Annotated in this window: 53 protein-coding genes (1 of these 53 running past the window's edge); 40 read left to right on the forward strand and 13 right to left on the reverse strand. The window is 67.5% G+C overall.

Annotated elements, in window-relative coordinates; translation table 11 throughout:
* Positions 1-528 precede the first annotated feature (528 nt).
* Positions 529-819 (reverse strand): mycoredoxin, encoded by a 291-nt coding sequence (locus tag WFH44_RS07330; RefSeq protein WP_442892886.1) that lies wholly within the window; start codon positions 817-819, stop codon positions 529-531.
* A gap of 69 nt (positions 820-888) precedes the next feature.
* On the opposite strand from WFH44_RS07330, the gene WFH44_RS07335 reads away from it, so the two are divergent.
* On the forward strand, positions 889-1596 hold the full coding sequence (locus WFH44_RS07335) for an SOS response-associated peptidase (protein ID WP_336712948.1): 708 nt from the start codon (positions 889-891) through the stop codon (positions 1594-1596).
* Positions 1597-1643: 47 nt separating this feature from the next.
* On the opposite strand, the gene WFH44_RS07340 is transcribed toward WFH44_RS07335, so the two are convergent.
* Entirely contained in the window at positions 1644-2090 is a 447-nt protein-coding gene (locus tag WFH44_RS07340) for a VOC family protein (protein WP_336712949.1), read from the reverse strand.
* A 101-nt stretch (positions 2091-2191) separates the two neighbouring features.
* Complete coding sequence (locus tag WFH44_RS07345; RefSeq protein WP_336712950.1) at positions 2192-4372, reverse strand: FG-GAP-like repeat-containing protein; 2181 nt, start codon at positions 4370-4372, stop codon at positions 2192-2194.
* Positions 4373-4647: 275 nt separating this feature from the next.
* Between WFH44_RS07345 and WFH44_RS07350 the strand changes: the two genes are divergently transcribed.
* From WFH44_RS07350 to pdxS, 6 genes are all read left to right on the forward strand, one after another.
* Complete coding sequence (locus WFH44_RS07350) at positions 4648-4962, forward strand: DUF6504 family protein (protein WP_336712952.1); 315 nt, start codon at positions 4648-4650, stop codon at positions 4960-4962.
* A gap of 36 nt (positions 4963-4998) precedes the next feature.
* Positions 4999-8478 carry a DNA polymerase III subunit alpha gene (locus tag WFH44_RS07355; protein ID WP_336712954.1) on the forward strand — a complete coding sequence of 1160 codons (3480 nt, stop codon included), beginning with the start codon at positions 4999-5001 and terminating at the stop codon, positions 8476-8478.
* Between the two features lie 71 nt (positions 8479-8549).
* Positions 8550-10568, forward strand: coding sequence for a threonine--tRNA ligase (gene thrS / locus WFH44_RS07360; RefSeq protein WP_336712955.1), 2019 nt, complete (start codon positions 8550-8552; stop codon positions 10566-10568).
* Positions 10569-10642: 74 nt separating this feature from the next.
* On the forward strand, positions 10643-11176 hold the full coding sequence (locus tag WFH44_RS07365; RefSeq protein ID WP_336713635.1) for an HIT family protein: 534 nt from the start codon (positions 10643-10645) through the stop codon (positions 11174-11176).
* A gap of 9 nt (positions 11177-11185) precedes the next feature.
* Positions 11186-11797 (forward strand): phosphatidylinositol phosphate synthase, encoded by a 612-nt coding sequence (gene pgsA / locus WFH44_RS07370; RefSeq protein WP_336712957.1) that lies wholly within the window; start codon positions 11186-11188, stop codon positions 11795-11797.
* A 106-nt stretch (positions 11798-11903) separates the two neighbouring features.
* Complete coding sequence (gene pdxS, locus WFH44_RS07375) at positions 11904-12818, forward strand: pyridoxal 5'-phosphate synthase lyase subunit PdxS (RefSeq protein WP_264795577.1); 915 nt, start codon at positions 11904-11906, stop codon at positions 12816-12818.
* 146 nt (positions 12819-12964) lie between these two features.
* Here the strand turns inward: pdxS and WFH44_RS07380 are convergent, their stop codons facing one another.
* The 3 genes from WFH44_RS07380 to WFH44_RS07390 form a co-directional block, all read right to left on the reverse strand.
* The gene (locus tag WFH44_RS07380) at positions 12965-13297 is read right to left on the reverse strand and encodes an SHOCT domain-containing protein (protein WP_336712958.1); all 333 of its coding nucleotides are present in this window, start codon (positions 13295-13297) and stop codon (positions 12965-12967) included.
* 13 nt (positions 13298-13310) lie between these two features.
* Positions 13311-13766, reverse strand: a complete 456-nt coding sequence (locus WFH44_RS07385) for a DUF6325 family protein (protein WP_336712959.1) — start codon at positions 13764-13766, stop codon at positions 13311-13313.
* A 121-nt stretch (positions 13767-13887) separates the two neighbouring features.
* A complete protein-coding gene (locus tag WFH44_RS07390; protein ID WP_336712961.1) occupies positions 13888-14337 on the reverse strand; it encodes a DUF7144 family membrane protein in 450 nt (149 codons plus the stop codon).
* Positions 14338-14876: 539 nt separating this feature from the next.
* Between WFH44_RS07390 and WFH44_RS07395 the strand changes: the two genes are divergently transcribed.
* Positions 14877-15905 (forward strand): CapA family protein, encoded by a 1029-nt coding sequence (locus WFH44_RS07395; protein ID WP_336712963.1) that lies wholly within the window; start codon positions 14877-14879, stop codon positions 15903-15905.
* A gap of 10 nt (positions 15906-15915) precedes the next feature.
* On the opposite strand, the gene WFH44_RS07400 is transcribed toward WFH44_RS07395, so the two are convergent.
* Positions 15916-16638 (reverse strand): type 1 glutamine amidotransferase, encoded by a 723-nt coding sequence (locus WFH44_RS07400; protein ID WP_336712965.1) that lies wholly within the window; start codon positions 16636-16638, stop codon positions 15916-15918.
* Entirely contained in the window at positions 16638-17912 is a 1275-nt protein-coding gene (locus WFH44_RS07405; RefSeq protein ID WP_336712967.1) for a MurT ligase domain-containing protein, read from the reverse strand. The genes WFH44_RS07400 and WFH44_RS07405 overlap by 1 nt, the downstream gene beginning before the upstream one ends.
* Before the next feature lie 161 nt (positions 17913-18073).
* Here WFH44_RS07405 and pdxT point away from each other — a divergent pair, with 161 nt between their 5' ends.
* The 9 genes from pdxT (at position 18074) to WFH44_RS07450 (ending at position 27934) form a co-directional block, all read left to right on the forward strand.
* On the forward strand, positions 18074-18739 hold the full coding sequence (gene pdxT, locus WFH44_RS07410) for a pyridoxal 5'-phosphate synthase glutaminase subunit PdxT (RefSeq protein WP_336712968.1): 666 nt from the start codon (positions 18074-18076) through the stop codon (positions 18737-18739).
* 2 nt (positions 18740-18741) lie between these two features.
* Positions 18742-19500 carry a YebC/PmpR family DNA-binding transcriptional regulator gene (locus WFH44_RS07415; protein WP_336712970.1) on the forward strand — a complete coding sequence of 253 codons (759 nt, stop codon included), beginning with the start codon at positions 18742-18744 and terminating at the stop codon, positions 19498-19500.
* A gap of 16 nt (positions 19501-19516) precedes the next feature.
* The gene (ruvC, locus tag WFH44_RS07420; protein ID WP_264795568.1) at positions 19517-20092 is read left to right on the forward strand and encodes a crossover junction endodeoxyribonuclease RuvC; all 576 of its coding nucleotides are present in this window, start codon (positions 19517-19519) and stop codon (positions 20090-20092) included.
* Positions 20093-20236: 144 nt separating this feature from the next.
* Positions 20237-20875, forward strand: a complete 639-nt coding sequence (gene ruvA, locus WFH44_RS07425; protein ID WP_336712972.1) for a Holliday junction branch migration protein RuvA — start codon at positions 20237-20239, stop codon at positions 20873-20875.
* Entirely contained in the window at positions 20875-21960 is a 1086-nt protein-coding gene (gene ruvB / locus WFH44_RS07430; RefSeq protein WP_336712974.1) for a Holliday junction branch migration DNA helicase RuvB, read from the forward strand. The genes ruvA and ruvB overlap by 1 nt, the downstream gene beginning before the upstream one ends.
* A gap of 141 nt (positions 21961-22101) precedes the next feature.
* Positions 22102-22554 (forward strand): preprotein translocase subunit YajC, encoded by a 453-nt coding sequence (gene yajC / locus WFH44_RS07435; RefSeq protein WP_336712976.1) that lies wholly within the window; start codon positions 22102-22104, stop codon positions 22552-22554.
* A gap of 102 nt (positions 22555-22656) precedes the next feature.
* On the forward strand, positions 22657-24390 hold the full coding sequence (gene secD, locus WFH44_RS07440) for a protein translocase subunit SecD (protein WP_336712977.1): 1734 nt from the start codon (positions 22657-22659) through the stop codon (positions 24388-24390).
* Positions 24390-25409, forward strand: coding sequence for a protein translocase subunit SecF (gene secF, locus WFH44_RS07445; RefSeq protein ID WP_336712979.1), 1020 nt, complete (start codon positions 24390-24392; stop codon positions 25407-25409). The genes secD and secF overlap by 1 nt, the downstream gene beginning before the upstream one ends.
* A 308-nt stretch (positions 25410-25717) precedes the next feature.
* On the forward strand, positions 25718-27934 hold the full coding sequence (locus WFH44_RS07450) for a RelA/SpoT family protein (RefSeq protein ID WP_336713637.1): 2217 nt from the start codon (positions 25718-25720) through the stop codon (positions 27932-27934).
* On the opposite strand, the gene WFH44_RS07455 is transcribed toward WFH44_RS07450, so the two are convergent.
* From WFH44_RS07455 to WFH44_RS07465, 3 genes are all read right to left on the reverse strand, one after another.
* On the reverse strand, positions 27931-28455 hold the full coding sequence (locus WFH44_RS07455; RefSeq protein ID WP_336712980.1) for a type IV toxin-antitoxin system AbiEi family antitoxin: 525 nt from the start codon (positions 28453-28455) through the stop codon (positions 27931-27933). The two genes, WFH44_RS07450 and WFH44_RS07455, sit on opposite strands and share 4 nt — an antisense overlap.
* A 212-nt stretch (positions 28456-28667) precedes the next feature.
* Positions 28668-30107 (reverse strand): DUF349 domain-containing protein, encoded by a 1440-nt coding sequence (locus WFH44_RS07460; RefSeq protein WP_336712981.1) that lies wholly within the window; start codon positions 30105-30107, stop codon positions 28668-28670.
* Between the two features lie 63 nt (positions 30108-30170).
* Complete coding sequence (locus tag WFH44_RS07465; RefSeq protein WP_336712983.1) at positions 30171-30965, reverse strand: peptidylprolyl isomerase; 795 nt, start codon at positions 30963-30965, stop codon at positions 30171-30173.
* Positions 30966-31122: 157 nt separating this feature from the next.
* Here WFH44_RS07465 and hisS point away from each other — a divergent pair, with 157 nt between their 5' ends.
* A complete protein-coding gene (gene hisS / locus WFH44_RS07470; protein ID WP_336712984.1) occupies positions 31123-32478 on the forward strand; it encodes a histidine--tRNA ligase in 1356 nt (451 codons plus the stop codon).
* 36 nt (positions 32479-32514) lie between these two features.
* Here the strand turns inward: hisS and WFH44_RS07475 are convergent, their stop codons facing one another.
* Positions 32515-33768, reverse strand: a complete 1254-nt coding sequence (locus WFH44_RS07475; protein WP_336712985.1) for an APC family permease — start codon at positions 33766-33768, stop codon at positions 32515-32517.
* A gap of 200 nt (positions 33769-33968) precedes the next feature.
* On the opposite strand from WFH44_RS07475, the gene aspS reads away from it, so the two are divergent.
* Together aspS and WFH44_RS07485 are read left to right on the forward strand one after the other, a co-directional pair.
* Positions 33969-35795 carry an aspartate--tRNA ligase gene (aspS, locus tag WFH44_RS07480; protein ID WP_336712986.1) on the forward strand — a complete coding sequence of 609 codons (1827 nt, stop codon included), beginning with the start codon at positions 33969-33971 and terminating at the stop codon, positions 35793-35795.
* A 124-nt stretch (positions 35796-35919) separates the two neighbouring features.
* Entirely contained in the window at positions 35920-37332 is a 1413-nt protein-coding gene (locus tag WFH44_RS07485; protein WP_336712988.1) for a replication-associated recombination protein A, read from the forward strand.
* An 82-nt stretch (positions 37333-37414) separates the two neighbouring features.
* On the opposite strand, the gene dtd is transcribed toward WFH44_RS07485, so the two are convergent.
* Positions 37415-37867, reverse strand: coding sequence for a D-aminoacyl-tRNA deacylase (dtd, locus tag WFH44_RS07490; protein ID WP_336712989.1), 453 nt, complete (start codon positions 37865-37867; stop codon positions 37415-37417).
* A gap of 82 nt (positions 37868-37949) precedes the next feature.
* Between dtd and WFH44_RS07495 the strand changes: the two genes are divergently transcribed.
* From WFH44_RS07495 to carB, 20 genes are all read left to right on the forward strand, one after another.
* The gene (locus WFH44_RS07495) at positions 37950-38390 is read left to right on the forward strand and encodes an SRPBCC family protein (RefSeq protein WP_336712991.1); all 441 of its coding nucleotides are present in this window, start codon (positions 37950-37952) and stop codon (positions 38388-38390) included.
* A gap of 268 nt (positions 38391-38658) precedes the next feature.
* Positions 38659-39468, forward strand: coding sequence for a hypothetical protein (locus WFH44_RS07500; RefSeq protein ID WP_336712992.1), 810 nt, complete (start codon positions 38659-38661; stop codon positions 39466-39468).
* Between the two features lie 241 nt (positions 39469-39709).
* Positions 39710-40336 carry a 30S ribosomal protein S4 gene (gene rpsD, locus WFH44_RS07505; protein WP_336713638.1) on the forward strand — a complete coding sequence of 209 codons (627 nt, stop codon included), beginning with the start codon at positions 39710-39712 and terminating at the stop codon, positions 40334-40336.
* 227 nt (positions 40337-40563) lie between these two features.
* Positions 40564-40941, forward strand: a complete 378-nt coding sequence (locus WFH44_RS07510; protein WP_336712994.1) for a DUF948 domain-containing protein — start codon at positions 40564-40566, stop codon at positions 40939-40941.
* A 22-nt stretch (positions 40942-40963) separates the two neighbouring features.
* The gene (locus WFH44_RS07515) at positions 40964-41197 is read left to right on the forward strand and encodes a hypothetical protein (RefSeq protein ID WP_264795550.1); all 234 of its coding nucleotides are present in this window, start codon (positions 40964-40966) and stop codon (positions 41195-41197) included.
* 62 nt (positions 41198-41259) lie between these two features.
* Entirely contained in the window at positions 41260-43941 is a 2682-nt protein-coding gene (alaS, locus tag WFH44_RS07520) for an alanine--tRNA ligase (RefSeq protein ID WP_336712995.1), read from the forward strand.
* A 10-nt stretch (positions 43942-43951) separates the two neighbouring features.
* Positions 43952-44530, forward strand: coding sequence for a Holliday junction resolvase RuvX (gene ruvX, locus WFH44_RS07525; RefSeq protein WP_336712996.1), 579 nt, complete (start codon positions 43952-43954; stop codon positions 44528-44530).
* The gene (gene mltG, locus WFH44_RS07530; protein ID WP_336712997.1) at positions 44527-45756 is read left to right on the forward strand and encodes an endolytic transglycosylase MltG; all 1230 of its coding nucleotides are present in this window, start codon (positions 44527-44529) and stop codon (positions 45754-45756) included. The genes ruvX and mltG overlap by 4 nt, the downstream gene beginning before the upstream one ends.
* Entirely contained in the window at positions 45747-46652 is a 906-nt protein-coding gene (locus tag WFH44_RS07535) for a shikimate dehydrogenase (RefSeq protein ID WP_442892887.1), read from the forward strand. Before mltG ends, WFH44_RS07535 begins: the two co-directional genes overlap by 10 nt.
* A 32-nt stretch (positions 46653-46684) precedes the next feature.
* Positions 46685-47884: a chorismate synthase gene (gene aroC, locus WFH44_RS07540; RefSeq protein WP_262104661.1), complete on the forward strand. Its 1200-nt coding sequence runs from the start codon at positions 46685-46687 to the stop codon at positions 47882-47884.
* Between the two features lie 10 nt (positions 47885-47894).
* Positions 47895-48437 carry a shikimate kinase gene (locus WFH44_RS07545; RefSeq protein ID WP_336712998.1) on the forward strand — a complete coding sequence of 181 codons (543 nt, stop codon included), beginning with the start codon at positions 47895-47897 and terminating at the stop codon, positions 48435-48437.
* Positions 48434-49537 carry a 3-dehydroquinate synthase gene (gene aroB, locus WFH44_RS07550; protein WP_264795543.1) on the forward strand — a complete coding sequence of 368 codons (1104 nt, stop codon included), beginning with the start codon at positions 48434-48436 and terminating at the stop codon, positions 49535-49537. Before WFH44_RS07545 ends, aroB begins: the two co-directional genes overlap by 4 nt.
* Before the next feature lie 79 nt (positions 49538-49616).
* Positions 49617-50180 carry an elongation factor P gene (gene efp / locus WFH44_RS07555; protein WP_262104655.1) on the forward strand — a complete coding sequence of 188 codons (564 nt, stop codon included), beginning with the start codon at positions 49617-49619 and terminating at the stop codon, positions 50178-50180.
* Positions 50180-50602, forward strand: coding sequence for a transcription antitermination factor NusB (nusB, locus tag WFH44_RS07560; RefSeq protein WP_336712999.1), 423 nt, complete (start codon positions 50180-50182; stop codon positions 50600-50602). The genes efp and nusB overlap by 1 nt, the downstream gene beginning before the upstream one ends.
* 164 nt (positions 50603-50766) lie before the next feature.
* The gene (gene pyrR / locus WFH44_RS07565; protein WP_336713000.1) at positions 50767-51357 is read left to right on the forward strand and encodes a bifunctional pyr operon transcriptional regulator/uracil phosphoribosyltransferase PyrR; all 591 of its coding nucleotides are present in this window, start codon (positions 50767-50769) and stop codon (positions 51355-51357) included.
* Positions 51354-52349, forward strand: a complete 996-nt coding sequence (locus tag WFH44_RS07570; RefSeq protein ID WP_336713002.1) for an aspartate carbamoyltransferase catalytic subunit — start codon at positions 51354-51356, stop codon at positions 52347-52349. The genes pyrR and WFH44_RS07570 overlap by 4 nt, the downstream gene beginning before the upstream one ends.
* On the forward strand, positions 52346-53677 hold the full coding sequence (locus WFH44_RS07575) for a dihydroorotase (RefSeq protein ID WP_336713003.1): 1332 nt from the start codon (positions 52346-52348) through the stop codon (positions 53675-53677). The genes WFH44_RS07570 and WFH44_RS07575 overlap by 4 nt, the downstream gene beginning before the upstream one ends.
* A 5-nt stretch (positions 53678-53682) precedes the next feature.
* A complete protein-coding gene (locus tag WFH44_RS07580) occupies positions 53683-54198 on the forward strand; it encodes a PH-like domain-containing protein (protein ID WP_336713005.1) in 516 nt (171 codons plus the stop codon).
* A complete protein-coding gene (gene carA, locus WFH44_RS07585; RefSeq protein ID WP_336713007.1) occupies positions 54195-55436 on the forward strand; it encodes a glutamine-hydrolyzing carbamoyl-phosphate synthase small subunit in 1242 nt (413 codons plus the stop codon). Before WFH44_RS07580 ends, carA begins: the two co-directional genes overlap by 4 nt.
* Positions 55436-57671 carry the 5' portion of a carbamoyl-phosphate synthase large subunit gene (gene carB / locus WFH44_RS07590; protein WP_336713009.1) on the forward strand. The gene runs 1061 nt beyond the window's last position, so 2236 of the gene's 3297 nt are visible here — the first part of the coding sequence; its start codon is at positions 55436-55438; the stop codon falls past the right edge of the window. Before carA ends, carB begins: the two co-directional genes overlap by 1 nt.

Raw genomic sequence — 57671 nt, forward strand, 5'->3', positions numbered from 1 at the left:
TCGCCCGGGCCCGGGTCCGGGACGAGGATCGTCTCGATGCTGACCGGGGCATTCTTCTCTTTGGCAACAACGGCCTTGACCTTATGAACCATGCTGGGGGCAGTTCCTTTCCGCACGAGCCTGGGCGCCTCTGTCCGGGCGCCCCTGTCCTCATCTTAGGAACAGATGCGTCGAACCCCGCAAAGACCGTCCGAATGGCGGCCATCGCCGCCTTTCTGCAGGGCAGGCCGGTTCCGCGGATGCCTTGGTTCCGAGCGCGCCCGGCACATCAGTCCAGCAGTGCGGCCAGGTCGAAATCAATTAAGGCCGCGGCACGATCGCCGCAAAAGACTACTTGCTCCGGGCAGACATCGTTATGGCACAGCAGCGTTCCTCCCACCGGACCGGCGAGGTCCCGGGGCCACTCGACGTCAGGGTCGACCGCGACTGCCGCGCTGGCCTCTTGTCCGGCCGGCCCCGGAGAGGCCCGGGATGCACAACCCCCGAACCGGCGCCAGGCCGATTCGGGGGTCGTGTGCGTCATGCGGGTCAGACGCCGAGGCGCTCCTTGACCTGTGACAGCGACGGGTTCGTGGCGTTGCTGCCGTCCGGGAAGAGCACGGTGGGAACCGTCTGGTTGCCGTTGTTGATCTGTTCGACCAATTCCGCCGTGCCGGGCACGTCTTCGATGTTGATCTCGGTGTAGCCGATGCCCTGGGAATCCAGTTGGGACTTCAGCCGGCGGCAATAGCCGCACCACGTGGTCGAGAACATGGTGATGGTGCCGGGGGCGGGGACGAATTCCAAAGCAGCTCCTTCGCGTGGGATCTTTGCGTACATCAACCGCCCCGGCACGCCAAACATTCCCGCCCCGCAGCTGATGGGCGGGCCCGGGCACATAATGGAGGCATGTGCGGCAGATACGTGATGGCCAGGAGCACGGGCGACCTGGTGGCTTCCTTCGATGTTGACGAGTCCTACGCCGAGGAGATCCAGCCCTCCTACAACGTTGCTCCGACGGACGAGGTCCCGCTGATCATCGACCGCCGGCACCCCGAGCCGGAACAGTTGTCCCGGAAACTCGTGATGGCGCGCTGGGGCCTGGTCCCGCCGTGGTCGAAGGACCCGAAGTCCGGTGCGCGGCTGATCAATGCCCGGATGGAGACGGTGACCGAGAAGCCATCCTTCCGCAAGGCCGCATCGCGCAAGCGCGCTCTGGTAGCCGCGGACGGGTATTTCGAATGGCAGAAGACGGCGGGCGGGAAGATCCCGACCTACCTCCACGGTGCCGAGGGCGAACTGCTGGCGTTCGCCGGACTGTTCGAGAACTGGCCGGATCCGTCGCTTCCGGAGGACCATCCGGACAAGTGGCTAAGGACCTTTACGATCATCACGACCGAGGCCACGGACAGCCTGGGCCACATCCATGACCGCACGCCCCTGATCGTCCCCCCGGATCTCTACGCCGACTGGCTGGACCCGGGAACGACGTCGGAAGCGGACGTGCGGGCGCTGCTGGATGCCATGCCGGAACCGCACCTGATCCCGCGGACGGTCAGCGACAAGGTCAATAATGTGCGCAACAACGGCCCGGAACTGATCGACGCCGCAGCCTGACACCTGCGGGCACTCCCCGCGACAGCGCCGCCTCACCGCACGCCGCATTAAGGCGAGGGCATGCCCAGGCTCACGTTGCCGCCGTCGTCCACGGAAAAGGCCGGATTAAACACGATGTCCCAACGGAAGCCGTCCGGATCGGCGAAACAACCGCTGTAGCCGCCCCAGGACTGATGCCGGCCACCCGACACGAGCGCCGCCCCCGCGGCAACGCCTTCTGCGAGCAGCCGGTCCACCTCTTCGGGACTACCCACGTTGCGGCCCAGCGAGACCGGGACCGCGGGGCCCTGCTCATGGTGCCCGACGTCGCCGTATTCGCCACGCATGCTGGCCACGTCCCACAGCGCGAGGATCTGGCCGTGCGCGCTCTGGAGGAAGAGGATTTCGCCTTCCTGCTCGGCCAGCGGCCGCCAGCCGAGGCCGTCGACGTAGAAACGGCGCGAGCGCGCCACGTCGCGCACTCCGAGGGTGATGGCAGAGACGACAGGTTCCATAGGTCCATGGTTCCGCTGACGGCGGACCGCAGCAAGGAGCCCGGCCGGTTCCGGCGCTGCTGCACAGCTGGGAAACCGGTCGGGCTCCTGGCGGCCGTTGGCTAGGGAACGATCATCATCGTGCTCCAGCCGCTGGCCCCGATCTGGACGCGGGTTCCGAGTCCGCCGCTGCCGTTACCCGGGTAGAGCCACAGCGTGCCCTTGGAATCGCGCGCCATCAGGTCCATGGAGGCGCCGGCGTCGAAGGCTCCGGGCCCGTTGAGCCCGCTCATCGCGTTCCAGCCGCTGGAACCAATGAGCTTGCGCGTGCCGAACTTGCCGGTGCCCGTGCCCGGGTAGAGCCACAGCCGTCCGCTGGAGTCGCGGGCCACCATGTCCGCCGTGCCGCCGGCATCGAAGGTGCCGACGCCCGCGAGCTGGCTCATGGCGTTCCAGCCGCTGGCTCCCGCAACGCTCCTCGTTCCGAACCGGCCGGAGCCGTTGCCCGGGTAGAGCCAGAGGGCGCCGGCGCTGTCGCGGGCGAGCAGGTCTACCCTGTTGTCGCCGTTGAAATCGCCGGGCGACACGAAGGCGCCCATGGAATTCCAGCCGGTGCCGATCTGCTTGCGGCCCAGCAACCCGCCATTGCCGGCGCCCGGGTACAGCCAGAGGACGCCGTCGGTGGCCCGGGCGATGACGTCGGAGTTGCCGTCGCCGTCGAAGTCGCCGGGCATCATGATGGCGCTCATGGCGTTCCAGCCACCGGAGCCGATATTGACCCGGGTACCGAACCGCCCTGTGCCATTGCCGGGATAGAGCCACAGCTTGCCGTCGCTGCTGCGGCTGACCAGGTCCGGGTTGCCGTCGCCGTCCATGTCCTTCTGCTCGGCGGCCGTAGCGGAGGCCGGGGCACCGTCGCCGATTCTCCATACGTGGGATACGGGCGAACTGACGTTGCCCGCCGGGTCCACGGAGCGGACGTTGAAGGTGTAGATGCCGTCGTTCTGTGCGTCGTAGGTCTTGCCCGTCACGCAACCGGTTTCCCAGGCGGCGTTGGTGGGCATCAGCTGGCAATCGAAACCGGCGCCGGCCTCCGAACTTGAGAAGTTGAAGGTCGGCGTCCTGTTCAGCGTCGGATTCGAGGGCATGGCCCCGCTGAACGTGACGGGCGCCGGGGTCGTATCCACGGTGATGGCCAGCTGGGTGGATGTCAGGAACTCCGGTGCAGCCGGGTCCGTGGCGAAAACGGGGTTGGCCATCCGGGTGGAGATCCTGCGCTGACCGTCCGCCAGCGGAGCGGTGGGCGTGATGCTGTAGGTCCCGCCCGCGCTTGCGGCCGAACCCGCCACCGCGCCGTCGACCAGCAGCTCCACCGTGCCATCTAAGGGAACGGTGCCGCTGAAGGTCGGCAGGGTGGCGTTGGTGATGTTGTCCGTAGAGGAGCGTCCGGTATCGCTGGCGGCGACCAGGTCAGGGGTGCCCGGCGCGCCGTCGGTGGTATCGGAAATCACGCCCTGGACGGCAAAACTGCTAACCGTGAGGGTGTTCACTCCGGGGCCGCCGGCGTTGGGACCCTCCACACGCACGAAGTTGTTGCCCGACGGGGCCCCGGTGACTGCGGAGGCCACATTCGGGTTGCCCAGCGTGCCGGCGGGCGGATTGACCTGGCGCAGGAACGTGGCGGTGGTGCCCACCCCATAGTTGCCGAGGAAGGCGCGGCCGACGCCGTCCCAGTCGCAGGCGGCGGTTGCGGTTGGGGTGCAGAGGCCGCTGTCGATCGTCTGGCTGATCTCGCCTGCGCCCTTCCTGTTGTCCGTTGCGGTGTAGGTATGGACCCCGTAGGGGTGCGTGATGGTGTACTGCGCCCCGATCACCAGGTTCTCGATCCGGAACCTCAGACGGGCAAAGCCCATCTGTTCACCGGGAACGACGGCGCCGTTCACGTGTGCGCCTTCAAGCGCGGCTTCGTAGAGGCGGAGGTTTCCGCTGCTGGCTTCCGCGGCGAACCAGAAGGCTTCTTCGGGGAAGTTGTCGGGATAGGAGGCTGGCCCGGGATTGGGCTGCGTGGAGAGGCAGCCGAGTTCCGCCGTGTAGCAGAACTGGAGCCTGACAGTGCCGTCGGAGAACCACAGAGGGTAGCCGTTGGCAGGATCAACGGGGCCGGCTGGCGGAAGCTCGGCGTGCGCTGGCGCGATGGAAAGCGGGGCGAATGCAGCGGCCAAAAGGGAGGCCGCGGCGACGGTGGTAACGAGTTTCTTTTTGGCTGGATGCCGGTGCGGTGCTGACCTGTGTGCGAGTGGCATGGTCTTGCTCCTTTGAAACGGTGTCCTCGGGCACCAAATGGCTGGTGGAGCCAGTTGCGCAGGGTGCGCTGCTGCAACTGTGGGCTCCGATTATTGGATAAACGTTGGGACGGGGGAGCGGCCGGCGATTTTGTCAGAGCGGGCGCCTAGGCTGGCTCTTGGATTCGAATACATATTCGATTAGAATGAAGGGGTCAAGCTTTTCGGCAGGCGTGTTGGCAGGAGCGCGCAGCCGAGGGCTCAGGCCCGTAATTCCAGAGGAAGGTGACTGGAACATGGGTGTTTTCAGCGAATCGATCGAAGTTGTTTGTTCTCCTGCCGGCCAGCCGATCCGGCTGGTGTGGCAGCACAGGACATGGCATGTGGCAGCGGACCCGGTGCGCTGGTACGAACGCCGCAATTGGTGGGCGGAGGAACAGCGCGCCGAGCGGGGCAGGGGAGCCGGGCTGGTGGACTACGAAATCTGGCGGGTCCAGGCCAGGCTGAACAGCCGCTCGGCTTTGCGCACCTTCGACCTGTCGCACCATGCCGACAGTGCGCGATGGCGCATGATCCGCGTCCACGATGCCGCCCAGCGCCTGAGTGCCTAGCCAGAGGCGCCCGGAGCTCCTTATCCCGGATAGAAAATGAGCTTTACCCATCTGAATGTCGCATCCGCTTTCAGCGCACACTACGGGGTGTCCTGGCCGGATGAACTTGTCGCCGCGGCGGCAGGGGACGGAGCCGATGCCCTGGCCTGCACCGACCGGGACGGCCTGTACGGCACGGTCAAGCATGTCCGGGCCTGCCTCGCTGCCGGCCTGGATCCGGTTGTGGGTGCCGACCTTGCCGTCAGCGACGGCAAAGGCGGCAGTTCCGGGCGGGTAGTGGTCCTGGCCCACGGCGGAAACGGCGGCGCGGGCTACCAGGCGTTGTGCCGGGCGGTTTCCGACGCCCATGAAGGGACGCCTGCCGGCAGGGGAAGCAAGCGGGGCCACGGGCCGGCGGTGGAGATCGGGCAGCTGGCCCGCCGCGCCGCCGGACCCGATGGCCGGGCAAGCGGCTCCGGCCCGGTCCTGACAGTGTTGCTGGGCCCCTATTCCGACGTAGGACAGGCCCTGAGGAACCGCAGCTACGCACAGGCTAGGGCGCTCGCAGAGCGCTGGCGCAGCCGAATGCCTGCGGGTGCGCTGGTCGTTGAAGTGGCCAGCCATTTAAGCACTCCCGGGGGCAACCTCAGCACGGCCCATGCTGTGCGGCTGTTCAAGCTCGCGGATGAATTGAAGCTCCCCGCCGTGCTCACCAACGCCGTGCGGTATTGCCGGGAGGATGATGCCGCGACCGCGGACGTGCTGGATGCCGTCCGTGCCTTGACGGCGCTGTCCAAGCTGCCGGACCTGCAGCCCAACGGACAGGGCTGGCTTAAAAGCGGGAAGCAGATGAAGGCCCTGGCCCGGGAGATAGCGCGGGAAGCCGGTGCCGGGGCAGCAGGTGCCCGCAGCCTGCTGGCCACGACCGCCGCGGTAACGGACAGGTGCCGGATGGATCCGGTCGGGGACATGGGGTACAAACGGCCCGTCGTTCCGGAAGCTTCCGTCATCGGTATTACCCGGGAGCCGGCTGTGGAACTGGTCCAGCGTTGCGAGGACGGCATCGGGCGGCGCTTCCCCGGGATCGGCGGCACGGCAGAGCGCAGGCTCAGGGACCGGCTCAGCCACGAGCTAAGCATCATCACCCTGCTCGGGTTCGCCCCGTACTTCCTGACGGTGGCCGAGGTGTCGAAAATGATCACCGGCATGGGGGTGCGGGCGGCGGCCCGCGGATCCGGCGCCTCGAGCCTGGTGAATTACCTGCTCAACATCAGCCACGTCAATCCGCTGGACCATGGGTTGATCTTCGAGCGGTTCCTTTCCCGGGACCGGTCCACGCTGCCGGATATCGACATCGACGTCGAAAGCGCCGAGCGGCACAGGGTCTACCGGCAGATCTTCGACCGCTTCGGCGCGAAACGGGTCACCCTGATGAGCATGCAGAACGGTTATCGGGCACGAGGGGCCGTCCGGGATGCCGGTCTTGCCCTGGGCATGGAGGAAGGGGACATCGACGGGATCGCCAAACAGCTGTGGCGCTTCTCCGCGCGGAATTTCCGTGAGGCAATGGAAGAGAAGCCCGAGCTGCGGGGGTTCTCCGCGCAGGTGGAGCAGAACCGGCAGCTGGATTTGCTGGTGGACGTGACCGAACGGCTGGACCGGTTGCCCCGGCATATTTCGATGCATCCGTGCGGCGTGATCCTCGGTGACGAAACCCTGCTGGACCGTACCCCGGTCCAGCCCAGCGGACTGGGGCTGCCAATGAGCCAGTTCGATAAACATGACATGGATCCGATGGGCATGCTGAAACTGGATGTACTGGGGGTGCGGATGCAGTCCTCCATGGCCTACGCCCTGGAAGAGATTGCCAGGATCCATCCGGACAAGGCTGCCGTCGCAGCGGCGGGCCGACACCCCGGAGCCCTCGGCGGCGGCCCGGACTACATCGTCGAGGGGGGCCGCATTGATCTGGAGGCCGTCCCGCTCGACGACGAACCGACCTACGAACTGATCCGCAGCACCTACACCCTCGGCTGCTTCCAGATCGAATCCCCGGGCCAGCGCGAGCTGGTGGGCAAGATGGCACCACGGAACTTCAACGACCTGATCATCGATATCTCGCTGTTCAGGCCCGGACCGATGAAGTCCGACATGGTCCGCCCGTTCCTTGAACACCGGCACGGCTGGGCGCCGGAGAATTATCCGCATCCCGACCTTGAGCCGGTGCTGAAGGAAACCCACGGCGTGACGGTATTCCACGAGCAGGTCCTCAGGACTTTCGACGTCTTCACCGGTTGCGGACTGGCCAAAGCGGACGAGTTCCGCAGGCTGCTGGGGGACGCAGCGGCCGAGCCTGCGGTGGAAGAACACTTCAGGGGCAAGGCCCTCGAACGTGGCTACACGGCGGAAACCGTCGACAAGGTCTGGAACACGCTGAAGGCCTTCGGCAGCTTCGGGTTCTGCAAGGCGCACGGTGCGGCCTTCGCCGTGCCCACCTACCAGTCCGCCTGGCTGAAGGCCCATCATCCGGAAGCCTTCCTGGCCGGACTGTGGGAACACGACCCCGGCATGTACCCGCGCCGCCTGCTGGTGGCCGAAGCGCGCAGGATGGGGATCCCGATCCTGCCGCTGGACATCAACCGCAGCAGCGACAAATACCGGGTAGAACGTGTCCCGGGGGAAGGCGGCTCCGGCGGGAAGCTGGGAATCAGGCTCAGCCTCGCCGGCATTTACGGCATGTCCGGGGCCGAGCTCAAGCGGATCGTCCGCGGCCAGCCCTATGATTCCCTTGCCGATTTGCGGGCCCGCGCCAAAATCAGCCGGCCGACCCTCAAGCGGCTGGGCCAGCTGGGTGCCTTCGATGAACTCAACCGGACGGCCGGCCGCCTGGACACTGCTACCCGGGCGGACATCGTGCACCACCTGGACAAGCCGCCGGTCCGCCCGGTTCCGCGCAGGTATGAGCCCATCGAAGGCCAGCTTGCCCTGCCGCTGGGCGATCTTGAACTGTGCAACCTGAAGACGCGGCTGCCGGAACCCACCACGCTGGAGAAGGTCAAAACGGAGCTCGACTTGATGGCCGTGGACGTCAGCGCCCACCTGATGGCCAGTTATGCCCCGCTGCTGAAGGAGCTGGGGGCCACCCCCGCTCAGGACCTGCTCTCCCTGCGCAGCGGCACCGACGTGCTGGTCGCCGGCATCCGGGTTGCCACCCAGACGCCGCCGATGCGCGGGGGACGCCGCGTGGTGTTCATCAGCCTGGATGACGGTACCGGCTGCGTGGACTGCACCTTTTTCCACGAGGCGCAGGAGAAAGCCGGGCCGCTGCTCTTCGGCACCAGGCTGCTGCTGGTCCAGGGCACCACGCGGAGGACCGGACCCCGCGGCATCAGCCTGCAGGCCTCCAACGCCTGGGACCTGACCGAACACGGGACGCTCCCGCTGCCGGAACGCAGCCAGCCGAAGCTGTCGTCCGGGCAGCCAACACTCGAGCTGCCCTCGCGCCCAATGTTGGTTGGGCTCAATATCAGCGGATAACATCGAAGTGGCTCGCGGCACCCAAAGTACGGTGGCGCAACGAGAGCCCTCGACAACCAAAGGAGACCTCCGTGTCAGCGCCCCAAACCATCACCCTCATCGTCGACGGCGAAGAGAATAAGGTGACGACGGGCACTACCGGAACCGAGCTGTTCGCGGACCGCCGCGACGTCGTCGTTATGCGCGTGGACGGCGAACTCCGCGACCTGGACCGCGAGCTGCCCGACGGCGCGAGCGTCGAAGCCGTCACCATCGGCTCGCCCGACGGCCTCAATGTTCTGCGCCACTCGACCGCCCACGTTATGGCCCAGGCCGTGCAGCAGCTGCGTCCGGACGCCAAGCTCGGCATCGGCCCCTACATCAAGGACGGCTTCTACTTCGACTTCGACGTGGAGGAACCCTTCACTCCCGAAGACCTGAAGACGCTTGAGAAGATGATGCTCAAGATCGTCAACCAGAACCAGAAGTTCGTCCGCCGGGCCGTCAGCGAGGATGAAGCCCGCCAGGCGATGGCCGGCGAACCATACAAGCTGATCCTGCTCGGACTGAAGTCCGACGCGGACGAAGCCGGCGAAGGTGCCAGCATCGAGGTTGGCGCCGGCGAAATCACCATTTACGACAATGTCGACCGCAAGAGCGGGGACATGATCTGGTGCGACCTGTGCCGCGGCCCGCACCTGCCCAACACGAAGCTGATCTCCAATGCCTTCGCCCTCACCCGCAGCGCTGCCGCCTATTGGCTCGGCAGCGAGAAGAACAAGCAGCTGCAGCGCATTTACGGCACCGCCTGGCCGACCAAGGAGGACCTGAAGGCCTACCAGGAGCGCATGGCCGAGGCGGAGCGCCGCGACCACCGTAAGCTCGGCGCGGAGCTGGACCTGTTCTCCTTCCCGGACGAGCTCGGCTCCGGCCTGCCCGTGTTCCACCCCAAGGGCGGCATCATCCGCCGCACCATGGAGGACTACTCCCGCCAGCGCCACGAGCAGGCCGGCTACGAGTTCGTCTACACCCCGCACATCACCAAGGGCCACCTCTACGAGATTTCCGGCCACCTCGACTGGTACAAGGACGGGATGTTCCCGGCCATGCACATCGACGAGACCCGGGACCCGGAGACCTGGGAAGTGGTCAAGCCCGGCCAGGATTACTACCTGAAGCCGATGAACTGCCCGATGCACAACCTGATCTTCCGCTCCCGCGGCCGCTCTTACCGCGAGCTTCCGCTGCGGCTGTTCGAGTTCGGTTCCGTCTACCGGTACGAGAAGTCCGGCGTCGTGCACGGCCTGACCCGCGTGCGCGGGATGACCCAGGACGATGCGCACATCTACTGCACCCGCGAGCAGATGAAGGAAGAGCTCACCACCACGCTGAACTTCGTCCTCGACCTGCTCAAGGACTACGGCCTTGAGGACTTCTACCTGGAGCTCTCCACCAAGGATCCGGAGAAGTTCGTGGGCTCGGACGAGGCTTGGGAGGAAGCCACGCGGACCCTCGCCGAGGTCGCCGAAGCCTCCGGCCTGGAACTGGTCCCGGATCCGGGCGGAGCCGCCTTCTACGGGCCGAAGATCTCCGTCCAGGCCCGCGACGCGATCGGCCGGACCTGGCAGATGTCCACCATCCAGCTGGACTTCAACCTGCCCGAGCGCTTCGAACTCGAATACCAGGCCGCCGACGGTTCCCGCCAGCGCCCGGTCATGATCCACCGCGCGCTCTTCGGCTCCGTGGAGCGGTTCATGGGCGTGCTGATCGAGCACTATGCCGGAGCGTTCCCGGCCTGGCTCGCCCCGGTGCAGGTCGTTGCCGTCCCGGTCGCGGACGCGTTCAACGACTATGTGTCCGACGTCGTGGCGAAGCTGCGGGCGAAGGGCATCCGGGCCGAGGCGGACCTGGGCACGGACCGCTTCCCGAAGAAGATCCGCACCGCCAGCAAGGAGAAGATTCCCTTCGTCCTGATCGCCGGCGGCGAGGACGCCGAAGCCGGCGCCGTGTCCTTCCGTTTCCGCGACGGCAGCCAGGACAACGGGATTCCGGTGGACGAGGCGGTGGAGCGGATCGCCGCTGCCGTCCGGAACCGGGACGTCCAGCCGTGACGCCAGATCAGCAGGCGCCGGGGACCGCGCCGGACCCGGCATCCGGCGCGGGCCGCCCGGAGACGGACGGGACGGTGACGGATGATTTCGAACTGCCCGGCGTTCCGGACGCGTTCCAGCGGCTATGGACCCCGCACCGGATGGCCTACGTCAAGGGCGGCCAGCACCAGTTCAAGGGCCAGGACGACTGCCCCTTCTGCGTTGCCCCGGGACGAAGCGACGAAGAGTCGCTGATCGTGTACCGCGGCCGGTTCAACTACGTGGTGCTCAACCTCTTCCCGTACAATCCCGGCCACCTGCTGGTGTGTCCGTACCGGCACGTTCCGGACTATACGGACATCACCGTGGAGGAGACCGCCGAGTTCGCAGAGCTCACGCAGACGGCGATGCGCGTGCTGCGCAAGGTCGCCAACCCCACGGGCTTCAACCTCGGCATGAACCAGGGAGTAGCCGGGGGAGCGGGAGTCGCCGCGCATCTGCATCAGCATGTGGTCCCGCGCTGGGGCGGTGACGGCAACTTCCTGCCCATCATCGCCCAGACCAAGGCCATCACGCAGACCCTGGACGAGGTCCGGCTGCAGGTGTCCCAGGCCTGGCCGGCCGGGTAACGGTAGCGGATGCTGAACAAGTACGCACGCGGCTTCTTCGGCCGCCTGTTCTCGCCCGTGGCCAAGCTGCTGCTGCGCTGGGGAATTTCCCCGGACGTTGTCACCGTGGTCGGCACGATCGGCGTCTGCCTCGGCGCGCTGGTCTTCTACCCGATGGGCGAACTGTTCTGGGGCACCCTGGTCATCACCGTCTTCGTCTTCGCCGACATGGTGGACGGACTGATGGCGCGCATGCAGGACCGCAGCAGCCGGTGGGGCAGCTTCCTTGACTCGACACTGGACAGGCTGGCGGATGCCTCGGTGTTCTCCGGCGTGGCCATCTGGTTCTTTACCGGCGGTGCTAACACGGCCATCGCGGTGGCCTCGCTGGCCTGCCTGGTCCTTGGCATGCTCGTCTCCTATGCCCGGTCCAAGGCCGAATCGCTCGGCTGTACCGCCGACGTCGGAATTGCCGAACGGTCCGAACGCCTGGTGGCGGTGCTGGTCTTCACCGGCTTCACCGGGCTCGGCCTGCCGCCGGTGGTCCTGCTGGCCGTACTGCTGCTGCTGGCGGCGGCCTCCTTCGTCACGGTGCTGCAGCGCGTCGGCACGGTCTACCGCCAGCTGCACACCGTCAGCTGACGCGCTCCCGGCAGCGCAGCTTCAGGGGCCGTCATGCAGTGAGGTGGCGCACCCAATGCGGCGTATGATGAGTTGTACTCTTTTCACCGATATCTAGGGGCTCTTTGTGTCCAGCAGTGAAGCTACTTCATCTCACGCGCCGGTAACCGGCAGCAGCCGGGTCAAGCGCGGCATGGCGGAGATGCTGAAGGGCGGCGTCATCATGGACGTCGTCACTCCCGAACAGGCACGTATCGCCGAGGATGCAGGCGCCGTGGCCGTCATGGCGCTCGAGCGGGTTCCCGCCGACATCCGCGCCCAGGGCGGCGTCTCCCGCATGTCGGACCCGGACATGATCGACGGCATCATCGAAGCAGTGTCCATCCCGGTCATGGCCAAGGCTCGCATCGGCCACTTCGTCGAAGCTCAGGTCCTGCAGTCCCTCGGGGTGGACTACATCGACGAGTCCGAGGTGCTCACCCCGGCCGACTACGCCAACCACATCGACAAGTGGAAGTTCACCGTTCCCTTCGTCTGCGGCGCCACCAACCTGGGCGAGGCCCTGCGCCGGATCAACGAGGGCGCGGCCATGATCCGCTCCAAGGGCGAGGCCGGCACCGGCGACGTCTCGAACGCAACCACCCACATGCGCCAGATCCGCTCCGAGATCGCCCGCCTGACCACCATGGCCGAGGACGAACTCTACGTTGCCGCCAAGGAACTGCAGGCACCGTTCGAACTGGTCAAGGAAATCGCCGCGACCGGTAAGCTCCCGGTGGTGCTCTTCACCGCCGGCGGCATCGCCACCCCGGCCGACGCCGCGATGATGATGCAGCTGGGCGCCGACGGCGTCTTCGTCGGCTCCGGCATCTTCAAGTCCGGCAACCCGGCCGAGCGCGCCGCTGCGGTCGTGAAGGCCACCACCTTCTACGACGATCCGGACATGATCGCCAAGGTCTCCCGCGGCCTCGGTGAAGCGATGGTCGGCATCAACGTGGACGAGATCCCGCAGCCGCACCGCCTCGCCGAGCGCGGCTGGTAAGCACTAACGACGGCGAACGCCCGGGACCGCAGCCCAGCTGCGGTCCCGGGCGTTCGGCGTTCTCGAACAGCGACCTGCGACGCCGTGCCCTGCCGGCCGGGGCAGGCAGGGCACGGTTGGGTGATGAGCGGGACAGCCGGCAGATTTCAGCCGCCCAGGATTTTCGCCTTCTGCGCCTGGAACTCAGCCTCCGTCAGGATTCCCTGCGCTTTCAGGTCGCCCAGGGTCTTGAGCTGCTCCAGCGGATCCGCGGCCGGCGCCGCCGCTTGGGCCGCCGCTGTCTCGTACGTCGGCTGGACGTACGCCTGTTGCGCGTACTGGGGCTGAGCGTACTGCGGTTGCGCGGGCTCATTCTGCGCGTACTGCTGCTGCTCCTGGGCATCCCAGCGCGCCTGTTGGCGGCGCTGCACGCGGCCGCTCACCGCCGTCGCGGTTCCGGCGACAACCGCCGTCCGTGCCACTCCTCGTAACAGTCCCATGTGTGGTTCCTCCTTAGACCGTCGACTCGGATTCCATCGCGTCGAGCGCGGCCATGACATCCTGGGCTGGAATCCGGGCACTCGCGATGACTTCGCCTCCGGCATCGCGCGCTGCGGCGATGAACGGTATGGCCCACAGATTCTCGTAGACGATGAGCGCCGCTACGGTGCCCGTTGCCATAGCCTCGGCCGCTTCGGCAATTTCCTCGTCGCCCAGAAGGCCCGAACGAACCGAGGCAAGGGAAGCAAACCCCTCCAGGCCTTCGGTTGCATCTTCCGTCAATTCGGCCCCGGCCACCGAACCGTCCTCATCTTTCGTAATGATGATGAGGTCATAGACCCAGACCACCTTCCGCTGGATCAGGTCCCTAAGCGCCTCTACGGTGGCGCCGCTGCCCGTCCGCTCCAGCGGAAACTCGATCAACACGAAGTCGATCGGGCCATGCACATCTGTAGTTGCCACGAACATCACCCCTGCAATCCGATTGGTCGTCCAAAGACCTGCCCAGTGTATTTTTCGCTGCCCGTCCGGGACATCACCCCCGCCGAATGATCTTGGCGGGCTGCGTCCAGCACGGAAACCAGCGTTATCAGAATGGCCCGCGTGCCCTTAAGTCGCGGGGGTGGGCCAGGACGGCCCAGATGATGACCACGTCGAGGACGATGATGAGGGAGCCCCACAGCGGGTAGTAGGGCAGCCACATGAAGTTGAGCACCGCGCTCAGCGATGCCAGCACTACTGCCAGAATGCGGGCCCAGACGGCGCCCCGGAACAAGGCTGCCCCGCCGAACACCAAGAGCAGGCCTCCGATCAGGTGGGTCCAGCCCCACGAGGTCACATCGAACCGGTAAATGTACTCCTTGCCGACGACGAAGAACTGGTCGTCGAACAGCGCCACAAGCCCCTGGAGGATGTGGAAGGCACCGGCCACAATCATGATGACCCCGGCCATGAGGATCGTCCCGGCGGCCGCAACGCTGTACTCCCTGTCGGGAGGCCGCCCTGGATCGGTCGTCCGCCCCACGGAACTGCTTGCCATGGTGATGGCTCCTCCCTCGTGCGGTGTGGCGGTCGCAACGCGGTTGCGTCACTGGAGATCCGGCCACCCGCAATAAGTCCACTCCCGTCCTGGCCTGCTTTCCTCATCCTCGCTGGATGATCGTCATGCGCCTGTCCGCCGTGCGGTTTAGCCGCGCGCTGCCGCGGTCAGGATCCCCGCAGGAATACACTGGCGGCATGATCCGACGGCAGGCGCAGGGGCGCGGTCCCGACCAGCGGAACGCGCGCACGCACGCGTCGCAGCCGCCAGCCAGTAAGGCGGCCACCCTGGCGGCGGCTGTGCTGACGGCGGCGGGCCTGCTCATGGCCGGCTGCAGCAACGGGCCGGCGGCGGAGGAAACCGGCCACGGCGCGGCGGAAACTAAACCCGCAGCGGGGTCTGCCGGGCCGGGCACGGAGGGGAGCGGCCCCGTCGGAGCGGCCCCGCCGTCGTCCTCTGCAACGGGTTCCGCCCCGCAACCGGCGGTGACAGCCGGAAGGGGTCCGGACTGTCCGGGAATCCGGTGTGCCACAGTGGCGATGAGTGGGGACCTGCTGCTGCACGAGGCGTTGTGGGAGCAGGCTGCGCGGGACGCCGCGCAGACGGGCCATGGAAAGCTGGATTTCGGCCCGGCCCTGGCCGCGCAGGAACAATACCTGGCGACCGCGGATCTTGCGATCTGCCAGCTGGAGACGCCGCTGGCCGATGCAGACGGCCCGTATTCCGGCTATCCGGCCTTCAACGTCCCGCCGCAGATCCTTGATGCCGCTGCGGCTGTTGGCTACGATGCCTGCACCACGGCCAGCAACCACAGCATTGACTCTGGCACAGCCGGCCTGGAACGGACCCTGGACGCGCTGGATGACCGCGGCCTCGAGCACACCGGGTCCTATCGCAGTCCGGCAGCGGCCCGGCAGGTGCTGATCGTGGATACTCCCGCCGCGCGCGTCGCGGTCATCACCGGGACCTTTTCACTGAACGGGTTGGAGCCGGAGGGGGCGTGGCAGGTGGACCGGCTCGACCCCCGGGCCATGATTGCGAAGGCCAAGCAGGCCAGAGCGGAGGGAGCGGATATCGTCCTGGGCGCCATCCACGCCGGGGACGAATACACCGACTATGCGAACGCACAGCAGCGGGAAGCCGCGCACATGCTGGCCGACAGCGGCGAGTTCTCCCTGGTCTACGGGCACCACAGCCACTCCGTCCAGCCGATTGAGCAGTACCACGGCACCTGGATTGCCTATGGGCTGGGCAACACCATTGCGGCGCACGCCACCGAGAACATCCTCAACACCGAAGGCCTGATGGTCCGGGCACAGTTCAGCCAGGCCGCCGAGGGGGCGGCATGGGAAGTTGCACGGCTGGACTGGCTTCCGGCCACGTTCGATGGACCGCAGCATCGCTGGTGCCCGGTGGCGGCCGACAGGCTGGATGCCGCTGCCGAAACGGGGCAGTGGTGCATCTCGGAACAGGCGGACACGGCCAGCCGCTCCCGGACCAAGGCAACGGTGGGATCGATGTCCCGCACCGGAGGAATCGTCCGCGAGTGGCTACTCGGCGGGGACTGACCGGAAAGGCTCAGCGCGGGCGGGCCGCCGCGTCGGCGCGCGCCGCCGCCTCGTAAGGGACCTCCAGCGCAACGTCGTTGAACGTGCCGTAGCGGCGCTCGGCCGCGTGGCGCACCAGGTAATCGGCCACCGCGGGGTTCTTGGGCAGCAGCGAACCGTGCAGGTAGCTGGCGATGACGTTCCGGTAGCGCGCGCCCTCCGTGCCGTCCTGGCCGTTGTTTCCCTGGCCCTTGGTGACGGTGCCGAACGGCTGCAGCTCCGGGCCGAGCGTGGTCAGGCCGCTGTGGTTTTCGTACCCGATTACGGTGCCGAACTCGCTGCTGTCCAGCACCGTGTTGCCGATCAGCCGGGTGGGTCCGCCCACGGTTTCGGCATCCAGCAGCCCGATGCCGGTGATGACCTCGCCGGTGTGGGTGGTGAACCGGTGGCCGAACAACTGGTACAGGCCGCAGATGGCCAGCATGGGCACACCGTCGTCGGCCAGTTCCTTGAGCCGGCCCCCCAGTGCGAGCAGATCCGCCTGGATCTTGTTCTGGCCGGAGTCCTGGCCGCCGCCGCCGACGATCAGGTCCACCTGCTCCGGGAAGCTGTCGCCCGGGTTGTATTCGTGCAGGCGCACGTCGTAGCCGCGCAGCTGGAGGCGCTTGCGCAGGACCAGGACGTTGCCCCAGTCGCCGTAGATGTTCATGTCCCGCGGGTACAGCTGCAGCAGGTCGATCACCGGTGCATCCATCAGGAGACCACCTCCACTTCGGTCAGTTTGCCCAGCTCCCGGCGCAGCGCGAGCATGGCGGTGTAGGTGCAGTAGATGCGTTTGGGCTGCTCGGGGCCGAGCTCGATGAACCGGCGCAGCGATGCCGTCAGGTCGGTGTCGACCCGGCCCACGGGCACATCTTCGTAGAACAGCCGCAGCGCCATGTCGTATGCGCGGACGCCGCTGACTTCGTCCACGCCGGCTTCGGCGAGCGAATCGAAATCAACGTCCCAGAGCCAGGACATGTCGCGGCCGTCCGCATAGTTGTCATTGATGGCGATCATCGTGCGGAATCCTGCCGCGGGGAAGGACTTCAGCGCCAGCCGGAACCCTGCCGGGTTCTTCACGAGCACCAGGTCCAGCGGCTGGCCGTTCACGGTCAGCGATTCGCCGCGTCCGAAGGCCGGCGTGACGGCCTCCAGCGAACGGAGCAGCGCGGCCTCGTCGGCGGCCTCCCCGAGTACCGTGCGGGCAAGGGCCAGCGCGGCGGCGGAGTTGTAGACGTTGTAGACCCCGGTGAGCTTCAGCTGCGCGTCGACGTCCCGACCGTTCACCGTGAAGGTGGCGGCCGGCCCGTCACAGGCCGAGAGAACGACGTCGGCATCCGGCAGCGCGGCGATCTCACCGATGGCGCCTGAACGCATGTCGTCGTCGCTGGGGAACATCCGGCGCAGCCCGGGGGCCAGCCCGAAGTACCGGATCCCGGGCGCGGTCACCGCTGCGGCGAGGCCGGCAATCCGGTGGTCTTCGCGGTTGAGGACGACCGCCTCGGTTGTCGCCTCGGCGATCTTGCGGAGGAACCCCGCCGTCGTTTCGATTTCGCCGAAGCGGTCCAGCTGGTCGCGCATCACATTGAGGAGCAGGCTGTAGCGCGGCGGGACGAGCTTCACGAAGTGGACGGCATGGGCCTCGTCGAGTTCCAGCACGGCGATGTCCGCGCGGAGCTTGCCCGCGGGGTTCGATTCGCCCAGCACTGCGGCGACGACGCCGCGGGTGAAATTGCTGCCGGTGCGGTTCGTGAAGACCTTCAGGCCCTGGCCCTGCAGCAGTTCGACGACCATTTTCGTCGTCGTCGTTTTCCCGTTGGTCCCGCTGATCACCACGACCCCGTGCGGCAGGGTGCCCAGGGTGCGGGGCAGGAACTCAGGGTCGATCTTTTCGGCGATCAGGCCGGGGAGGGCGGAACCACCTCCACGTAGCTTCGCCACCACCCGGACGGTCTTTCCGACAACGGTCGCTAGGAGGTGTCGCATGACTAGAAACTATACAAGCTCCCGCCGGCAGGACCGGCTAAGGGCATCCGCGGGCGTTGTGGAGTGCGCCGGTTCGCCTGCGGATGCACGGGGAGGATAATGTTTTTTCCTGGTCGGATCCCGGCCGTTGCCCCCGTTGACACTGGAAAAGGAAACCCCGCGTGGTCAAAATCGGCGTGCTCGCCCTCCAAGGAGACGTCCGCGAACATCTAGCTGCCTTGGTCCACAGCGGCGTCGAGGCGGCCACCGTGCGGCGGCCTGCGGAACTGGACGCCGTGGACGGGCTGGTCATTCCCGGCGGCGAGTCGACCACGATCGACAAGCTCACCCGGATCTTCGAGCTGGCCGATCCCCTGAAGGAGCGGATCGCCGCGGGCATGCCCGTCTACGGGTCCTGCGCCGGGATGATCATGCTGGCCAATGAGATCGCCGACCCGGCCACGGACCGGCAGGGCAACCCGCAGCAAACGCTCGGCGGCCTGGACATTACCGTTCGCCGTAATGCCTTCGGCCGCCAGCGCGAGTCGTTCGAGACGGATCTGGCCTTCCGCGGGCTCGAGTTCAGCGCCGCGGTGGCCGGGACCGAACCGGAGCCGGTCCACGCCGTCTTCATCCGTGCCCCCTGGGTCGAACGGGTCGGCGAGGGCGTAGAGGTGCTGGCCCAGGTCCTGCCGGAAGAGGCGTCGCACACGGGAACTCTGCACGGGACAGCTAGAATTGTCGCAGTGCGTTCGCGGCATCTGCTGGCGACATCCTTCCACCCGGAAGTTACGGGGGAGCGCCGGATCCACGAACTTTTTATCAGAATCGTTAGAGGAGAAGCGTAAGCATGTCGGGACACTCCAAATGGGCGACGACCAAGCACAAGAAGGCCGTCATCGATGCCCGCCGCGCCAAGTCCTTCGCCAAGCTGATCAAGAACATCGAAGTCGCCGCCCGCGCCGGCGGTGCCGACATGTCCGGCAATCCCGCCCTTGAACTCGCGGTCCAGAAGGCCAAGAAGACGTCGGTTCCGAACGACAACATCGACCGGGCGGTCAAGCGCGGCGCCGGCCTGACCGGCGAGGCCGTGGACTACCAGGAGATCATCTACGAAGCCCGCGGCCCGCAGGGTTCCGCCGTGCTCATCGAGTGCCTGACGGACAACAAGAACCGCGCTGCTTCCGAGGTCCGCCTGGCGATTACGCGCAACGGCGGCACCGTCGCGGATCCGGGCTCGGTGAGCTACCTGTTCAGCCGCAAGGGGGTCGTGAACCTGCCGAAGAACGACCTGGGCGAAGACGATGTCCTGATGGCAGTTCTGGACGCGGGAGCCGAGGAGGTCAAGGAATCCGGCGGCAGCTTCGAGGTGCACAGCGAGCCCACGGACCTTCGCGCCGTGGTGGCCGCCCTTGAGGAAGCCGGCATCGAGTACGAGACCGACGAGATCGAGTTTGTCCCCTCCATGGAGGTAGGCCTGGAGCTGGACGCCGCGCGGAAGTTCATGAAGCTAGTCGACGCGTTGGAAGACCTGGATGACGTCCAGAACGTGTACTCCAACGCCGACCTGTCCGACGAGGTTCTGGCCGCTCTGGATTCCGAAGACTGAGCCAGGCCAAGACCGGATGACCCTGCGTGTCCTGGGCATCGACCCCGGCCTCACGCGCTGCGGTTTCGGCGTCGTCGACGTGGAGCCGAACCGTCGCGCCACGCTGGCCGGAGTCACCGTTGTCGGCACCTCCGCCGATGTGCCGCTCGAGCAGCGCCTGCTGGCCATCGCGACGGCCATCGACGAGTGGCTGGACCGCTACACGCCGGACGTCCTGGCCGTGGAGCGTGTCTTCAGCCAGCTCAACGTCAGCACGGTGATGGGCACCGCCCAGGCATCGGGCATCGTGATCACGGCCGCGGCCCGCCGGGGCATCACTGTTGCCCACCACACGCCCACCGAGGTCAAGGCGGCCGTTACCGGCAATGGCCAGGCGGACAAGGCGGCTGTGACCAAGATGGTGACGCGCATCCTCCGGCTGGATACGCCGCCGCGACCGGCGGATGCGGCGGATGCCTTGGCGCTGGCCATTACGCACGCCTGGCGGGGAAGTGCGACGACGGCGTCCGCCGCGGCGGGCGGCCGTTCCCTAACACCGGCCCAGCGGGCCTGGGCTGAGGCGCAGGCCCGGGCCCAGCGCAGGAAATGGTGAACCGGCCGCCTCACCCCTCGCCCGCCCGGCGCGGCAATCGGGCTGAATGTCCCCGGCAACGCGTAGGCTGTTCGTAAATATGTTCGGAGAAACGGCGCCGTCGGTGGCGGCCGGTTTCCAGCCCTGCGGTTATGGAGTCACTAAATGATCAGCTCGCTTCGCGGCATTGTCAGCCATGTCGGCCTGAACTCTGCCGTAGTGGACGTGAATGGATTCGGCATGCTGGTGCAGGCGACCCCGCAGACCCTGGCCACCCTGCACGTCGGACGCGAAGCCGAACTGGCGACCCTGATGATCGTTCGCGAGGACTCGATGACGCTCTACGCCTTCGAAGATGCGGTGCAGCGGGAGGTGTTCGAAACCCTGATCTCCGTCAGCGGGGTCGGGCCCCGGCTCGGCCTGGCCGCCCTGGCCGTGCACCCCCCGGAGGCGCTGCGGCAGGCCGTCGCGGACGGGGACAGCAAGGCGATCAGCAAGGTGCCGGGCATTGGTCCGAAGCTGGCCGGCCGGATCGTCCTGGAACTGGCCGGCAAGCTCGTGCCCGTGGAAGGACCGGCGGCGCCGGCGGGGCCGGCCTGGCAGGACCAGGTACTGCAGGCGCTGACCGGCCTGGGCTGGTCGGAGAAGGACGCGGCCGCCGCGCTGGACCGGACGGCCGAGGAGAACCCGGACGTTGCGGCCGGTTCGGATGTCGGCCAGATGCTGCGGCTGACCCTGCAGAGAATGGGGCAGGATAACGGCCGGACCGGCGGCGGCCGGCGGGCCCCGGCGGGTGCCCGCTGATGCCGGCGGAACCCGAAGGCACGTCCATCGTCTCGGCGGCGGGCGAAGCCGAAGAACGAGCGCTCGAGTCGGCGCTCCGGCCCAAGAACCTGGCGGACTTCGTCGGCCAGGCACGGGTACGCCGGCAGTTGTCGCTGGTCCTCGAGGCGTCGAGGATCAGGGAACGCACGGCGGACCACGTCCTGCTCTCCGGACCGCCCGGCCTGGGCAAGACGACGCTTGCCATGATCATCGCGGCGGAAATGAACGCCCCCCTGCGCATCAGCTCCGGTCCCGCCATCCAGCATGCCGGGGATCTGGCAGCCATCCTTTCCTCGCTGACCGAAGGCGAGATCCTGTTCCTCGACGAGATCCACCGGATGTCCCGTCCGGCTGAGGAAATGCTCTACATGGCCATGGAGGACTTCCGGGTGGACATCGTGGTGGGCAAGGGGCCGGGCGCCACCGCCATTCCCCTGGACCTGCCGCCGTTTACCCTGGTCGGCGCCACGACACGGGCGGGCCTGCTGCCCGGTCCGCTCCGGGACCGGTTCGGTTTCACCGGACACCTGGAGTTCTATTCGACCCAGGAACTGGAACTGGTGCTCCGGCGATCGGCCATGCTGCTGGACCTGAAGATCAGTTCCGCCGGCTTCGCCGAAATCGCCGGCCGGTCGCGGGGCACGCCGCGCATCGCCAACCGCCTGCTCCGCCGGGTGCGGGACTGGGCACTCGTCCACGGCATCGAAGAAATCGACGCAAGGTCTGCTGCCGCCGCGCTGGACATGTATGAAGTGGACGAACGCGGACTGGACCGCCTGGACCGCGAGGTCCTCATGGCCTTAATTACGAAGTTCGGAGGGGGGCCGGTGGGCCTTTCCACTCTGGCCATCGCGGTGGGGGAGGAAACCGAAACGGTGGAGACCGTGGCCGAGCCGTACCTCGTGCGCGAGGGGCTCCTGGGCCGGACGCCGCGCGGACGGATCGCCACGCCGGCCGCCTGGGAACACCTCGGCCTGGACATGCCGGCCTCCGCCGCCGGTGCTCCGGACCTGCTCTCGGTCCTCGAGGAGGAGGAACGCGGCTTAGCCGATAGCGGATCGTGACTTCACCGCCGGGCTGCACGCGTAGAATGGATGGCAGCCAGGCTTGCTCCGTGCCCTACAAGGCGCTGCCCTGTCCGGCGCAGACCATCCGAGTGCGGCCGTGCCGCTGCTCGCGTCCAGAAGAAGGAACGGAACCTCTCAGTGTTCGTAAACGTCTTTGCCAATAACACCGCGCAGCCCCAGGGCGGCGGGTTCGACTTCATGACGCTCGCGCTCTTCGTCATTTTCGGCCTGCTGATCTTCATGATGTTCCGGAAGCAGAAGAAGGCCCGGACGCAGATGCAGGAGAAAGCCCAGACGATGCAGGAAAAGATGCGTCCGGGCACACAGGTAATGACGCAGTTCGGCCTGTTCGGCACCGTGGTCTCGGTCGACCGGGACGAGAACAAGGCCATCATCGAGCTGTCGCCCGGAAACACCGCGACCGTGCACCTGCAGGCCGTCAGCGAAATCATCGAACCGAAAGATGCCGTGGTTCCCGAGGACGCGTCCGCACTGGCGGGCGGGGACGAGCCGTCCGTGTTCCGCGAGGATGAATCCTCGGACGAAGCCATGAAGCGGCTGAACGAAGAACAGAACAAAGACAACAAATAGTCCGCACGCGGTTCCACCGGCCGGACAAATGGGTGGGGGTAGCCCCGCCCATTTGTCATGCGGGAATTCCTGCGCCGGCAGCCGTCGAGAGAAAGACCATTCATGGCACGTTCCGGCCGCAATACTGCCGCCAAGAGGACCCTGATCTGGCTCGGCGTCCTCATTGCCGTCCTGACCGCTGCCCTGGGCGGCGGCGTTCTTTCGAACCAGGCCAGCTGGGCGCCCAAGCTGGCGCTGGACCTCGAAGGCGGCACCCAGATGATCCTCGCCCCGCAGGTCCAGGGCGGAGGCAACCAGATCACCAGCGAACAGCTGGACCAGGCAGTCGAAATCATCCGGCAGCGCGTGGACGGCTCCGGCGTTGCCGAGGCCGAAATCAGCACGCAGTCCGGGCGCAACGTCATCGTCAGCCTGCCCGGCGTGCCGGACGAGAAGACCCGCGACCTGATCCAGGCGTCGGCGGCCATGGAGTTCCGGCCGGTGCTGGCCGCCACTTCCGGAGCGGCCGTGCCGAAGGAAAGCCGCACGCCTGCAGCCGAGCTGCCGAAGCCGAGCGGTACGCCGGCCAACGCAAGCGACCTGAACTGGATTACTCCCGAGCTGTACCAGGAGATGGAGGCGCGCGATTGCACCGACCCGGCTACCATAGCGGCGGCCACCGAGGAGCCCTCGGATCCCAAGAAGCCGATGATCGCGTGTGAACCGGACACCGGCCAGAAGTACATCCTTGGTCCGGTCGAGGTGCCCGGCACCGACATCCAGGACGCCAGCTTTGGCCAGGTCCGAGGCAACCAGGGCCAGTCGCTGAACCAGTGGGCCGTCAATATCGAGTTCAACGGCGAGGGCACGCAGACCTTCAAGTCCGTCACCGAACGGCTCTTCGGCCTGACCGGCGCACAGAACCAGTTCGCCATCGTCCTGGACGGCACCGTTATTTCGGCTCCGACCACGAACGCCGTGATTCCGGACGGCCGTCCGCAGATTACCGGCAACTTCACGGAAGACTCGGCGCGCGCGCTGTCCGAACAGCTGAAATACGGTGCCCTGCCGATCAGCTTCGACATCCAGAGCGAAACGCAGATCTCGGCTACCCTCGGCTCCGAACAGCTGCGCATGGGCGTCATTGCGGGCCTGATCGGCCTCCTCCTGGTCGCCATTTACTCGTTCTTCCAGTACCGGATGCTCGGATTCGTGACCATTGCGTCCCTGGTGGTGGCCGGAATCCTGACCTATCTGGCCATCGCGCTGCTGGGCTGGACAGAGAACTACCGCCTGTCGCTGGCCGGTGTGGCCGGCCTGATCGTGGCCATCGGCCAGACGGCGGACTCGTTCATCGTCTATTTCGAGCGGATCCGCGACGAACTGCGCGACGGCCGCGGCCTGGTGTCCGCCGTCGACAACGGCTGGAAGAGGGCCAAGCGCACGGTGCTGGCCTCAAAGGCAGTCAACCTGCTGGCCGCCGTCGTGCTCTACTTCGTGGCGGTCGGAAACGTCCGTGGTTTTGCGTTCACCCTCGGCCTGACCGCCATCGCCGACCTCGTGGTGGTTTTCCTGTTCACCCACCCGGTGATGATGCTGCTGGCCCGCACGAAATTCTTCGGCGAAGGCCACCGCTTCTCCGGACTGGATCCGAAGCTCCTGGGCGCGGTACCGCTGTACCGCGGCGCGGGACGCACCCGCCAGCCGGGCGAGGGCACGCCGAAACCGCGCGGCAAGACGGCCGGTGCGGCGGCGGAAGCCCAGCGGCGCCAGACCATTGCCGAGCGGCGGGCCGCCGCAGAGAAAGAGCGTGCCGCCGCGGTCTCCGGGCGCAGCACGGATAAGGAGAGCAACTAATGCCTAACTTCGCAACGTTCGGCAACGAGCTCTACTCCGGCAAGCGGTCCTATCCCTTTGTCCAGAAGTACAAGCTGTGGTTCATCATCGCCGGGGCGGCAGTGCTGCTGTCCATCATCATCCCGGTGGCCAAGGGCGGCTTCAACCTCGGCATCGACTTCCGCGGCGGATCCGAGTTCACGGTCTCGCAGACCCAGAACACGGATCTCAATCTCGGGAAGGACGCCGTTACCGAGGTGGAGCCCGCCCTGGATCCGGAAGTCACCAACATTGCGCCCAACACGGTCCGCATCCAGACGGAGCAGCTCTCGGATGACCAGACGCTGGCGGTCCGTGACGGGCTGATTAAGGCCTATGGGGTCAAAGCGGACCAGGTGACGTCGAACTTCGTCGGCCCCACGTGGGGCGCCGACGTGACGCGGCAGGCACTCTGGGGGCTCGTCGTCTTCGTCGCCCTGGCCGCGGTGCTGATGGCGATCTACTTCCGGACCTGGAAAATGTCGGCCGCTGCGCTGGCCGGCATGGGCGTCGTCATGATCGTGACGGCAGGGCTGTACTCGCTCATCGGTTTCGAAGTCACGCCTTCGGCCATCATCGGTTTCCTGACCGTGCTGAGCTACTCGCTCTACGACACGGTGGTCGTCTTCGACAAGGTCCGGGAAAACACGGCTGACATCTCAACTTCGACCCGGCGCACCTTCGATGAGGAGGTCAACCTGGCCGTGAACCAGACCCTGGTCCGCTCCATCAACACCTCGGTGGTCGGTGTCCTGCCTGTCGCTTCGATCCTCTTCATCGGTGCGCTGCTGCTGGGTGCCGGGACGCTCAAGGACCTGTCGCTGGCCCTCTTCATCGGCATCATCATCGGCACGGCGACGACGGTGTTCATCGCCGCACCGCTGTACGCGCGGCTGCGGACGAACGAGCCGGCCCTGGTGCAGCAGGCCAAGAAGGTCCGGCTCCGCCGGGAGCAGGATGCCAAGGCGCGCGAGGCGGCTGGGGAGTCTGCCACGGCCTAGAGCAGGCGAACGGGCGCCGGCCTCAGTGCCGGTGCCCGTGTCCTGCCTCTGCCTTCGGGCATACACTAGAACGATGGAGCATGCGGCCGCCCGTGGAGAGGCGGCCTAATCGGTCCTTTGGGTGCTGCATGAGGCGGCCCAGGCAGGAGGTTTAGCACTTGGTAGACAACGGTGGCGCATCAAACCGGGCACCGGGTGCTGTTGCGAAGCCCGGACCCGGACCCGTTGCCGTGCCCACCGAGGCCCCGGCATCCGCGGCCCAGGAGGCGTCGTCCCGTCCGGCCTTCCCCGGGCGGCGGGAGCGGACCATGTCGCGGCTGGCGCGGCTGACCGGGCGGGGGTCGGCCGGATACTCGCCGATTCTCGAGCCCTTGCTGCGCACCGTCCGGGCCAACAACCCGCGTGAAGACTTCGACCTGATCCACCGGGCCTTCGTCGTGGCGGAGCGCAGCCATCGCGGCCAGAAGCGCAAGAGCGGGGATCCCTACATCACGCACCCTGTAGCGGTGGCGACGATCCTGGCGGAGCTCGGGATGACCGGCACTACGCTCGCCGCGGCGCTGCTGCACGACACGGTGGAGGACACCGAGTACACCCTGGATCAGCTGCGCAGTGAGTTCGGTCCCGAAGTAGCCATGCTCGTGGACGGCGTCACGAAGCTGGACAAGGTGCAGTTCGGCGACGCCGCGCAGTCGGAGACCGTGCGCAAGATGGTCGTCGCGATGGCCAAGGACATCCGCGTCCTGGTGATCAAGCTGGCGGACCGGCTGCATAATGCGCGGACCTGGCGCTTCGTGTCGCCGGAGTCCTCGGCGAAGAAGGCGCGCGAAACGCTGGAAATCTTCGCCCCGCTTGCCCACCGGCTGGGCATGAACACGATCAAGTGGGAGCTGGAAGACCTTTCCTTCGCCGCGCTGCACCCGAAAGTGTACGAGGAAATCGTGCGCATGGTGGGGGACCGGACCCCGGAGCGCGAGAAGTACCTGACGATGCTGCGCACCAAGATCGGTGATGATCTGCGCGGGGTCAAGATCAAGGCCACCATCACGGGCCGCCCCAAGCATTACTACTCGATCTACCAGAAGATGATCGTCCGCGGCAAAGACTTCGACGACATCCACGACCTGATGGGCATCCGGGTCCTGGTGGACAGCGTCCGGGACTGTTATGCCGCGCTCGGCGCCCTGCATGCGCGCTGGAACCCCCTGCCCGGGCGTTTCAAGGACTACATCGCGATGCCCAAGTTCAACATGTACCAGTCGCTCCACACGACGGTGATCGGCCCGGGCGGCAAGCCGGTGGAGATCCAGATCCGCACCTACGAGATGCACCGGCGGGCCGAGTACGGCGTCGCTGCGCACTGGAAGTACAAGGACGCCGCGAAGTCCGGCACGGCCGCGGACGGCGGTGACATGGGCTGGCTCCGCAGCCTCGTGGACTGGCAGCAGGAGACGTCCGACCCGGCGGAGTTCCTGGATTCGCTGCGGTTCGAGATCAACGCGCGCGAGGTCTTCGTCTTCACCCCGAAGGGCGAGGTGATGGCGCTGCCGGCCGGATCCACGCCGGTGGACTTTGCCTATGCCGTCCACACCGAGGTGGGGCACCGCACGATCGGTGCCCGGGTGAACGGCAAGCTGGTCCCGCTGAACAGCGAACTCAACCATGGCGACTGGGTGGAGATCTTCACCTCGAAGGCCGAGGGCGCGGGACCGAGCCAGGACTGGCAGGGCTTCGTCAAGAGTCCGCGCGCACGCAACAAGATCCGGCAGTGGTTCACGAAGGAACGCCGGGAAGAGGCCATCGAGAAGGGCAAGGACCTGCTCACCCGCGCGATGCGCAAGCAGAACCTGCCCCTGCAGCGGATGATGACGCACGATGCGCTGCTGGCCGTTGCCCAGGAGATGCACCATCAGGACATCTCCGCGCTGTATGCCGCAGTCGGTGACGGCCACAGCTCGGCGCAGAACGTCATCGAGCACCTGGTCGCGCTGCTGGGCGGCCAGGAGGCGGCCGAGGAGATGGAAGCGCCCATCTCCGTCGCCCCCAAGCGGCCGAAGACCTCGGATTCCGGCGTTACCGTCGTCGGTGTCGGCGACGTCTGGGTCAAACTGGCCCGGTGCTGCACACCGGTCCCGCCGGACCCGATCATTGGCTTCGTGACCCGGGGCTCCGGGGTTTCGGTGCACCGCTCCGACTGCCGGAACGTCGAAGACCTCCGGGAGCAGCCCGGGCGGATGGTCCCGGTGGAGTGGGCGCCGACCAAGGCCAGCGTCTTCCTGGTGGAGATCCAGGTCGAGGCGCTCGACCGCAAGAGCCTGCTTTCCGACGTCACCCGGGTCCTCGCCGAGAACCACGTGAACATCCTCTCCGCCACGGTGCATACTTCGAGCGACCGGCTGGCCGTGTCCCGGTTCTCCTTCGAAATGGGCGACCCGAAGTACCTGAGCCACGTGCTCAGCGCGGTACGGCGGATCGACGGGGTTTTCGATGTCTACCGGACCACGGATTCCCGCCGCCGGATCTAGGGCGTTCCTTCGCTGCCGCGCCGCGCCAGTGCGCTGTTGACCCGTTCCAGCGCCCTCGCCTTGCCCGGCATGCGCGGACGCAGCTGCAGGGTCTGGCGGATATAGCCGAGCGGGCACTTCAGCGCGGGAACCGAGGACAGCGCCAGCAGGGCGGGAACCGCATCCTCGTCCGGTGCATGCACGGCTATGTCCAGGGCCGTGCGGAGCGGAGACGTAACCGGCACGCCGGCCATGCCGACCGTGTCGGCGGATCCCAGCGAGACCTCGTGGATGCGCACGGCACGGCAGCGTCCCTGCGACGTGGCACGGTACCGGTGGTCCAGGAGGACGGTCACCTTGGCCTCCGGAGGCGCGCAGCCGTAGACCCAGGCCGCCGTCAGCCGGCCCAGCACGACCTTCCGCCGGAACCCCGCCGGCAGCACGGCAGCCGCCGCCAGGGCGCGGTGGGCCGGGGTGACGGCCTCCGTCGAGCCGATATAGCCGGCCTCCAGCACACTGACCAGGAGTCCGTCCAGCTCCATCGCCCGCAGTTCGTTGCCGCTGAAAGGGTGTCCGGGCAGCAGGAGCCGCGGGCCCGGTGGAGATCCGGCGGCACTGGCCGGGGAAGCTGCAGGCGATGACCGCGAAGAAGGCATACGGTAAGCCTGCCAAACCAAGCGGAAATGGATCAGGGGGGCGGAACCGATGTGTGGACATCCGGTTCCGCCCCCTGGGCGTGTGTAGGTGCGGTGCGTTAGGAGAAGTCCTGGGCCGACTTCTGCAGCGTATCCAGCCACTGCTTGCGCGCCTCCAGCGCTTCCCGCGCCTCGTCGATCTTCCGCTGGTTCCCGTCTGCTTCCGCCTTGGCAAGGTCTTCCTCCAGGCCCGCGATCGCCGATTCAAGCTGGCTCAGGGCGCTGTTGGTCCGGGCCTTGGTCTCCGGATTGCTGCGCCGCCATTGCTCGTCCTCTGCCGCCTTGAGCGCGTCTTCGACCTTGCGCAGGCCGCCCTCGATCCGGTGCATGTCGCCGCGCGGAACCTTGCCGATCTCCTCCCAGCGGTCGCGGATGGACTGCAGCCCCTTCCGCGCCGCGGCGAGGTCCTCGATGGGCAGCAGGGCCTGTGCCTCCGCGACCAGCGCTTCCTTCGCGGCGAGGTTGCCCTCGTACTCCTTGTCGATCGCCTGGTTGGCTTCCTGGCGGGCCGCGAAGAACTTGTCCTGCGCCGCGCGGAAGCGGGCCCACAGGGCGTCGTCGTCCTTGCGGCTTGCGCGCTTCGAAGCCTTCCACTGGTCCATCAGCCGCCGGTATTCGCCGGCGGTTGCACCCCAGTCGGTGGAGTCGGAGAGCGCCTCTGCCTGCGCAATGAGGTCTTCCTTCGCAGCCTTGGCCGCGGCGTTGTCGCTGTCCAGCTGGCTGAAGTAGGCGCGGCGGTGCCGGTCGAAGACCGTGCGGGCGGAGCGGAACCGCTTCCACAGCGAGTCTTCGGTGGAGCGGCCCAGGCGGACCCCGTTCTTCTGCGCGGCCTTCCAGTTCTCGAAGAGCTCGTTCATCCGGGCGCTGCTGGTCTTCCACTGCACCGATGCCGGGTCCTTGGCGGCGATGGCTTCGGCCTCCGCCACGATGGCCTCCCGGGCGGCCAGCTCCGCGGAGCGCTGGGCCTCGTGGGCCTCCTTCTCCGCGCGCTGCAGGCCGGTGATGGCCTCATCCAGGCTGTTCATGCGGGCTTCCAGCGCCGGCACATCGCCGACCATGTGCCGCTCGGCCACCTGGGCCCGGAGATGCTCGAGCGTCTTGTGCATGTCCGTCGACGGAGCCTTGGCCTCCACGCGCTGCTCCAACAGCGCGGTCTGCGCCGCGACGTCGTCGTACTTGCGCACGAAGTACGCCAGCGCTTCCTCCGCCGATGCATCCGGGTACTGTCCTACCGGGTGCTCCTCGCCGTCGAGGATGAGGAAGACGTGGCCGTCCTCGGCAACGCGGCCCCACTTCGCGGCCTCCGACAGGGGAGTGGAGTGGACGGCGGGAGCCGGCGCAACGGGCGCGGGCGAGCCGGACGGCGCGGTCTTGGTGGCCAGCGCGGAAGGGTTCGGCCGCGCCATCATCGAAGGCTTGATGCTGCCCGGAGTCGGGCGGCTCTCGGCTTCGGTTGCGGGGGTCTGGGCCGTGTCGTCGGATTTCTGACTATCTGTCACCGCTAAAACTCTTTCATTGGTTCGGTGGTGGGCTCGCACGGCCGCACCGGGTACTTCGCAGGGTCAATCCAGGGTCAATGCGTCGATCGTTACGGCTATCTTAGGCGTTCCGTCCTGACTGCCGGTTTCCGTGACACCACCTTCTGCGATCCTTCGGACTACGTCGAGCCCTCCGGATACCTTACCCATAATGGTGTAGCCGCCGGTATCCTGCGTGATAGTGCTGTCCTTGTAGGCAATGAAGAACTGCGTACCGTTGCTGAAGGTGCTTTGTCCGCGCGCGACGGCGATGGTGCCGGCCGGGTACGAGCCGTCCGCCGGGGAATTCTCCACCGGGCCCCACTGGAATTCGGGATCGCCGCCGCCCTTGCCGTCGGCCGAGCCGCACTGCAGGACGCCCATGCTCGGGGCCGTAGTCAGCCGGTGGCAGTTCTTGCCCTTGAAGAATCCTTCGTCGGCCAGGGACTTGAAGACCGAGACCGCCTGCGGGGCCGCCTTGCCGTCCAGCTCCACGGTGATGTCGCCCTGGTTGGTGGAGAGGGTGCCGGAGAGCACCCGCCCGGCGGCGAGGTCGGGGGAGGGGATATGGGCCGCATTCGTCGCCTGCGGGGAGGCCTGGCCAGAGGGGATGCTCTCTTCGATGCCGCTGCGCACTTTTTCGATCTCGGCAGGGGTCGGGTTGCTGTTGAACACGGTCAGCTGGACCAAGACGCCCGCAACCACGGCCACCGCGATGGCGGACGCGCCGATGATATTGTCCCGCTTGCGCCGCCGCAGCTGGTCCTGCCGCAGGGCGCGCTTGGCCTCCATCTGGGCGACCCTGCGCCTCATGTCGCGGTTCTCGCGTTTGGCAGCCACCGTGCTCCTCCTTCCGGCGTGCGCCCGGCCTGGTCGGGGCCGCGCGCCGGTGCCGTAAAATGGTCCGGCAGCCAGTTTAGGCATTCATCGAACGGCACGGCCGACCAACCATGGCGCGTCGGCGGCCTTCCCACGAGCAACCAGGAGATATCCACGCATGGCACGCAAAGCCTCCCTGTCAGGTTTTCCGGAATGGCTTCCGCAGGAGAGGCTTGTGGAGCTGCATGTGCTGGACAGCCTGCGGCGCACCTTCGAGCTGCACGGGTTCTCGTCCATCGAAACCCGGGCGGTGGAGACCATCGGCCAGCTGCTGCGCAAGGGCGAGATCGACAAGGAGGTCTACGGGCTGCACCGGCTGCAGGCCGATGAAGATCCGGGCGCCCCGGACCAGGACAAGCTCGCGCTGCACTTCGACCTGACCGTGCCGTTCGCGCGCTACGTGGTCGAGAACGCCGGCCACCTGGCGTTCCCCTTCCGCCGCTACCAGATCCAGAAGGTGTGGCGCGGGGAGCGGCCGCAGGAGGGCCGTGCGCGCGAGTTCACCCAGGCGGATATCGACGTCGTCGGCGACGGCGAGCTGCCCTTCCGTTACGACGTCGAACTGGCGCTGGTCATCGTCGAGGCGCTGGGCGCCCTGCCGATCCCCGAATTCCGGCTGCGGGTCAACAACCGCAAGCTGGCCGAGGGCTTCTACCGCGGGATCGGCCTCGACGACACGGCCGGTGTCCTGCGCAGCATCGATAAGCTGGAAAAGATCGGTCCCGAGAAGGTCTCCGCCCTGCTGCAGGAAGAGCTGGGCGCCACCTTGGAGCAGGCCGAGGCGGCACTCAAGCTGGCCTCCATCCGGACCGAGGACACCTCGTTCGTGGAGCAGGTCCGCGCGCTGGGCGTCAGCAACGAGTTGCTCGACACCGGCCTGGACGAGCTGGAGCAGGTTATCGCCGAGGCATCGCGCCGGGCCCCCGGACGGGTGCTGGCGGACCTGAGCATCGCCCGCGGCCTGGACTACTACACCGGCACTGTCTACGAGACCGTCCTGGTGGGCCACGAGCAGCTTGGCTCCATCTGCTCCGGCGGCCGCTACGATGCCCTCGCCTCCAAGGGGAACCGGAAATTCCCCGGGGTCGGCCTGTCCATCGGTGTCACGCGCCTCGTGATGCGGATCCTGGCCCAGGAGTTCGCCACCGCCTCGCGCCAGGTCCCGACCGCGGTACTGGTCACCCTGGCGAACGACGACAGCTGGTCCCAGGCCCAGGACGTCGCCGCCCAGCTGCGCAGCCGCGGCATCAGCGTGGAAGTTGCGGCCAAGGCGGAGAAATTCGGCAAGCAGATCAAGTACGCGGACCGGCGCGGCATCCCGTTCGTCTGGTTCACCACGGACGACGGCGGCGCACCGGTCCACGAAGTCAAGGACATCCGCTCCGGCGAGCAGGTGCCTGCCGACCCGGCGCTGTGGACGCCGCCGGCCGAGGACCTGCAGCCGCAGATCCTGGCCGCGGGCCCGCGGGACTGACGCCGGGACCGGCCCCGGCCGTTCTGCGGGCGGGGCTCAGGAGTGGTTCCGGGCGCGGCCGCCCGGCTTGAGCACCGCCCGCCCGAGCAGCCCCACCGCGAGCACGCCCGCCATCGTCAGCACCGAGGCCAGCGGCAGGGTGAAGGCCAGCAGCAGGCAGCCGGCCAGGCCGAGGATGTTCAGCGCCTTCGGTGCGTACCAGGGCCGGTTCTCGAGCGTCAGGGCGGAGGCGTTCGTCACGGCGTAGTAGATCAGCACGCCGAAGCTGGAGAAGCCGACCACGGCGAGCACGTCCTGCGTCAGGAGCAGGAAGATCACGACGACGGCGACGGTCAGGTCCGCGAGGAAGGGAACCTTGAACCGCTGCCAGACCGTGGCCAGGCCGCGGGGCAGGTCCCCCTCCCGCGCCATCGCGAACATCGTCCGGCTGACGCCGGCGATCAGGGCCAGCAGGGCGCCGAGGCAGCCGAGCGTGGCGGCAATGGTGACGGCGGCGGTGCCTACTCCGCCGCCGACCGCTTCGCCGACCGCCAGCAGCGGGGCCGGGGTCGCGGCGAGCAGGCCGGCGCCCATGAAGTCCAGCAGCGCCAGGCCCAGGGCCACGTACAGCACCAGCGTGAAGGCGAGGGCGCCCATGATGGCGCGGGGGATCAGCTTGGCCGGCTCCCGGATTTCCTCGCCCATGGTGGCGATCCGCGCATAGCCGGCGAACGCGAAGAAGAATAGTCCCGCCGCCTGGAGGACGCCGTAGGGACTCGTCTCGACTGCCGCCGTCGTTCCCCCGATGGGCGGGGCATCGAAGGCGACCACCACGAGGAACACCAGGACCGCCACCACGATGGAGACGAACCAGCGCGTCATCCAGGCGGTGCGCGTGATGCCCATCAGGTTGATGCCGGTCAGGAGCACGACGGCGGCTACCGCAGCTGCCGTGGCATAGGCCGGAAAAGCGTAGAGGCCGAAGGCCAGCGCCATGGCCGCGCATGAGGACGTCTTGCCCGTGATGTACCCCCAGCCGGCCAGGAAGCCGGGCCATTCACCCAGCTGCCGGCGCCCGTAGATGTAGGTGCCGCCGCTGGTGGGGTGGATGGCGGCCAGCTGCGCGGAGGCCATGGCATTGCAGTAGGCGACGACGGCGGCGGCCGCCAGCGACAGCAGCAGCCAGCTGCCGGCCGCGCCGGCGGCGGGGGAAAAGACCACGAAGACCCCGGCGCCGACCATGGAGCCGACGCCCACGGTGGCGGTGTCGAAGCCGCCGAGTCTGCGTTCCAATGCCGATTCACTGCTCACAGGATTCTTCCGCCCATCGATACTTCCGGATCGTGCCCAGCCGGTGCTGCTGCCCCGAGGCTGGTCCGGCTGCTGTCCGGACAGCGGGCCGATCAACGGTAAACTCGTTCACGACTCATCTCGAGAACTACTCTAATCACTTGCCGCCGGCGCGGAGTCCCGCAGCCGGCCCAGGAAGTGAGGCAACTGAAAGGAATGCTGTGCTGCGCACACATGAACTCGGCTCGTTGAGGGCCGAGCACATCGGACAGACCGTCACCCTCGCCGGTTGGGTGGCCCGGCGGCGCGACCACGGCGGTGTGGCATTCCTCGACCTTCGTGATGCCTCCGGCGTCGCCCAGGTCGTGGTCCGGGAAGAGGATGTCTTCCACGGGCTGCGCAACGAATACGTGCTGCAGATCAAGGGCAGCGTGGAGAAGCGCCCGGAGGGCAACGAAAACCCGGCCCTCGCCACCGGTGAGATCGAAGTGATCGCCGAGGACGTCGTCGTACTCAGCTCCTCCGAACCGCTGCCGTTCCAGATCGACGAGCATGTGGAGGTGGGCGAGGAAGCCCGCCTGAAGCACCGCTACCTCGACCTCCGCCGCCCCGGCCCCGCCGCGGCCCTGCGGCTGCGCTCGGAGGCCAACCGCGTCGCGCGGCAGCTGCTGCACGAGGACGGCTTCGTCGAGATCGAGACGCCGACCCTGACCCGTTCCACCCCGGAAGGCGCCCGCGACTTCCTGGTCCCGGCCCGCCTGGCGCCAGGTTCCTGGTACGCGCTGCCGCAGTCGCCGCAGCTCTTCAAGCAACTGCTGCAGGTCGGCGGCTTCGAGAAGTACTACCAGATCGCCCGCTGCTACCGGGACGAGGATTTCCGCGCCGACCGGCAGCCGGAGTTCACCCAGCTGGACATCGAGGCCAGCTTCGTGGAGCAGGACGACATCATCGGCCTCGGCGAGCGGATCGTGCAGGCGCTGTGGCGGCTGATCGACGTCGAAATCCCCACGCCGATCCGGCGGATGACCTACGCAGAGGCGATGGACAAGTACGGCACGGACAAGCCGGACCTGCGATTCGGCCTGGAGCTGACCGAGCTGACGGAATTCTTCAAGGACACCACCTTCCGCGTGTTCCAGGCTCCGTACGTCGGCGCCGTCGTGATGCCCGGCGGCGCATCGCAGGCGCGCCGGACGCTGGATGCCTGGCAGGAGTGGGCCAAGCAGCGCGGCGCGAAGGGGCTGGCGTACGTGCTGGTCCAGGAGTCCGGCGAGCTGACGGGCCCGGTGGCCAAGAACCTCACCGACTTCGAGCGCGAAAACCTGGCCGGCACCGTTGGCGCGAAGCCGGGCGACTGCGTCTTCTTCGCCGCCGGCGAGCGTGCGCCGTCGCGTGCGCTGCTCGGCGCGGCACGCGTGGAAATCGGCCACCGCACCGGCCTGATCAAGGACGGCGAGTGGTCGTTCCTGTGGGTCGTCGACGCCCCGATGTTCGAGCCGGCCGAGGCCGCAGTGGCCTCCGGCGACGTGGCCGTGGGCGGCGGCAAGTGGACCGCCGTGCACCACGCGTTCACCTCGCCGAGGCCCGAGTTCATGGACAGCTTCGACAAGGATCCCGAGTCCGCGCTCTCCTTCGCGTATGACATCGTCTGCAACGGCAACGAGATCGGCGGCGGCTCCATCCGTATCCACCAGCGGGATGTCCAGGAGCGGGTCTTCAAGGTCATGGGGCTGGACAAGGAGTCGGCCCAGACGAAGTTCGGCTTCCTGCTCGAGGGCTTCAAGTACGGCGCCCCACCGCACGGCGGCATCGCCTTCGGCTGGGACCGCGTGGTCGCCCTGCTCGCCGGCGAGGAGTCCATCCGCGAAGTGATCGCGTTCCCGAAGACCGGCGGCGGCTTCGACCCGCTGACCGCTGCTCCGGCGCCGATCACGCAGCAGCAGCGCAAGGAGGCCGGCGTGGACTTCAAGCCGCAGCCCAAGGAGGCCAAGGCCGCTGAAGGCAAGGCCGCTGAAGGCAAGGCGGCGGAGGACAAGGCCGCGAACTAGGCCGTCCCGGCGCGTAGCGAAAGGGAGGTGAGCCAATCGGCTTGCCTCCCTTTCCGCGTCTTGGAGCGCCGGCCCCGGGGAGCAGCGTCCCGGCTGAGGCGCGCCAACGTAATAGCCTTGAGGGGTGAGTGATTTGTTCAGTTCCGCCGCGGGCGATGAGGATGAGTACGACGGCGATGCCGGCGACTTTGCGAGCGCTGGTGCCGGATCCGGGCGCCCCCGCAGTCCGCTGGCGGTCCGGATGCGGCCGCGCAGCCTGGACGAGGTGGTGGGCCAGCAGCACCTGCTGCAGCCGGGTTCGCCGCTACGAATGCTGGCCGCGGGAGGCAGCGGCGGCGGGCCCGCCGGTCCGTCCTCGGTCATGCTGTGGGGGCCACCCGGAACGGGCAAAACGACGCTTGCGCACGTCATCGCCCGGGGCCCGGGACGCAAGTTCGTGGAGCTCTCGGCGATCACGGCCGGCGTCAAGGATGTCCGGCGCGTCATGGACGACGCGCTGACCGCCCGCGACCTCCACTCGACCACCACAGTGCTGTTCTTGGACGAGATCCACCGTTTCAACAAGGCCCAGCAGGATGCCTTGCTGCCCGGCGTGGAAAACCGCTGGGTGGTCCTGATCGCCGCCACCACCGAGAACCCGTCCTTTTCCGTGGTTTCCCCGTTGCTCTCGCGCTCCCTGCTGCTGACCCTGAAGCCGCTGACCGCCGGGGACATCGAGGCCCTGCTGCTGCGCGCGGTCGAGGACGAACGCGGTCTCGCGGGCACCGTGGAGCTGGCACCCGAGGCGCTGGAGCATCTGGTGCGCCTGGCCGCCGGGGACGCCCGTCGAGGACTGACGGCGCTGGAGGCGGCCGCAGGCGTCGCATGGAGCGAGGCTGGATCGCCGGATACCGCCGAGCCGGTCCTGGTGGAGCTGGAGCACGCCGAGCAGGCGGTCGACCGGGCCGCGCTGCGCTACGACCGGGCGGGGGACCAGCACTACGACGTCACCAGCGCCTTCATCAAATCCATGCGCGGCTCCGACGTCGACGCCTCCCTGCACTATCTGGCGCGGATGCTGGAGGCGGGGGAGGACCCCCGGTTCGTGGCACGCAGAATCATCATCTCCGCGGCGGAGGACGTGGGCATGGCGGATCCGACGGCGCTGCAGACGGCGGTGGCGGCGGCCCAGGCGGTGCAGCTGATCGGCATGCCGGAGGGGCGCCTCGTGCTGGCTGAGGCCGTGGTCCACATCGCCACCGCGCCGAAATCCAACGCTGCCTACAACGGCATCAACGCGGCGGTCGCGGACGTACGGGCCGGCCGGGGACAGGGGGTCCCGACGCACCTGCGCGATTCCCACTATCCCGGAGCCAAGCAGTTGGGCCACGGCAAGGGGTACGTCTACTCGCACGACGAGCCGCACGCCATCGCGCGGCAGCAGTACCCGCCGGACGACCTCGTGGGCCGCGACTACTACCAGCCGAACGGCAACGGGGCGGAACGCGAGATCTCGGCGCGGCTGGACCGCCTGCGCAAGATCATCCGCGGAAAATAGGCCCCGTGCCAGGGCGCCCCTGGCCCGCCTCCATCACGCCGACGCCCGATTGGGCATGCCGCCGCTGCCGGCGGGCAACCGCTCAGCCCCGGCGTGGCTTCGCGAAATCCTCGGTGTCCAGGCTGATCGTGAACGGGCCGGAGTTGACCAGTTCGACCTCCATCATCGCGCCGAAGACTCCGGTCTCCACGTGCGCACCCAGTTCCCGGAGCGCGGCGACGAGGCTGTCGATGAGCGGCTCGCTGATCTCGCCCGGTGCGGCCGCCGACCAGGACGGGCGCCGGCCGCGCCGGGTGTCGGCGTAGAGGGTGAATTGACTGACCACCAACAACGGAGCCGAGACATCGGAGCAGGATCTTTCGCCCTCCAGGATGCGCAGGTTCCAGATCTTTTGCGCGAGCAATGCCGCCTCGGCCTCGCTGTCGGTGTGGGTAGCGCCGGCCAGCACCAGCAGGCCGGGTTCGTCGATGGCTCCGACAATCTTTCCTTCGACGCTGACGCTGGCGCGGCTGACCCGCTGGAGTATGGCTCGCATTCCTCCAGCGTAATGCCGCCTCCTTTCGTGGCCGGAACGTCGGCGTATCCGCAGCCGACGCCGCCGCTGCCATACTTTGTCGGTGGCGTCTTTCGAATGCATCACCCGATCGGGAATCAGCAAAGCCGATCTCTTTGACCGCTCCCTCAGCATCGACGCCCATGTCGGTTCGATGGCGAAGTCCAGGGAGAAAGCCGTCCGTGGCGTAACAACGGGGCTGATCTCCCTAGGCGAGGAGGTCACATGGCGGGCCTGGCACTTCGGGATTCCGCTGCATATGACCAGCCGGATCACCGAGATGGTCTCCCCGGACTATTTCGTCGATGAACAGGTCAAGGGACCATTCCGGCGCTTCCGGCATATCCACGAGTTCCTCGCCGAGGGCGAAGAAACGGTCATGATTGACCGGATCGAATTTGCCGCACCCCTTGGCCCGGTCGGCAGGATTGCCGAACGGCTGTTCCTGGCCCGGTACCTTCGCGAGCTGATCGAAACCCGTAACCGGTACCTGACCCGCCAATGAGCGGCAAGGATGCAAGGTCGTCGCAGCACTGGCGGAACCGCAAGGTTACGGCGGTGCCTGCAGGCGACGTCCAGCGAAAACGATGGCGCATATCGTTCCTCCCGGGTATGACCCTCGTTACACTCAAGGTGTGACAGGCGAGGTCAGCCGGCTCTTGTGATTGCTGCAGGTTCGTTAGAAGGCCGTACCGCCACCGGTGGAGGTACGGTGCAGGGGTGCAGGGCCAGCTTCCTCGAACACTGGCCGCGTCCGATTGGAGGAGAACGCAATGCACTCCGATCCCGCTCCGGAAGAAGACCCCGCCGAGACTGCCGGAAGCCGGAGCCAAACCGGCGGTAACCCGGAGCATGCGGCGGTCGGTACGCCCGTTAGCGGCAACAGAACCGGCATGGGAGGTCGTGCTGCCGCTCCGGCCCTGCCCTTCCGCTCGGTCATCCGATCGGTCCTGGATGCACCCGCAACGAGGATGCTCGTCCTGGTGGAGGTATTTTTTCTTGGTTTCCTGGCGGTCGCCGCCCTAACGCAGACGTGGAGCGACGCCGGTGTCCCGGCCATGCTGATCGGGGCCGCATTGATTCCTTCCGCGGTGGAACTGGCATTCAATAGCCGGTGCCCGAGATGGTTGCATGGCTGCTATTTCGTGTTCCTGCTGGCGGGGCCGTTCGTCGGCACCCAGATGGAGCTCTACGCATTCTGGACCCTGTGGGACAAGCCCGTCCACGCGTTCTCAGGCGCTTTGGTTGGTTGGGCAACCGTGTTTGCCCTTGGTGTGGCGTGCCGGCGGAAGCAACTGGCCCTTCCCCCGTTTTTGATGGTGGCGGGGGTGGTGTCATGCGGGGGCTTCGTAGCGGCCACGTGGGAAATCGCCGAATTCATCAGCGACCGTTTCCTGGGCACCCGTGCCCAGAATGCGGGCCTGGTCGACACCGTGACGGACATGATGTGCGGCATCCTGGGGGGAATTGCGGTGGCGGTCGTCGTGGGCCTTTACTTCCGGGGCCGCCCTTCCGCCGTGATCAGTTCGCTGCTTCGCAGCCGCGACATCATTCCGTCCGTGCCGCCTCCGGAACGGCCTTAGCCAGTGTTCATCCAGCGGTCTGCAACTGCCGCAGCGTTGTCGCGTGCCGGACGGGCTGCGGTTTGATGCTAGGATTGTTGGCTGACTGGCAAGCCGCTTTCTGCGCCGTCGATCTCCTGGATGAATTTTCACGTGGGTGGGACGTGCGCTGCGGGCGGTTGTAGCTGAAGGCAGCGGTGACCAACGCTCTCCGATCGTGGAGGCCAGCAGATCACTTCACCGCATGAATTGGAAGGACATCGTGGCTAACAACACACGAGCCCGCCGCAAGGTCCGCATTTCGCGGTCCCTGGGAATTGCCCTGACCCCCAAGGCCGAGAAGTACATGGAGCGCCGCCCGTACGGTCCCGGCCAGCATGGTCGTGCCCGCCGCAAGCAGGACAGCGACTACGCGGTCCGCCTGCGCGAGAAGCAGCGTCTGCGTGCCCAGTACGGCATCCGCGAAGCACAGATGACCCGTGTCTTCGAAGAGGCCCGCAACACCGCCGGCCTGACCGGTGAAAACCTGATCGAGCTGCTGGAAATGCGTCTTGACGCCCTGGTCCTGCGTGCCGGCTTCGCCCGCACCATCGCCCAGGCCCGCCAGCTGGTCGTGCACCGCCACATCATGGTTGACGGCAAGCGCGTGGACCGCCCGTCCTTCCGCGTTTCCGAAGGCCAGCTGGTGCACGTGCACGAGCGCTCCGAAAAGATGCCGCCGTTCCAGGTTGCCGCAGCCGGCGCCCACCGCGACGTTCTGCCGACGGTTCCGGCCTACCTCGATGTCCAGCTTGAGAAGCTGCAGGCCCGCCTGGTCCGCCGCCCCAAGCGCGCCGAGGTTCCGGTCACCTGCGAAGAGCAGCTGGTCGTCGAGTACTACGCACGCTAATCCCGGCCGGGAGCCGGTCTCCGTCTGACGGGGACCGGCGGCGGACAACTGGATACCGCAGCAGCGGAACCCCTACTGAACAGCCCGTGGCAAGCGCCGCGGGCTGTTCAGTAGGTAAGGTACATATGAGGTGCGGATGCACCATGACGTAAAGCACCGACGTCGCTAGCCGAATCCAGTGCCGTGAACGGCCGGGCGGGACGCGCGCAAAACTGCAAAGGAGTTCCATGTCAGGTGGAGATATTGCCGGTCTGATCGCCGCGGGCGTGTTCGCCGTGCTGGTGGCCCTGCTGGCCGTCCCGGTCTTGAAGCTGGGGAAGGTCTTCGACGAGCTCCGCGTCACTATCCGCTCCATCAGCGACGGGACCACCCCGCTGATCGACGAGGTGACCACCACGGTCAACACCACGAACGAGCAGCTCAAGAAGGTCGACGGAATCTCGTCCAACGTCTCGGACGCGACCGCCAACGTTTCGGCGCTCTCCTCGCTGGTCGCGGCGACCATCGGCTCCCCGCTGATCAAGGTCGCGGCGTTCTCCTACGGCGTGCGCACCGCCTTCTCTGCCCGATCCAAGTCCACCGGCCGCGGCCGGCGCAGCCGCTGACGGCTGAGGGAGGAACCACACTATGAAGCGGCTTATCTGGATGGGCGCCGGCATCGCGATCGGCGTCCTGGCCATGCGCAAACTGAACTCGGCCAAGCAGGCCATCGGCCCCGAGGGCCTCAACCGCGCGGTGGCCGGCGTGGCTGACAGCATCGCGGATTTCGCGAACGCGCTGCGTGAAGGCATGACCGAGCGGGAAGCGGACCTCCGCGTTGCGCTCGGCATCGATTCCGCAGATGACGTCCGCACGCGCTAGATTTTTCTCCGGCAGCTTTCCGCTCGCCGCATTTTGTACCACCGGAAGGGTAATTAGGCACCATGAAGTCCCATGAGATCGTCCGCCGCTGGCTCGACTTCTTCGAGAAAAAGGGACACGCCGTCGTGCCCTCGGCGTCGCTGGTCTCGCCCGACCCCTCGCTGCTCTTCACGGTGGCCGGCATGGTGCCGTTCATTCCCTACCTGACGGCGCGCGAGACGCCGCCGTTCAACCGCGCCACGAGCGTCCAGAAGTGCATCCGCACCGCCGACATCGAAGAGGTCGGCAAGACCGTCCGGCACGGCACGTTCTTCCAGATGTGCGGCAACTTCTCCTTCGGCGACTACTTCAAGGAGCAGGCCATTCCCTTCGCCTGGGAGCTGCTCACCACGCCCGTCGAAGAGGGCGGCTACGGCCTCCCCGCCGACCGACTCTGGGTAACGGTCTACGAGGAAGACGATGAGGCCCTGGCCATCTGGCGGGACAAGGTCGGCGTGCCGGCCGAACGCATCCAGAAGTCCGGCAAGAAGGACAACTACTGGTCCACCGGCCAGCCCGGCCCCGCCGGCCCCTGCTCGGAGATCTTCTACGACCGCGGCCCCGAGTACGGCATCGAGGGCGGCCCCGTCGCCGACGAGACGCGCTACGTGGAAATCTGGAACCTGGTCTTCATGCAGTACCAGCGCGGCGAGGGCATCGGCAAGGAGGACTTCGAGATCCTCGGCGAACTGCCGAAGAAGAACATCGACACCGGGCTCGGCATGGAGCGCCTGGCCATGATCCTCCAGGGTGTGGAGAACATGTACGAGACGGACCAGGTCCGCCCCGTGCTCGACAAGGCGGCCGAGCTGTCCGGTAAGGAATACACCAGCGCCGAGTCCGACGACGATCCCCACCATACGGACGATGTCCGCCTTCGCGTGGTCGCGGACCATGTCCGCTCCGCCCTGATGCTGATTTCCGACGGCGTGACGCCGTCCAACGAGGGACGCGGCTACGTGCTGCGGCGCCTGATCCGGCGGGCCGTGCGGGCCATGCGGCTGCTCGGGGTGGAGCAGGCTGTCCTCCCCGAACTGCTGCCCGTCTCCCGGGACGCGATGAAGGGCACCTACCCGGTCGTCGAGTCGGACTTCGAACGCATCAGCCGGATCGCCTACGCGGAAGAGAAGGCGTTCCTGCGCACCATTGCCTCCGGCACCGCTCGGCTGGACGAAGCGGTCAAGGAGTCCAAGGCCGCCGGCAAGCCGCTGTCCGGCGAGGATGCCTTCACGCTGCACGACACCTACGGCTTCCCGATCGACCTCACCCTGGAAATGGCCGAGGAAGCGGGCCTGCAGGTCGACGAGGCGGGCTTCCGCAGCCTGATGGCCGAACAGCGCCAGCGTGCGCAGGCGGACTCGCGCACCAAGAAGTCCGGCCACGCCGACGTTCGGGTCTTCAAGGAGATGCTCGCCGTCGGCGAGACCGTCTTCACCGGTTATGACGAGCTGACCACCGAATCCACCGTCCGCGGCATCGTCAGCGGCGGGGCCACCGTGGGCTACGCGGGCCAGGGCGACGAAATCGAACTCGTGCTGAACGAGACCCCGTTCTACGCGGAGGCCGGCGGCCAGGCCGCCGACGTCGGCCTGATCACCGGTGACGGGTTCGTCGTCGAGGTCATGGACGTGCAGCGCCCGGTAAAGGGCCTCAGCGTGCACAAGGCGGTGGTCCGCGAAGGCGAGATTTCGTCCGACGCCAAGGTGCTGGCCGCCGTCGACGAGCAGCGCCGTCAGGCAGGGGAGCAGGCGCACACCGGCACGCACATCGTGCACGCGGCCCTGCACCAGATTTTGGGGCCGGAGGCACTCCAGCGCGGCTCCTTCAACAAGGCCGGCTACCTCCGGTTCGACTTCTCCTGGGGCGAGGGCATCAGCGCCGCCGCGAAGTCGGAGATCGAGGAAGTGTCCAACCTGGCGATCCGAAACAACTTCGGCGTAGCCACCAGGATCATGCCGCTGGCCGAGGCCAGGGCGCTGGGCGCCACGGCCTTGTTCGGCGAGGCCTACGGGGACACCGTCCGCGTGGTGGAGATCGACGGCGCCTGGTCGCGGGAGCTCTGCGGCGGAACGCATGTCGACAGCACCGCGGAGATCGGCAGCCTTACGCTGCTCGGCGAGCAGTCCGTCGGTTCGGGGAACCGCCGCGTCGAGGCCTTCGTCGGCATGGAGGCGTTCCGCCACCTTGCCGCCGAACGCGCGCTCGTGACGGAACTGTCCGAGATGCTCAAGGTGCCCGGTCCGCAGCTGCCGGACCGCATCGCCGCCACCCTGGCAAAGCTCAAGGCGGCCGAGAAGGAACTGGACAAGCTGCGCAAGGAGCAGCTCGCCGCGTCCGCCGGGAAGCTCGTGGACGAGGCCCGCGATGTGGCCGGCGTCAGGCTGCTGGCGCACAACGCCGGTTCCCTCGGCGGTGCGGATGACCTGCGGTCGCTGGCGCTGGACCTGCGGACCCGGCTGGGAAGCGACCCGGCCGCGGTAGCGCTCACCGCCGTCGCGAATGGCCGCCCGCTGGTCCTCGTGGCCACGAACGAAGCCGCCCGGCAGGCCGGAGTGAAGGCCGGGGCCCTCGTCAAGACCGCCGCGGGCGTACTCGGCGGCGGCGGCGGCGGCAAGGACGACGTCGCCCAGGGCGGCGGCCAGGACGCCTCGAAGATCGACGACGCGCTGGCCGCGATCGTCGCGGCCGTGGCCAACCGGGGCTAAGGCGCGCAACGTGCCCAGCGCAATCGTTCCCGCCGGCAGCAAGCTAGGTGTCGACGTCGGCCTGGCCCGGGTGGGCCTGGCCGGCTCGGACCCGGCGGGCATCCTGGCCACCCCGATCCGGACGCTCAAGCGCGACGCCAAGAAGGACAGCGACATTCGCGTGCTGGTGAGGGAAGCCGCGGAGCGTTCCGCCGTCCAGGTTTTCGTCGGTCTGCCTCGCACTATGCGCGGCGGGGAATCGGCCTCGACCCAGATGGCCCGCGATTATGCCGAACGGCTGGCGGGTGCGCTCTTGGCGGCCGGACTGGACACGACCGTCAGCCTGGTCGACGAGCGGCTGACGACCGTCAGCGCGCACCGGACGCTGCACGGCGCTGGCATGAGCAGCCGTGAGCACCGTAAAGTTGTTGATCAGGTCGCTGCAGTGGAGATCCTGCAGCACGCCCTGGATATGCAGCGTGCGCAAGGACGGGACGTGGGCACCCCCGTAGCCGCGCCGGACCGTGTCCAGGCGCCCGGCGCAGTCCCCGGGGAAGACGAGACCGACATTCCACGCGTACATGACAATGATGGTGAGAACAAGCGGTGAGCAACAGTTATCCGGAGAACCCTCCTTATCCGGACTACCGGCCTGCCGGGCAATCGCTCGAGGAGTTTGAGGCCGAGCACGCCTCGGACTACGAGGGCGAACTGGGACCCGACTACGATCCGGAGCCTCCGGCACGCAAGCGCAGCCGGCGCAACAAGATCAAGCGCCAGCGGCGGCGTCGCCGCAACATCGCACTGCTGGTGGTCTTCGGCCTCTTCGCCGGCGCCCTGGTCGGCGTGGTCCTGTTCCTGCAGAACCTGCTCGGCATGAACGACCTGAAGGACTACCCGGGTCCGGGTGAGGGCGAAGTGTCCGTCACCGTCGAGCAGGGCGCGGGCCCGCTCGCGATCGCCAGTGCGCTGATGGAGCAGGACGTCGTGGCCTCCTCGGACAAATTCATCGACGAACTCGCCAACCAGGCCGACGGCCGCGAAGTCCAGCCCGGCGACTACAAGCTCAAGCGGCAGATGAAGGCAGCCGACGCCGCGGGCGTCCTCCTCGCCCAGGAAGAAGGCGTGAACTACGCCGCCATCAACCGGACCTGGCGGCAGCAGGAGGTTTTCGAGGCCCTCTCCAAGGGCACCGGCATCGACGTGAGCGAGTTCGAAACCCTGGCGAAAGACCCGGCCGCGTTCGGCCTGCCGGACAAGGCGCGGAACCTGGATGGCTACCTGTTCCCGGCGGAGTACCGCTTCCCGCTGGAGGCCACCGCCGAGGAAATCCTCAAGACCATGATCGACAACACCTTCGAGCGGCTGGAGAAGGACGGAATTACCGACCCGAACCAGCAGTACGATGTCCTGACGGTTGCCAGTATCATCGAGGCTGAAGCGGGCGAGGCCGACTACGGGGCGGTGGCGGGCGCCATCGAGAACCGCCTCAAGCCGGACAATACGGAGACCAACGGCTTCATCCAGTCCGACGCGACGGTGACCTACGGACTGGGCCGCAAGGGGTACGACATCACCCCGGAAGAGAAGGCGGACACGGAGAACCCGTACAACACGTACGCGCATACCGGGCTTCCCGTCGGACCGATCAACTCTCCGGGCGGCCCGGCCATCGACGCCGCCGCGAATCCGGACGATGTGCCGTACTACTACTGGGTGACGGTCAACCTGGATACCGGCGAGACCAAGTTCTCCGAGACGCTGGAAGAGCACAACGCCTACACCAAGGAATACCTGAAGTGGTGCGGCGAGCAGGATGAGGGACGGTGCGACTGAGCATGCCGGCCGCACCAGCCGGCGTCCCGGCCCGCAGCGGAAGCCGGGCAGCGGTGCTGGGCCATCCGATCGGCCATTCGAAGTCGCCGGCACTCCACCGCGCGGCCTACGACCTGATTGGTTTCGACTGCAGCTACGGCGCCATCGACGTCACGCCCGAGGCACTGCCCGGGTTCATCCGCACCCTGCGCTCCGAGCCGGGCTGGGCGGGCCTCTCGGTCACCATGCCCCTGAAATCGGCCATGGTGCCGCTGATGGACCGGACCAGCGAACTGGTGCAGGTCCTGGGCGTCCTCAACACCGTGGTGGCAGAGTACGACGACGGCGGCGCGGTTTCGCTGACCGGCCATAATACGGACGTGGCCGGGATCGTCGGGGCGCTGCGCCATGCCGGCGTGCGTGACGGCGCCTCGGCCCTGGTCCTCGGCGGCGGCGGCACTGCGGCGGCCGCGGCCGCGGCTTTGGCGTCGCTGAAGCCGTCCTCGGTGGTGCTTTGCCTGCGCGATCCCGCCAAGGCGTCCGGAGTCGAGGCGGTTGGGGCGCACTTCGGGATCCCGCTTGAAGTCCGTGGCTGGGATGCCGCGGCGGAGGCCCTGGCCGGCGCGGACACCGTGATCTCCACCCTGCCGCCGCACGGGGCAGACTCGCTGGCGGCACGGCTCGCCGGGGCCCCGAAGCGGCGTCCCGGGGGAGTCCTGCTTGATGTCGCGTACGACCCGTGGCCCAGCGCGATCGCCGCCGAATGGCAGCGGCAGGACGGCATCGTCGTGCACGGGCTCGAGATGCTGATCTACCAGGCCGTGGAACAGGTGCGGCTCTTTGCCGGGGAGCGGTTCACGGACGCCGCCGAAGTCACAAATGTGATGTGTGACGCGGTCGGTGCATCCCGGCGCTGAAGGGTACCCGCAGGCATGGCAGTATTGATGGCATGTTGCGTTGGTTAACCGCCGGTGAATCCCATGGTCCGGCCCTGGTTGGAATTGTCGAAGGCGTCCCCGCCGGCGTCGAACTGCACATCTCGGATATCCAGGATGCCCTGGCCCGCCGCCGGCTCGGTTACGGCCGCGGCGCCCGGATGAAGTTCGAGCAGGACCAGGTCACCATCCTCGGAGGCGTCCGCCACGGCCTGACCCAAGGTGGCCCCGTCGCCATCCAGGTCGGCAATACCGAGTGGCCCAAGTGGGAGAAGGTCATGTCCGCAGAGCCGGTCGACCCGGCCGAGCTGGCCGAGTCCGCGCGCAACGCGCCGCTCACCCGGCCCCGTCCCGGACATGCCGACTTTACGGGCATGCAGAAGTACGGTTTCGACGAGGCCCGCCCGGTGCTGGAACGCGCGAGTGCCCGTGAGACTGCCGCCCGCGTAGCGCTGGGCACCGTGGCCGCCAACTTCCTGAAGGCCCTCGGCATCGAACTCGTCAGCCATACCGTGTCCCTCGGCCGCGTGTCCGTCCCGGAAGGCGGCCCGGTGCCCGAACCGCGGCACGTCATCGCGCTGGACGAGGATCCGCTGCGCTGCTTCGACGCCGAAACGTCCCTGGCCATGGTCCAGGAGGTCGACGCCGCCCACAAGGAAGGCGAGACCCTCGGCGGCGTGGTCGAGGTGCTGGCCTACGGGCTGCCGCCGGGACTGGGCAGCTATGTCCACTGGGACCGCCGGCTGGACGCACGGCTGGCGGCGGCCCTGATGGGCATCCAGGCGATCAAGGGCGTCGAGGTGGGCGACGGCTTCCAGACGGCCGGCCGCCGCGGCTCCGAGGCGCATGACGAAATTGTCCGCGACGAGCGCGGGACCATCGTCCGGTCCACCAACCGCGCCGGCGGCATCGAAGGCGGAATGAGTATCGGCGACACGCTGCGGGTTCGCGCCGCGATGAAGCCGATCGCCACGGTTCCCCGCGCCCTGCAGACCATCGACGTCAGCACCGGCGAGGCCGCCAAGGCGCACCACCAGCGCTCGGACGTCTGCGCGGTGCCGGCCGCCGGCGTCGTGGCCGAGGCCATGGTGGCCCTGGTCCTCGCCGAGGCCGTGACCGAAAAGTTCGGCGGCGACTCCCTTGCCGAGACCGCCCGGAACATCCGCAGCTATGTCGAAGCCATCCCGGCCTCGCTGGACTCGATCGGGAGCTAGTGCCGTCCTGATGCCGCTCACGTTGGAGCGCCATCTTGTCCTGATCGGACCGATGGCCTCAGGTAAATCAACGCTTGGCCAGCACTTCGCGACCGTGCACGGGCTGACCTTCGTCGACACGGACCGGAAGATCGTTGCCAAGCACGGCTCCATTCCGTCCATCTTCGCCGCCCAGGGCGAGCACGGCTTCCGCGAGATCGAGGCTCGCGAGGTCGCGGCGGTGCTGTCCGCGGCCGACCAGCCGAGCGTCGTCTCGCTCGGCGGCGGCGCCATCCTGGACACCGGTACGCAGCAGCTGCTGGCGGGCTGCGACGTTGTTTTCCTCGATGCCGACCTGGAGACCGTGCGCCCGCGGATCCAGCGGGACAGCGGCCGTCCGCTGCTGGTGGGCGACCCGGTGGAACGATGGCTCGAGATGTCCCGGCGCCGCCGGCCGACGTACCAAAAGCTGGCGGACATCGTCCTGGTGACCCGGGGCAAGTCCCAGCAGGAACTGGTCGATGAGCTGACCGCAATGCTCGAACAGAAGTTTGAAGAAAGGCACACCTCGTGACCCACGGAACCCAGACACCGACCATCATCAAGGTCACCGGCACCGCGCCGAACGAGAACTACGACGTCGTCGTCGGACACGGTCTGCTCGAGAGGCTTCCCGGGGTGCTGGGGGAGCGGGTCCAGCGCGTGCTGGTCATCCACCCGCGTGCCCTGCGCTCCACCGGAGACACCGTGCGCGAGGCGCTCTCGGCCGCCGGTTTCACGGCACTGACGGCGGAAATCCCGGACGCCGAAGAGGGCAAGCACATCCAGGTCGCCTCGTTCTGCTGGCAGGTGCTGGGCCAGAACGACTTCACCCGTTCCGACGCGATCGTGACCGTCGGCGGCGGCGCCGTGACCGACGTTGGCGGCTTTGTCGCCGCGACCTGGCTGCGCGGCGTGAAGGTGGTGCACATTCCCACCAGCCTCCTCGGCATGGTCGATGCGGCAGTCGGCGGGAAGACCGGCATCAACACGGCCGAGGGCAAGAACCTGGTCGGCGCGTTCCACCCGCCGGCAGCCGTATTGGCCGACCTCGACGCCCTCGCCACGCTGCCCCGCAACGAGCTGCTGACAGGCATGGCGGAAGTGGTCAAGTGCGGTTTCATCGCCGACCCGGCCATCCTGGACCTGATCGAGGCCAAGCCCGAGGCCGTCGCGGATCCGGCGTCTGCCGAGGTGCGCGAGCTCGTCGAGCGGTCCATCGCAGTCAAGGCGCAGATCGTCTCCGCCGACCTCAAAGAGTCCGGGCGGCGCGAGTTCCTGAACTACGGCCACACCCTGGGCCACGCCATCGAGCTAGCGGAACGCTACCAGTGGCGCCATGGGGCCGCGGTTTCCGTCGGCCTGGTGTTCGCAGCGGAGCTGTCCCGAATGGTCGGCCGGCTCGACGACGCTACGGCCGACCGGCACAAGCGGATCCTCGAACTGCTGGAGCTGCCGGTGAGCTACCGCCGCGACCGCTGGGCGGCGCTGCTGGACGGCATGAAGCGGGACAAGAAGGCCCGCGGCGACCTGCTGCGGTTCGTGGTCCTCGACGCCGTCGGCAAGCCCGGCATCCTCGAGGTTCCGGACACCTCGCTGCTGTTCGCCGCGTACCAGGAGATCGCGGACAACTAGGAGCGACGAGGAGGCGGCCTCCGAGCGGGTAGAATAGTCCGTGAACTTTTCTGGCGCTTGAATCGACGAAAGAGAAACTGTGGCGACAACGAACGACATCAAGAACGGGACCGTGCTGGTCATGGACGGCCAGCTGTGGAATGTCATCGAGTTCCAGCATGTCAAGCCGGGCAAGGGCGGCGCCTTCGTGCGCACCAAGATCAAAAACGTTGTCTCCGGCAAGATCCAGGACAAGACGTTCAACGCCGGCCTGAAGATCGAGACCGCCACGGTGGACCGCCGCGACTACACCTACCTGTACAAGGACGGCGACGACTTCGTCTTCATGGACGTCCAGGACTACGACCAGGTGACCGTGCCCGGCGCCGTCGTCGGCGACGACGAGAACTTCCTGCTGGAAAACATCAAGGTCAACATCGCCATGCACGACGGCACCCCGCTGTACATCGAACTGCCGGCGTCCGTCGTCATGGAGATCACCTACACGGAGCCCGGACTGCAGGGCGACCGCTCCACCGGCGGCACCAAGCCGGCCACCGTGGAAACCGGCTACCAGATCCAGGTTCCGCTGTTCCTGGAAACCGGCACCAGGGTCAAGGTCGACACCCGCAGCGGCGACTACCTGGGACGAGTCAACGACTAGTGAGTGCACCCACCTCCGCGCGCGGCAAGGCCCGCCGCCGTGCCGTCGACATCCTCTTTGAGGCCGAGCAGCGCTCGGTCCAGCCCACCGAGGCCCTGCGGGACCGGCGGGACAAGACGGACCAGATCATCAATCCCTACACAGTGGACATCGTCGAGGGCGTCATGGCCATGCAGCCGGCCATCGACGAGTTCCTGTCCACCTATTCGCAGGGGTGGCCGCTGGAGCGCATGCCCAGCGTGGACCGGATCATCCTGCGCGTGGGCACCTGGGAGCTGCTGTACAACGACGACGTCCCCGACGGCGTCGCTGTCAGCGAGGCAGTGGAACTGTCGCGGACCCTCTCGACGGACGAATCGCCGTCGTTCATCAACGGTCTGCTGGGCCGGCTGCAGCAGCTCAAGCCCACGCTGCTGGCCTGATCAAGCGTCGGGTTTCCGCCCGGAAATCCCTGCTGGAGGTGGTCCCCGTGACGGGGGCCACCTTTGGCCGTTCCGGGCGCGGAACGGTCCCTCCGCTGTGATACGTTGGTTGCGCAACCAACCTTTAAGTCCGTCCTGTGAGGCGGGGAAGGAGGCGGCACCAGATGAACACGTCCGGCACGGTTTCGCCGCAGTCATCACGTGTAGTTCTCGCCGAAGCGGACATCGACCGCGCACTCACTCGCATTGCCCACGAAATCCTTGAAGCGAACAAGGGTTCCAAAGACCTCGTCCTGCTGGGCATCCCGCGGCGCGGCTATCCGCTGGCCCGCCGACTCGCAGCCAAGATCGAGGCCGCGGACGGCAGCGTTACAGCCGAAGACATCACCGGCCAGCTCGACGTCACCATGTTCCGGGACGACCTGAAGCGCCAGCCCACCCGCGCTCCGCTGCCCACCCAGCTGCCCGCCTCCGGAATCGACGACAAGGTCGTTGTCCTTGTCGACGACGTCTTGTACTCCGGACGCACCATTCGCGCCGCCCTGGACGCCTTGGTTGACCTCGGCCGGCCCCGGATCGTGCGCCTGGCCGTCCTGGTGGACCGGGGGCACCGCGAGCTGCCCATCCGGGCCGACCACGTCGGCAAGAACCTGCCGACTTCATCGGTCGAGAAGGTCCGCGTCCGGCTGGCCGAAACCGACGCCAGCGAGGGCGCGCCGGTCAACGAAGTTGTCATTGAGGACTGGAGCGCATGAGGCATTTGCTCTCGACCGAAGACCTGGACAAGGCCGAGGCCATCCGGATCCTGGACACCGCCGAGGAGATGGCCGCGGTATCCGAGCGGGAAGTCAAGAAGCTGCCCGTGCTGCGCGGCCGCACCGTGGTGAACCTGTTCTTCGAGGACTCCACCCGCACCCGGATCTCCTTCGAAGCCGCGGCGAAGCGGCTCTCCGCGGACGTGATCAACTTCGCCGCCAAGGGATCCTCGGTCTCCAAGGGCGAATCGCTCAAGGACACAGCGCAGACCCTCGAAGCGATGGGCGCGGACGCCGTCGTCATCCGGCACTGGGCCTCCGGCGCTCCCGCGCGCCTCGCCACCTCGGACTGGATCGACGCCGCCGTCGTCAACGCCGGCGACGGAACCCACGAACACCCTACCCAGGCCCTGCTGGACGCGTTCACGATGCGCCGCAACTGGGCCCGCGTCAACGGCACCGGATCGGCCGGCACGGACCTGGCCGGCATGAAGGTGGCCATCGTCGGCGATGTCCTGCATTCCCGGGTGGCCCGGTCCAACCTGTGGCTGCTGCGCACGCTGGGCGCCGACGTCACGCTGGTGGCACCGCCCACGCTGCTGCCGGTCGGCGTGGAGCACTGGCCCTGCACGGTCAGCTACGACCTCGATGAGACGCTGTCCGAACGCCCGGACGCGGTGATGATGCTGCGGGTGCAGGGAGAGCGGATGAATGCCGCGTTCTTCCCCTCCACCCGCGAGTACTCGCGCCGCTGGGGCTTCGACGACCGGAGGCTCGCCGCACTGGACGCCGCGGGCGCGAAGGAAACCATCATCATGCACCCCGGCCCGATGAACCGCGGCCTGGAAATCTCGGCAGCCGCGGCCGACTCGCCGCGTTCCACAGTTCTCCAGCAGGTCCGCAACGGCGTCTCCGTACGCATGGCTGCGCTGTACCTGCTGCTCTCGGGCGACAGCACGCCCGCCGCACCAACCCAGGAGGCCACCAGATGAGCACAGCACCCGAAACACCCGCGGCCTACCTGATCCGGGGAGCCGCCATCGGCAGCGGAGACCGTACCGACCTGCTGGTCCGCGACGGGATCATCGCCGAAGCCGGCACCGGCCTCAGCGCCGCCGGGGCGGCGGTCATCGACGCGGACGGCCTGGTCGCGCTTCCCGGCCTCGTGGATCTCCATACCCACCTGCGGGAGCCTGGCCGCGAGGACGCCGAGACCGTTGAGACCGGCAGCCGCGCTGCGGCGTTGGGCGGCTACACGGCCGTCCACGCCATGGCCAACAGCTCCCCGGTGGCCGATACCGCCGGCGTCGTCGAGCAGGTCTTCTCCCTGGGCCAAAAGGCCGGCTGGACGGACGTCCGGCCGGTGGGCGCCGTGACCGTCGGACTGGCCGGCGAACGGCTGGCCGAGCTGGGCGCCATGGCTGATTCGCGCGCCCGGGTCCGGGTCTTCTCCGACGACGGCATGTGCGTCCACGACCCGATCCTGATGCGCCGGGCGCTCGAGTACGTCAAGGCGTTCGACGGCGTGATCGCCCAGCATGCCCAGGAGCCGCGGCTCACGGACGGCGCCCAGATGAACGAGGGCGCGGTGTCCGCGGTCCTCGGCATGACAGGCTGGCCGGCGGTCGCCGAGGAGAGCATCATCGCCCGCGACGTTCTGCTGGCGCAGCATGTGGGCTCCCGGCTGCACGTCTGCCACGTCTCCACGGCCGGGTCGGTGGAGATCATCCGCTGGGCCAAGCAGCGCGGCATCAAGGTGACTGCCGAGGTCACGCCGCACCACCTGTGGCTGACGGACGAACTGGTCCGCAGCTATGACCCGGTGTACAAGGTCAATCCGCCGCTGCGCACCGACGAGGACGTCAAGGCGCTCCGGGCCGGCCTCGCCGACGGCACGATCGACATCGTCGGGACCGACCACGCGCCGCATCCCAGCGAAGCCAAGGAATGCGAGTGGGCGCAGGCGGCAATGGGCATGACCGGGCTGGAAACCGCGCTGTCCGTCGTGCAGCACACCATGGTCGAGTCCGGCCTGATGGGCTGGGACGACTTCGCCCGCGTGATGTCCACGGCCCCGGCCCGGATCGGCCAGCTCGCCGGCCACGGACAGCCGCTGGAAACCGGCTCGACCGCGAACATCACGCTGGTAGACCCGGCCGCACGCTGGCAGGTGGACCCCCAGCGGATGGCCACCAAGGGGCGCAACTCGCCGTTCGCCGGGCGGGAGCTGCCCGGCCGCGTCGTCGCCACGTTCTACCGCGGCCACCCCACGGTCCTCGACGGCGCGCTGAATACCCCGCTGGCCTCCGAGGGGGCGTAGGGCCCGTGGACTACCTGGGACCAGGGCTGATCACGCTGAGCCTGGTGGTGGTGCTCGTCGGGCTCGTCTACTTCGGCTGGCGCAACCGGCTGAAGCGCCAGCAGGACGTCGCCCCGCTGCCGGCGGTGCCGGAGGACCTGCCGGCGCCGGTGGCGGCCTACGAAGGGCAGTACGTCGTCACGACGACGGCGGGGGACTGGCTGGACCGGCTCGCCGTGCACTCCCTCGGCATCCGCTCCAACGCGTTGCTGCGGGTGTATCCGCAGGGCGTGCTGATCGAGCGCCGCGGCGTACCGGACCTGTACCTGCCGGCGGCCGGCATCAGCGGCGTCCGCACCGAGAGCGGCATGGTGGGCAAGTTCGTCGAGAAGGACGGGCTGGCCGTCATCACCTGGTCCCTCGGGGGCCGGGACGTGGACACCGCCTTCCGCAACCGGCATGCCGCCGAGAAGCGGCCCATGCTGGAGCACCTGAAATCTTTTGTACCTGCTGTAACGGACAACGATGAGGATCTATCGTGACTGAACACCAAACCACTCCTTCTGCGGCGGCGCTGCTTGTCCTCGAAGACGGCCGCGTCTTCCGCGGACACAGCTACGGGGCCCAGGGAACGGCCTTGGGCGAGGCGGTCTTTGCCACCGGCATGACCGGCTACCAGGAGACCATCACTGATCCCTCCTACGCGCGCCAGCTCGTCGTCCAGACGGCCCCTCACATCGGCAACACCGGCGTGAACCGCGAGGATGCGGAATCCCGCCGGATCTGGGTAGCCGGCTACATCGTCCGCGACGCCGCCCGACGGCCCTCGAACTGGCGCTCGGAGCGCAGCCTCGACGACGAACTCGTCGAACAGGGCATCGTGGGCCTGCAGGGCGTGGACACCCGCGCCATCACCCGGCACCTGCGCGAACGCGGCGCGATGAAGGCCGGCATCTTCTCCGGCGCCGATGCGCAGCGCCCGGAGGCCGAGCTGCTGGAGCAGGTCAAGGCGCAGGCGCCGATGGAGGGCTCGCGGCTGGCCGAAGAAGTCAGCATCGACGCCGCCTATGTCATCGACCCCGCCGACCACGGCTGGGAGGGCGAAGCGCGCTTCAGCATCGCCGCCCTCGACCTGGGCATCAAGTCCATGACCCCGCAGCGCTTCGCCGAGCGCGGCGTGAAGGTCCACGTGCTGCCGGCTACGGCCACCCTCCAGGACATCCAGGCCCTCGGCCCGGACGGTGTCTTCATGTCCAACGGCCCCGGCGACCCGGCCACGGCGGACGCCCAGGTCGGCCTGCTGCGCGACGTCCTCGATGCGCGGCTGCCCTTCTTCGGCATCTGCTTCGGCAACCAGATCCTGGGCCGTGCGCTGGGCTTCGGCACCTACAAGCTGCGCTACGGGCACCGGGGCATCAACCAGCCGGTGATGGACCGCCGCACGGGCAAGGTGGAGATCACCTCGCAGAACCACGGCTTCGCCGTCGACGCTCCCACCGACGGCGCGACGAAGGCGCCGGAGGAGCGGTTCGGCCGCGTCGAGGTCAGCCACGTGAGCCTTAACGACGACGTCGTCGAGGGCCTCGCGTGCCTCGACATTCCCGCGTTCTCCGTCCAGTACCACCCGGAAGCCGCCGCCGGCCCGCACGACTCGGCCTACCTGTTCGACCGGTTCATCGACCTGATGGAAGCAGAACGGCAGACCGCAGGTACGAGCACAGGCACCACTGACGCAGCGGACGTCTCCAAAGCCACCATCGACGCCAAGGAAGCCAAGTAATGCCCAAGAGAGAAGATCTTAAGTCCGTCCTGGTCATCGGGTCCGGGCCGATCGTCATCGGCCAGGCCGCCGAGTTCGACTACTCCGGCACCCAGGCGCTGCGCGTCCTGAAGGAGGAAGGCCTGCGCGTCATCCTCGTGAACTCCAACCCGGCGACGATCATGACGGATCCCGAGTTCGCGGACGCGACCTACGTCGAGCCGATCACGCCGGAAGTCGTCGAGAAGATCATTGCCAAGGAACGCCCCGATGCGGTGCTGCCGACCCTGGGCGGTCAGACGGCACTGAACACGGCCATCGCGCTGGACAAGAACGGCGTGCTGGAGAAGTACAACGTCGAACTGATCGGCGCCAACATCGAGGCGATCGAGCTCGGCGAGGACCGCGAAAAGTTCAAGGGCGTGGTGGAGCGCTGCGGCGCCGAGTCGGCCCGGTCCATCATCGTGCATTCGATGGACGAGGCATTCAAGGCCGCCGAGGAACTCGGGTACCCGATGGTCGTTCGTCCGTCCTTCACCATGGGCGGACTCGGCTCCGGCATGGCCTACAACGCAGAGGACCTGCGCCGCATCGCCGGAGCAGGCATCCAGTACAGCCCGACCAGCGAGGTGCTCCTCGAGGAGTCCATCCTCGGCTGGAAGGAGTACGAGCTGGAGATGATGCGCGACAAGAACGACAACGTCGTGGTGGTCTGCTCCATCGAGAACTTCGACCCGGTCGGCGTCCATACGGGCGACTCGATCACCGTCGCGCCGGCCCTGACCCTGACGGACCGCGAGTACCAGAACCTGCGGGACATCGCGATCGCCGTGATCCGCGAGGTCGGCGTCGACACCGGCGGCTGCAACATCCAGTTCGCGATCGAACCGGACACGGGACGCGTCGTCGTTATTGAAATGAACCCCCGCGTGTCCCGCTCTTCGGCGCTGGCGTCGAAGGCCACCGGGTTCGCCATTGCCAAGATCGCGACGAAGCTCTCGCTCGGCTACACGCTGGACGAGATCCCGAACGACATCACCCAGAAGACCCCGGCGTCGTTCGAGCCGACGCTGGACTACGTCGTCGTCAAGGTTCCCCGCTTCGCCTTCGAGAAGTTCCCGGCGGCGGACCCGACGCTGACCACCACGATGAAGTCCGTCGGCGAAGCCATGGCGCTGGGCCGCAACTTCACCGAGGCCCTGCAGAAGGCCCTGCGGTCGCTCGAGCAGAAGGGCGCGCAGCTGACCTTCGACTCGGTCAACGACTTCGAGGTGCCGGAGCTGCTGGAGAAGTCCAAGGTGGGCTCCACGGAGCGGCTGTCCATGGTGCAGCGCGCGCTGCTGGGCGGCGCCACTGTGGAGCAGGTCTACGAAGCGACCGGGATCGACCCCTGGTTCCTCGACCAGCTCCAGCTGATCAACGAAGTGGCCGCCGAGATCCGCAAGGCCCCGGCGCTGACGGAGGACATCCTGCGCCTGGCCAAGCGCCACGGCTTCTCGGACGAACAGATCGGCAAGCTCACCAATACCGCCGAAGCCGTGGTCCGCGGCGTCCGCCACGCCCTCGGCGTCCGCCCGGTGTTCAAGACGGTCGACACCTGCGCCGCCGAGTTCGCCGCCTACACGCCGTACCACTACTCGTCCTACGACGAGGAGGACGAGGTCGAGCTGCACGCGAAGCCCTCGATCATCATCCTCGGCTCCGGCCCGAACCGCATCGGCCAGGGCATCGAGTTCGACTACAGCTGCGTGCACGCGACCATGGCCCTGCGCCAGGCCGGCCACGAGACGGTCATGATCAACTGCAACCCGGAGACCGTCTCCACGGACTACGACATCTCCAACCGGCTGTACTTCGAGCCGCTGACGCTGGAGGACGTGCTGGAGGTCATCGCGGCCGAGGAGCGCACCGGCGGCGTCATGGGCGTCTTCGTGCAGCTCGGCGGGCAGACGCCGCTGAAGCTGGCGCAGGCCCTGGCCGAGGCCGGCATCCCGATCCTGGGCACCTCGCCGGAGGCCATCGACCTCGCCGAGCACCGCGGCGCCTTCCAGCGCGTGCTGGACCGCGCCGGGCTGGTCGCGCCGAAGAACGGCACGGCGGTCAGCTTCGAGGACGCGAAGAAGATCGCGGACGAGATCGGCTACCCGGTGCTGGTCCGCCCGTCCTACGTGCTCGGCGGCCGCGGCATGGAGATCGTCTACGACGAGGCGAACCTCGCCCGCTACATCGCCAACGCCACCGAGATCACGCCGGAGC

This window comes from Arthrobacter sp. USHLN218, assembly GCF_037144715.1.
Taxonomy (GTDB): domain Bacteria; phylum Actinomycetota; class Actinomycetes; order Actinomycetales; family Micrococcaceae; genus Crystallibacter.

Coding starts and splice junctions, on each gene's coding strand:
- WFH44_RS07350 (WP_336712952.1), top strand. CDS start 4,648: ATGGGTGTTTTCAGCGAATCGATCGAAGTTGTTTGTTCTCCTGCCGGC.
- secF (WP_336712979.1), top strand. CDS start 24,390: ATGCCTAACTTCGCAACGTTCGGCAACGAGCTCTACTCCGGCAAGCGG.
- hisS (WP_336712984.1), top strand. CDS start 31,123: ATGGCACGCAAAGCCTCCCTGTCAGGTTTTCCGGAATGGCTTCCGCAG.
- WFH44_RS07390 (WP_336712961.1), bottom strand. CDS start 14,337: ATGGCAAGCAGTTCCGTGGGGCGGACGACCGATCCAGGGCGGCCTCCC.
- WFH44_RS07380 (WP_336712958.1), bottom strand. CDS start 13,297: ATGGGACTGTTACGAGGAGTGGCACGGACGGCGGTTGTCGCCGGAACC.
- aroC (WP_262104661.1), top strand. CDS start 46,685: ATGTTGCGTTGGTTAACCGCCGGTGAATCCCATGGTCCGGCCCTGGTT.
- ruvA (WP_336712972.1), top strand. CDS start 20,237: ATGATCAGCTCGCTTCGCGGCATTGTCAGCCATGTCGGCCTGAACTCT.
- WFH44_RS07340 (WP_336712949.1), bottom strand. CDS start 2,090: ATGGAACCTGTCGTCTCTGCCATCACCCTCGGAGTGCGCGACGTGGCG.
- alaS (WP_336712995.1), top strand. CDS start 41,260: ATGAAGTCCCATGAGATCGTCCGCCGCTGGCTCGACTTCTTCGAGAAA.
- dtd (WP_336712989.1), bottom strand. CDS start 37,867: ATGCGAGCCATACTCCAGCGGGTCAGCCGCGCCAGCGTCAGCGTCGAA.
- WFH44_RS07330 (WP_442892886.1), bottom strand. CDS start 819: ATGTACGCAAAGATCCCACGCGAAGGAGCTGCTTTGGAATTCGTCCCC.
- WFH44_RS07455 (WP_336712980.1), bottom strand. CDS start 28,455: ATGGAGCTGGACGGACTCCTGGTCAGTGTGCTGGAGGCCGGCTATATC.
- WFH44_RS07345 (WP_336712950.1), bottom strand. CDS start 4,372: ATGCCACTCGCACACAGGTCAGCACCGCACCGGCATCCAGCCAAAAAG.
- WFH44_RS07415 (WP_336712970.1), top strand. CDS start 18,742: ATGTCGGGACACTCCAAATGGGCGACGACCAAGCACAAGAAGGCCGTC.
- WFH44_RS07450 (WP_336713637.1), top strand. CDS start 25,718: ATGTCGCGGCTGGCGCGGCTGACCGGGCGGGGGTCGGCCGGATACTCG.
- secD (WP_336712977.1), top strand. CDS start 22,657: ATGGCACGTTCCGGCCGCAATACTGCCGCCAAGAGGACCCTGATCTGG.
- WFH44_RS07500 (WP_336712992.1), top strand. CDS start 38,659: ATGCACTCCGATCCCGCTCCGGAAGAAGACCCCGCCGAGACTGCCGGA.
- ruvC (WP_264795568.1), top strand. CDS start 19,517: ATGACCCTGCGTGTCCTGGGCATCGACCCCGGCCTCACGCGCTGCGGT.
- pgsA (WP_336712957.1), top strand. CDS start 11,186: ATGCTGAACAAGTACGCACGCGGCTTCTTCGGCCGCCTGTTCTCGCCC.
- WFH44_RS07510 (WP_336712994.1), top strand. CDS start 40,564: ATGTCAGGTGGAGATATTGCCGGTCTGATCGCCGCGGGCGTGTTCGCC.
- WFH44_RS07405 (WP_336712967.1), bottom strand. CDS start 17,912: ATGCGACACCTCCTAGCGACCGTTGTCGGAAAGACCGTCCGGGTGGTG.
- WFH44_RS07570 (WP_336713002.1), top strand. CDS start 51,354: ATGAGGCATTTGCTCTCGACCGAAGACCTGGACAAGGCCGAGGCCATC.
- WFH44_RS07515 (WP_264795550.1), top strand. CDS start 40,964: ATGAAGCGGCTTATCTGGATGGGCGCCGGCATCGCGATCGGCGTCCTG.
- WFH44_RS07575 (WP_336713003.1), top strand. CDS start 52,346: ATGAGCACAGCACCCGAAACACCCGCGGCCTACCTGATCCGGGGAGCC.
- WFH44_RS07385 (WP_336712959.1), bottom strand. CDS start 13,766: ATGTTCGTGGCAACTACAGATGTGCATGGCCCGATCGACTTCGTGTTG.
- ruvB (WP_336712974.1), top strand. CDS start 20,875: ATGCCGGCGGAACCCGAAGGCACGTCCATCGTCTCGGCGGCGGGCGAA.
- WFH44_RS07545 (WP_336712998.1), top strand. CDS start 47,895: ATGCCGCTCACGTTGGAGCGCCATCTTGTCCTGATCGGACCGATGGCC.
- WFH44_RS07355 (WP_336712954.1), top strand. CDS start 4,999: ATGAGCTTTACCCATCTGAATGTCGCATCCGCTTTCAGCGCACACTAC.
- WFH44_RS07335 (WP_336712948.1), top strand. CDS start 889: ATGTGCGGCAGATACGTGATGGCCAGGAGCACGGGCGACCTGGTGGCT.
- WFH44_RS07395 (WP_336712963.1), top strand. CDS start 14,877: ATGAGTGGGGACCTGCTGCTGCACGAGGCGTTGTGGGAGCAGGCTGCG.
- WFH44_RS07400 (WP_336712965.1), bottom strand. CDS start 16,638: ATGGATGCACCGGTGATCGACCTGCTGCAGCTGTACCCGCGGGACATG.
- pyrR (WP_336713000.1), top strand. CDS start 50,767: ATGAACACGTCCGGCACGGTTTCGCCGCAGTCATCACGTGTAGTTCTC.